This is a genomic window from Ruegeria sp. AE3 (genome assembly GCF_056542225.1).
Window position 1 is genome coordinate 57,015 of the sequence record NZ_JBQFZL010000003.1, and the last position, 54,106, is coordinate 111,120.

At 57.8% G+C, this 54,106-nt stretch carries 60 protein-coding genes and 1 pseudogene (1 of these 61 running past the window's edge); 33 read left to right on the forward strand and 28 right to left on the reverse strand.

Annotated elements, in window-relative coordinates; translation table 11 throughout:
• Nucleotides 1-127 precede the first annotated feature (127 nt).
• Nucleotides 128-916 carry a mechanosensitive ion channel family protein gene (locus ACR0NZ_RS08915; protein WP_480476890.1) on the forward strand — a complete coding sequence of 263 codons (789 nt, stop codon included), beginning with the start codon at nt 128-130 and terminating at the stop codon, nt 914-916.
• Between the two features lie 161 nt (nt 917-1,077).
• On the opposite strand, the pseudogene ald reads toward ACR0NZ_RS08915, so the two are convergent.
• Nucleotides 1,078-2,120, reverse strand: a pseudogene (gene ald / locus ACR0NZ_RS08920) (alanine dehydrogenase).
• A gap of 135 nt (nt 2,121-2,255) precedes the next feature.
• On the opposite strand from ald, the gene ACR0NZ_RS08925 reads away from it, so the two are divergent.
• Nucleotides 2,256-2,714, forward strand: coding sequence for an Lrp/AsnC family transcriptional regulator (locus ACR0NZ_RS08925; RefSeq protein WP_209506641.1), 459 nt, complete (start codon nt 2,256-2,258; stop codon nt 2,712-2,714).
• A 3-nt stretch (nt 2,715-2,717) separates the two neighbouring features.
• On the opposite strand, the gene ACR0NZ_RS08930 is transcribed toward ACR0NZ_RS08925, so the two are convergent.
• Entirely contained in the window at nt 2,718-3,557 is an 840-nt protein-coding gene (locus ACR0NZ_RS08930) for a CPBP family intramembrane glutamic endopeptidase (protein ID WP_480518344.1), read from the reverse strand.
• Between the two features lie 252 nt (nt 3,558-3,809).
• On the opposite strand from ACR0NZ_RS08930, the gene ppk2 reads away from it, so the two are divergent.
• Nucleotides 3,810-4,748: a polyphosphate kinase 2 gene (ppk2, locus tag ACR0NZ_RS08935; RefSeq protein WP_267365547.1), complete on the forward strand. Its 939-nt coding sequence runs from the start codon at nt 3,810-3,812 to the stop codon at nt 4,746-4,748.
• A gap of 48 nt (nt 4,749-4,796) precedes the next feature.
• Here the strand turns inward: ppk2 and ACR0NZ_RS08940 are convergent, their stop codons facing one another.
• Both ACR0NZ_RS08940 and rpsU read right to left on the reverse strand, forming a co-directional pair.
• Nucleotides 4,797-5,924 (reverse strand): CAP domain-containing protein, encoded by a 1,128-nt coding sequence (locus ACR0NZ_RS08940; protein ID WP_480518346.1) that lies wholly within the window; start codon nt 5,922-5,924, stop codon nt 4,797-4,799.
• A 297-nt stretch (nt 5,925-6,221) separates the two neighbouring features.
• The gene (gene rpsU / locus ACR0NZ_RS08945) at nt 6,222-6,428 is read right to left on the reverse strand and encodes a 30S ribosomal protein S21 (protein ID WP_005614280.1); all 207 of its coding nucleotides are present in this window, start codon (nt 6,426-6,428) and stop codon (nt 6,222-6,224) included.
• A 111-nt stretch (nt 6,429-6,539) separates the two neighbouring features.
• Between rpsU and ACR0NZ_RS08950 the strand changes: the two genes are divergently transcribed.
• Nucleotides 6,540-7,232 carry a COQ9 family protein gene (locus ACR0NZ_RS08950; protein WP_480518348.1) on the forward strand — a complete coding sequence of 231 codons (693 nt, stop codon included), beginning with the start codon at nt 6,540-6,542 and terminating at the stop codon, nt 7,230-7,232.
• Nucleotides 7,233-7,293: 61 nt separating this feature from the next.
• On the forward strand, nt 7,294-8,280 hold the full coding sequence (locus ACR0NZ_RS08955) for an NAD(P)H-quinone oxidoreductase (protein ID WP_480518350.1): 987 nt from the start codon (nt 7,294-7,296) through the stop codon (nt 8,278-8,280).
• Nucleotides 8,281-8,310: 30 nt separating this feature from the next.
• Here the strand turns inward: ACR0NZ_RS08955 and ACR0NZ_RS08960 are convergent, their stop codons facing one another.
• Nucleotides 8,311-9,168 carry a DUF2189 domain-containing protein gene (locus tag ACR0NZ_RS08960; protein WP_480518352.1) on the reverse strand — a complete coding sequence of 286 codons (858 nt, stop codon included), beginning with the start codon at nt 9,166-9,168 and terminating at the stop codon, nt 8,311-8,313.
• Nucleotides 9,169-9,361: 193 nt separating this feature from the next.
• Between ACR0NZ_RS08960 and ACR0NZ_RS08965 the strand changes: the two genes are divergently transcribed.
• A complete protein-coding gene (locus tag ACR0NZ_RS08965; RefSeq protein WP_480518354.1) occupies nt 9,362-10,345 on the forward strand; it encodes a quinone oxidoreductase family protein in 984 nt (327 codons plus the stop codon).
• 141 nt (nt 10,346-10,486) lie between these two features.
• On the opposite strand, the gene ACR0NZ_RS08970 is transcribed toward ACR0NZ_RS08965, so the two are convergent.
• The 7 genes from ACR0NZ_RS08970 to ACR0NZ_RS09000 form a co-directional block, all read right to left on the reverse strand.
• On the reverse strand, nt 10,487-10,963 hold the full coding sequence (locus tag ACR0NZ_RS08970) for a YHS domain-containing (seleno)protein (protein WP_480486578.1): 477 nt from the start codon (nt 10,961-10,963) through the stop codon (nt 10,487-10,489).
• A 192-nt stretch (nt 10,964-11,155) separates the two neighbouring features.
• On the reverse strand, nt 11,156-11,425 hold the full coding sequence (locus ACR0NZ_RS08975; RefSeq protein WP_480518356.1) for a hypothetical protein: 270 nt from the start codon (nt 11,423-11,425) through the stop codon (nt 11,156-11,158).
• On the reverse strand, nt 11,422-12,027 hold the full coding sequence (plsY, locus tag ACR0NZ_RS08980; protein ID WP_480518358.1) for a glycerol-3-phosphate 1-O-acyltransferase PlsY: 606 nt from the start codon (nt 12,025-12,027) through the stop codon (nt 11,422-11,424). The genes ACR0NZ_RS08975 and plsY overlap by 4 nt, the downstream gene beginning before the upstream one ends.
• On the reverse strand, nt 12,027-13,307 hold the full coding sequence (pyrC, locus tag ACR0NZ_RS08985) for a dihydroorotase (RefSeq protein WP_480518360.1): 1,281 nt from the start codon (nt 13,305-13,307) through the stop codon (nt 12,027-12,029). Before pyrC ends, plsY begins: the two co-directional genes overlap by 1 nt.
• Entirely contained in the window at nt 13,304-13,690 is a 387-nt protein-coding gene (locus ACR0NZ_RS08990) for a hypothetical protein (protein ID WP_480518362.1), read from the reverse strand. Before ACR0NZ_RS08990 ends, pyrC begins: the two co-directional genes overlap by 4 nt.
• Nucleotides 13,675-14,193 carry a hypothetical protein gene (locus ACR0NZ_RS08995; RefSeq protein ID WP_480518364.1) on the reverse strand — a complete coding sequence of 173 codons (519 nt, stop codon included), beginning with the start codon at nt 14,191-14,193 and terminating at the stop codon, nt 13,675-13,677. The genes ACR0NZ_RS08990 and ACR0NZ_RS08995 overlap by 16 nt, the downstream gene beginning before the upstream one ends.
• Nucleotides 14,190-15,125 (reverse strand): aspartate carbamoyltransferase catalytic subunit, encoded by a 936-nt coding sequence (locus tag ACR0NZ_RS09000; RefSeq protein WP_267366053.1) that lies wholly within the window; start codon nt 15,123-15,125, stop codon nt 14,190-14,192. The genes ACR0NZ_RS08995 and ACR0NZ_RS09000 overlap by 4 nt, the downstream gene beginning before the upstream one ends.
• A 509-nt stretch (nt 15,126-15,634) precedes the next feature.
• Here ACR0NZ_RS09000 and ACR0NZ_RS09005 point away from each other — a divergent pair.
• The 7 genes from ACR0NZ_RS09005 to ACR0NZ_RS09035 all read left to right on the forward strand — a co-directional run bounded on the left by ACR0NZ_RS09005 (nt 15,635) and on the right by ACR0NZ_RS09035 (nt 23,374).
• The gene (locus ACR0NZ_RS09005) at nt 15,635-15,949 is read left to right on the forward strand and encodes a hypothetical protein (RefSeq protein ID WP_480518638.1); all 315 of its coding nucleotides are present in this window, start codon (nt 15,635-15,637) and stop codon (nt 15,947-15,949) included.
• Nucleotides 15,883-16,650 (forward strand): uracil-DNA glycosylase, encoded by a 768-nt coding sequence (locus ACR0NZ_RS09010; RefSeq protein ID WP_480518366.1) that lies wholly within the window; start codon nt 15,883-15,885, stop codon nt 16,648-16,650. Before ACR0NZ_RS09005 ends, ACR0NZ_RS09010 begins: the two co-directional genes overlap by 67 nt.
• Complete coding sequence (locus ACR0NZ_RS09015) at nt 16,647-17,246, forward strand: metallophosphoesterase family protein (protein WP_480518368.1); 600 nt, start codon at nt 16,647-16,649, stop codon at nt 17,244-17,246. The genes ACR0NZ_RS09010 and ACR0NZ_RS09015 overlap by 4 nt, the downstream gene beginning before the upstream one ends.
• Nucleotides 17,243-17,863 (forward strand): LysE family translocator, encoded by a 621-nt coding sequence (locus ACR0NZ_RS09020; protein WP_480518370.1) that lies wholly within the window; start codon nt 17,243-17,245, stop codon nt 17,861-17,863. The genes ACR0NZ_RS09015 and ACR0NZ_RS09020 overlap by 4 nt, the downstream gene beginning before the upstream one ends.
• Nucleotides 17,864-17,869: 6 nt before the next feature.
• Complete coding sequence (gene moaB / locus ACR0NZ_RS09025; protein ID WP_480518371.1) at nt 17,870-18,412, forward strand: molybdenum cofactor biosynthesis protein B; 543 nt, start codon at nt 17,870-17,872, stop codon at nt 18,410-18,412.
• Nucleotides 18,413-18,518: 106 nt separating this feature from the next.
• Nucleotides 18,519-19,967, forward strand: a complete 1,449-nt coding sequence (locus tag ACR0NZ_RS09030; protein ID WP_480518373.1) for an efflux RND transporter periplasmic adaptor subunit — start codon at nt 18,519-18,521, stop codon at nt 19,965-19,967.
• Between the two features lie 5 nt (nt 19,968-19,972).
• Nucleotides 19,973-23,374, forward strand: a complete 3,402-nt coding sequence (locus ACR0NZ_RS09035; RefSeq protein ID WP_480518375.1) for an efflux RND transporter permease subunit — start codon at nt 19,973-19,975, stop codon at nt 23,372-23,374.
• On the opposite strand, the gene ACR0NZ_RS09040 is transcribed toward ACR0NZ_RS09035, so the two are convergent.
• Both ACR0NZ_RS09040 and ACR0NZ_RS09045 read right to left on the reverse strand, forming a co-directional pair.
• Nucleotides 23,371-23,790, reverse strand: coding sequence for an NUDIX hydrolase (locus tag ACR0NZ_RS09040; protein ID WP_480518377.1), 420 nt, complete (start codon nt 23,788-23,790; stop codon nt 23,371-23,373). The two genes, ACR0NZ_RS09035 and ACR0NZ_RS09040, sit on opposite strands and share 4 nt — an antisense overlap.
• Before the next feature lie 4 nt (nt 23,791-23,794).
• Nucleotides 23,795-24,595, reverse strand: coding sequence for a protein-disulfide reductase DsbD domain-containing protein (locus tag ACR0NZ_RS09045; protein WP_480518379.1), 801 nt, complete (start codon nt 24,593-24,595; stop codon nt 23,795-23,797).
• Nucleotides 24,596-24,752: 157 nt separating this feature from the next.
• On the opposite strand from ACR0NZ_RS09045, the gene ACR0NZ_RS09050 reads away from it, so the two are divergent.
• Entirely contained in the window at nt 24,753-25,307 is a 555-nt protein-coding gene (locus tag ACR0NZ_RS09050; protein WP_480474992.1) for a YqgE/AlgH family protein, read from the forward strand.
• Here ACR0NZ_RS09050 and ACR0NZ_RS09055 read toward each other — a convergent pair whose 3' ends face one another.
• Entirely contained in the window at nt 25,308-26,258 is a 951-nt protein-coding gene (locus ACR0NZ_RS09055) for an L-threonylcarbamoyladenylate synthase (protein ID WP_480474994.1), read from the reverse strand.
• A 138-nt stretch (nt 26,259-26,396) separates the two neighbouring features.
• On the opposite strand from ACR0NZ_RS09055, the gene ACR0NZ_RS09060 reads away from it, so the two are divergent.
• The 7 genes from ACR0NZ_RS09060 (at nt 26,397) to ACR0NZ_RS09090 (ending at nt 32,901) form a co-directional block, all read left to right on the forward strand.
• The gene (locus ACR0NZ_RS09060; RefSeq protein WP_480474997.1) at nt 26,397-28,100 is read left to right on the forward strand and encodes an acyl-CoA dehydrogenase; all 1,704 of its coding nucleotides are present in this window, start codon (nt 26,397-26,399) and stop codon (nt 28,098-28,100) included.
• On the forward strand, nt 28,100-29,146 hold the full coding sequence (locus ACR0NZ_RS09065) for an MBL fold metallo-hydrolase (RefSeq protein WP_480518381.1): 1,047 nt from the start codon (nt 28,100-28,102) through the stop codon (nt 29,144-29,146). Before ACR0NZ_RS09060 ends, ACR0NZ_RS09065 begins: the two co-directional genes overlap by 1 nt.
• Before the next feature lie 4 nt (nt 29,147-29,150).
• Nucleotides 29,151-29,603 carry a DUF6173 family protein gene (locus tag ACR0NZ_RS09070; RefSeq protein ID WP_480475001.1) on the forward strand — a complete coding sequence of 151 codons (453 nt, stop codon included), beginning with the start codon at nt 29,151-29,153 and terminating at the stop codon, nt 29,601-29,603.
• A 56-nt stretch (nt 29,604-29,659) separates the two neighbouring features.
• Nucleotides 29,660-31,501 carry a glycerophosphodiester phosphodiesterase gene (locus ACR0NZ_RS09075; protein WP_480494341.1) on the forward strand — a complete coding sequence of 614 codons (1,842 nt, stop codon included), beginning with the start codon at nt 29,660-29,662 and terminating at the stop codon, nt 31,499-31,501.
• Nucleotides 31,488-32,027, forward strand: a complete 540-nt coding sequence (locus tag ACR0NZ_RS09080) for a hypothetical protein (RefSeq protein ID WP_480518383.1) — start codon at nt 31,488-31,490, stop codon at nt 32,025-32,027. Before ACR0NZ_RS09075 ends, ACR0NZ_RS09080 begins: the two co-directional genes overlap by 14 nt.
• A gap of 89 nt (nt 32,028-32,116) precedes the next feature.
• Nucleotides 32,117-32,251: an aa3-type cytochrome c oxidase subunit IV gene (locus tag ACR0NZ_RS09085; RefSeq protein WP_267364539.1), complete on the forward strand. Its 135-nt coding sequence runs from the start codon at nt 32,117-32,119 to the stop codon at nt 32,249-32,251.
• A 17-nt stretch (nt 32,252-32,268) separates the two neighbouring features.
• A complete protein-coding gene (locus tag ACR0NZ_RS09090; RefSeq protein ID WP_480494339.1) occupies nt 32,269-32,901 on the forward strand; it encodes a hypothetical protein in 633 nt (210 codons plus the stop codon).
• On the opposite strand, the gene ACR0NZ_RS09095 is transcribed toward ACR0NZ_RS09090, so the two are convergent.
• Nucleotides 32,890-33,222: an AzlD domain-containing protein gene (locus ACR0NZ_RS09095; RefSeq protein WP_209506607.1), complete on the reverse strand. Its 333-nt coding sequence runs from the start codon at nt 33,220-33,222 to the stop codon at nt 32,890-32,892. The genes ACR0NZ_RS09090 and ACR0NZ_RS09095 overlap by 12 nt on opposite strands.
• Nucleotides 33,219-33,929: an AzlC family ABC transporter permease gene (locus ACR0NZ_RS09100; RefSeq protein ID WP_480518385.1), complete on the reverse strand. Its 711-nt coding sequence runs from the start codon at nt 33,927-33,929 to the stop codon at nt 33,219-33,221. Before ACR0NZ_RS09100 ends, ACR0NZ_RS09095 begins: the two co-directional genes overlap by 4 nt.
• Here ACR0NZ_RS09100 and ACR0NZ_RS09105 point away from each other — a divergent pair.
• Genes ACR0NZ_RS09105 through ACR0NZ_RS09125 form a run of 5 tightly spaced genes read left to right on the forward strand, consistent with a single transcriptional unit; the run spans nt 33,928 to nt 38,663 of the window.
• A complete protein-coding gene (locus ACR0NZ_RS09105) occupies nt 33,928-34,866 on the forward strand; it encodes a formate dehydrogenase accessory sulfurtransferase FdhD (RefSeq protein WP_480518387.1) in 939 nt (312 codons plus the stop codon). The two genes, ACR0NZ_RS09100 and ACR0NZ_RS09105, sit on opposite strands and share 2 nt — an antisense overlap.
• Nucleotides 34,863-35,519: a molybdenum cofactor guanylyltransferase MobA gene (mobA, locus tag ACR0NZ_RS09110; protein WP_480518389.1), complete on the forward strand. Its 657-nt coding sequence runs from the start codon at nt 34,863-34,865 to the stop codon at nt 35,517-35,519. Before ACR0NZ_RS09105 ends, mobA begins: the two co-directional genes overlap by 4 nt.
• Nucleotides 35,516-36,007 carry a molybdopterin-guanine dinucleotide biosynthesis protein B gene (gene mobB / locus ACR0NZ_RS09115; protein ID WP_480518391.1) on the forward strand — a complete coding sequence of 164 codons (492 nt, stop codon included), beginning with the start codon at nt 35,516-35,518 and terminating at the stop codon, nt 36,005-36,007. The genes mobA and mobB overlap by 4 nt, the downstream gene beginning before the upstream one ends.
• Nucleotides 36,004-38,073, forward strand: a complete 2,070-nt coding sequence (locus tag ACR0NZ_RS09120; protein WP_480518393.1) for a molybdenum cofactor synthesis domain-containing protein — start codon at nt 36,004-36,006, stop codon at nt 38,071-38,073. The genes mobB and ACR0NZ_RS09120 overlap by 4 nt, the downstream gene beginning before the upstream one ends.
• Nucleotides 38,070-38,663 (forward strand): GNAT family N-acetyltransferase, encoded by a 594-nt coding sequence (locus ACR0NZ_RS09125; RefSeq protein WP_480518395.1) that lies wholly within the window; start codon nt 38,070-38,072, stop codon nt 38,661-38,663. Before ACR0NZ_RS09120 ends, ACR0NZ_RS09125 begins: the two co-directional genes overlap by 4 nt.
• On the opposite strand, the gene ACR0NZ_RS09130 is transcribed toward ACR0NZ_RS09125, so the two are convergent.
• The 3 genes from ACR0NZ_RS09130 to ACR0NZ_RS09140 form a co-directional block, all read right to left on the reverse strand.
• Nucleotides 38,660-39,655 (reverse strand): hypothetical protein, encoded by a 996-nt coding sequence (locus ACR0NZ_RS09130; RefSeq protein ID WP_480518397.1) that lies wholly within the window; start codon nt 39,653-39,655, stop codon nt 38,660-38,662. The two genes, ACR0NZ_RS09125 and ACR0NZ_RS09130, sit on opposite strands and share 4 nt — an antisense overlap.
• A gap of 14 nt (nt 39,656-39,669) precedes the next feature.
• Entirely contained in the window at nt 39,670-40,140 is a 471-nt protein-coding gene (gene greA, locus ACR0NZ_RS09135) for a transcription elongation factor GreA (RefSeq protein ID WP_480518399.1), read from the reverse strand.
• Nucleotides 40,141-40,374: 234 nt separating this feature from the next.
• Nucleotides 40,375-40,755: a VOC family protein gene (locus ACR0NZ_RS09140; RefSeq protein ID WP_480518401.1), complete on the reverse strand. Its 381-nt coding sequence runs from the start codon at nt 40,753-40,755 to the stop codon at nt 40,375-40,377.
• A gap of 80 nt (nt 40,756-40,835) precedes the next feature.
• Here ACR0NZ_RS09140 and soxR point away from each other — a divergent pair, with 80 nt between their 5' ends.
• From soxR to ACR0NZ_RS09160, 4 genes are all read left to right on the forward strand, one after another.
• Complete coding sequence (gene soxR, locus ACR0NZ_RS09145) at nt 40,836-41,291, forward strand: redox-sensitive transcriptional activator SoxR (RefSeq protein ID WP_480518403.1); 456 nt, start codon at nt 40,836-40,838, stop codon at nt 41,289-41,291.
• A gap of 136 nt (nt 41,292-41,427) precedes the next feature.
• Nucleotides 41,428-43,074 (forward strand): electron transfer flavoprotein-ubiquinone oxidoreductase, encoded by a 1,647-nt coding sequence (locus ACR0NZ_RS09150; RefSeq protein ID WP_480518405.1) that lies wholly within the window; start codon nt 41,428-41,430, stop codon nt 43,072-43,074.
• Between the two features lie 103 nt (nt 43,075-43,177).
• On the forward strand, nt 43,178-44,890 hold the full coding sequence (locus ACR0NZ_RS09155; protein WP_480518407.1) for a tetratricopeptide repeat protein: 1,713 nt from the start codon (nt 43,178-43,180) through the stop codon (nt 44,888-44,890).
• A complete protein-coding gene (locus tag ACR0NZ_RS09160) occupies nt 44,880-45,701 on the forward strand; it encodes a 4-(cytidine 5'-diphospho)-2-C-methyl-D-erythritol kinase (protein ID WP_480475031.1) in 822 nt (273 codons plus the stop codon). The genes ACR0NZ_RS09155 and ACR0NZ_RS09160 overlap by 11 nt, the downstream gene beginning before the upstream one ends.
• Here the strand turns inward: ACR0NZ_RS09160 and ACR0NZ_RS09165 are convergent.
• Entirely contained in the window at nt 45,694-46,692 is a 999-nt protein-coding gene (locus tag ACR0NZ_RS09165; RefSeq protein ID WP_480518409.1) for a polyprenyl synthetase family protein, read from the reverse strand. The two genes, ACR0NZ_RS09160 and ACR0NZ_RS09165, sit on opposite strands and share 8 nt — an antisense overlap.
• 56 nt (nt 46,693-46,748) lie before the next feature.
• Here ACR0NZ_RS09165 and ACR0NZ_RS09170 point away from each other — a divergent pair, with 56 nt between their 5' ends.
• The 3 genes from ACR0NZ_RS09170 (at nt 46,749) to ACR0NZ_RS09180 (ending at nt 48,021) form a co-directional block, all read left to right on the forward strand.
• The gene (locus tag ACR0NZ_RS09170; protein ID WP_050604033.1) at nt 46,749-46,964 is read left to right on the forward strand and encodes a putative signal transducing protein; all 216 of its coding nucleotides are present in this window, start codon (nt 46,749-46,751) and stop codon (nt 46,962-46,964) included.
• Nucleotides 46,961-47,725, forward strand: coding sequence for a tRNA1(Val) (adenine(37)-N6)-methyltransferase (locus ACR0NZ_RS09175; protein ID WP_480475035.1), 765 nt, complete (start codon nt 46,961-46,963; stop codon nt 47,723-47,725). The genes ACR0NZ_RS09170 and ACR0NZ_RS09175 overlap by 4 nt, the downstream gene beginning before the upstream one ends.
• Before the next feature lie 131 nt (nt 47,726-47,856).
• On the forward strand, nt 47,857-48,021 hold the full coding sequence (locus tag ACR0NZ_RS09180; RefSeq protein ID WP_083445267.1) for a YdcH family protein: 165 nt from the start codon (nt 47,857-47,859) through the stop codon (nt 48,019-48,021).
• Here ACR0NZ_RS09180 and yddG read toward each other — a convergent pair.
• The 7 genes from yddG to ACR0NZ_RS09215 form a co-directional block, all read right to left on the reverse strand.
• Nucleotides 48,018-48,884, reverse strand: a complete 867-nt coding sequence (gene yddG, locus ACR0NZ_RS09185; protein WP_480518411.1) for an aromatic amino acid exporter YddG — start codon at nt 48,882-48,884, stop codon at nt 48,018-48,020. The genes ACR0NZ_RS09180 and yddG overlap by 4 nt on opposite strands.
• On the reverse strand, nt 48,881-49,828 hold the full coding sequence (locus ACR0NZ_RS09190; protein WP_480518413.1) for a transcriptional regulator GcvA: 948 nt from the start codon (nt 49,826-49,828) through the stop codon (nt 48,881-48,883). The genes yddG and ACR0NZ_RS09190 overlap by 4 nt, the downstream gene beginning before the upstream one ends.
• Before the next feature lie 298 nt (nt 49,829-50,126).
• Nucleotides 50,127-50,849, reverse strand: a complete 723-nt coding sequence (phbB, locus tag ACR0NZ_RS09195; RefSeq protein ID WP_209506587.1) for an acetoacetyl-CoA reductase — start codon at nt 50,847-50,849, stop codon at nt 50,127-50,129.
• Between the two features lie 187 nt (nt 50,850-51,036).
• Complete coding sequence (locus ACR0NZ_RS09200; RefSeq protein ID WP_209506585.1) at nt 51,037-52,212, reverse strand: acetyl-CoA C-acetyltransferase; 1,176 nt, start codon at nt 52,210-52,212, stop codon at nt 51,037-51,039.
• Between the two features lie 190 nt (nt 52,213-52,402).
• Nucleotides 52,403-53,236, reverse strand: coding sequence for an EAL domain-containing protein (locus ACR0NZ_RS09205; RefSeq protein WP_480518415.1), 834 nt, complete (start codon nt 53,234-53,236; stop codon nt 52,403-52,405).
• A 103-nt stretch (nt 53,237-53,339) separates the two neighbouring features.
• Nucleotides 53,340-53,528, reverse strand: coding sequence for a hypothetical protein (locus ACR0NZ_RS09210; RefSeq protein WP_480518417.1), 189 nt, complete (start codon nt 53,526-53,528; stop codon nt 53,340-53,342).
• Nucleotides 53,529-53,619: 91 nt separating this feature from the next.
• Nucleotides 53,620-54,106, reverse strand: partial view of a sterol desaturase family protein gene (locus ACR0NZ_RS09215; RefSeq protein WP_209506579.1) — the 3' portion only. The gene runs 485 nt beyond the window's last position; only the last 487 of its 972 coding nucleotides appear in the window; the start codon falls outside the window, past its right edge; the stop codon is at nt 53,620-53,622.

Genomic DNA, 54,106 nt, shown 5'->3' on the forward strand with positions numbered 1-54,106 from the left:
TGTCGTTTCGTCGCGACATCGGGCTCCGCACCAATCGCGGAGCCTGTTTTATGAGAATTGACGAACAGAAAACACGAGGAAATTCGAGATGGAACAAACCGCCGACTTGGCCGAGCAGGCGATTGGTATGGCCAATCTATACTTGCCCATTGCCTTGAATGCAGCGAAAGCTCTGATCGTTCTTGTTTTGGGTTGGATCGCCGCCCGAACGATCGCGAGTGTTGTACGCCGCCGGATCAACAAAACACCACAGATCGACCCGACACTTGGGAATTTTGCCGCCAGTGTGATCAAGTGGGCAATTCTGGCCATAGTTCTGGTCGCCGTTCTGGGGATCTTCGGGATAGAAGCCACCAGTATCGTCGCTATTCTGGGTGCTGCCTCGCTGGCTGTCGGGTTGGCACTTCAGGGTACGTTGAGTGATCTTGCGGCCGGTGTGATGTTGGTGGTTTTCCGGCCCTACAAGCTTGGACAGTATGTGGATATCGGTGGCACGGCAGGAACCGTTATGGACCTGAGCCTGTTCACGACCGAGCTTGTGACCCCCGACAACGTTCAGATCATTGTTCCAAACGGTCAGGCATGGGGGTCGATCATAACCAATTATTCAGCCCATGACACACGGCGTGTCGATCTGGTGTTTGGAATTGATTACGGGGACAGTGCAGATACCGCCATGCAGATCATTCTGGATGTGGCCAAGGCCGACCAGCGAATTCACAGCGACCCTGAACCCTGGGTGCGGGTCACGAATCTCGGTGACAGCTCGGTCGATCTGACTGCGCGGCTATGGTGTGCGGCAGCCGATTACTGGGACGTCAAGTTCGAGCTTACGAAAGTGGTGAAAGAGGCGTTTGACGCCAAAGGTGTTTCGATTCCGTATCCACATTCGGTCGAAATTCAAAAACAGGGGTGACGGCTGGCGCTCAATGATCTGGCAGTCATTCATACCTTCCGCGTATCGAAAAGGGCACCGCATAGAAACGCGGTGCCCTTTTTTGTGAAAGCCGTCGGTTCGGTACCGACCGCACCACCCTGAGAATTGCCGTCAACAGGCAACTTCGGGAGTGGAGTTACTTACGATTTGACCACCACATTTGGCGAAACGACGTCGATGCCAAGGGCCTTGCCAACGGCATAGTAGGTCAGTTTGCCAGCATGAACGGCATCGTGGCATTGCCCAGTGCGATGGTCGAGGTGCGCGCAACAGCGCCCGGCATGTTGGCCACACAGTAGTGCATGATACCATCGACATTGTAGATCGGGTCGGCATGGGTAGTGGCTTTTGACGTTTCAAAGCACCCGCCTTGGTCGATGGCGACATCCACCAGTACTGCGCCGGGTTTCATCGTCGACAGTTGAGCACGCGACACCAGTTTCGGTGCGGCAGCGCCGGGGATCAGAACAGCACCGATGACCATATCAGCGTCCTGGATCAGTTCAGCGGTGGCGCCCGCTGTCGAATACTGGTTCTTGAAAGTTCCGCCAAAGACATCGTCCAGATAGCGAAGACGCGGCAGTGACCGATCCAGAACGGTGACATCAGCCCCCATTCCGGCGGCAATCTTGGCCGCATGTGTCCCGACGACGCCGCCGCCAATCACAACTACTTTGGCCGGGCCAACGCCGGGAACGCCGCCCATCAGAACCCCACGGCCACCATTTGCCTTCTGCAAGGTCCAGGATCCAACCTGAGGTGCCAGCCGACCGGCGACCTCGGACATGGGTGCCAGCAGCGGCAGACCGCCGTTAGCATCCGTTACGGTCTCATAGGCGATTGCGGTACAGCCCGACTCCAGCAGGTCGTGCGTCTGATCCGGGTCCGGAGCCAGGTGCAGATAGGTGAACAGCAACTGCCCTTCACGCAGCATCTTGCGTTCAACCGCCTGAGGTTCCTTGACCTTGACGATCATGTCAGCGGTGGCAAACACCTCTTCTGCGGTGTCAACGATTTGCGCGCCTGCTGCAACATAGGCGTCATTGTCGAAACCTGCGCCGATGCCTGCACCGGATTCGATCAGGACTCGGTGTCCGCGTGCAACCGCTTCCTGAGCGGCATTGGGCGTCATCCCGACGCGGAATTCCTGAGGTTTGATTTCCTTGGGGCAACCGATTTTCATTGGGCTCTCCGTTCATAAGCTGCTTAAATTATGTGCATTTCGTGGCGCAATTTCTGTGAAAGAAAACGTGCTAATGGACTTTTCTTTGGAAGAATTTCCCGTACTATTCGAAAAACTCGCAAAGGAATTGCAGGAATGAGCCTGGACACGACCGATCGAAAGATTCTGGCCGCACTTCAGAAGAATGGCCGGATGTCGAATTCCGAGTTGTCTGAACAGGTCAACCTGTCTCCGTCTGCGTGCCACCGCCGCGTTCAACGGTTGGAGGTTGACGGCTATATCCGCAACTACGTGGCTCTGCTGGATGCGCGGAAGATGAACGTGCCAACCACCGTTTTTGTCGAAATCACGTTACAAGGTCAGGCCGAAGAGGTTCTGGATGTGTTCGAAAAGGCGGTGGCCCGAATACCGGATGTGCTGGAGTGTCACCTGATGGCAGGTACCGCAGATTACATTCTGAAAGTTGTGGCGGAAAATACAGAAGATTTCGCGCGTATCCACCGGCAATACCTGTCGCGCTTGCCGGGGGTGGCGCAGATGCAAAGCTCATTTGCGTTGCGTACTGTGTTCAAGACCACGGCCTTGCCGGTCTGACCGTCATAATGGGCCGGGATAGGTGAACAGCAGCAGGTGGGTCAGATTGAACCCGAAATGCATCGCAACAGGCACCCAGAGCCGACCGGTAGCATAATATCCCAACCCGCACCCCAGCCCGAGAAGGGTTGCGAATACTACAAGCGCGGGTCCTCCGCCGATATGCGCCAATCCAAACAGCAGGCTGGCAGCGACCAGACCGCCTGTTACCCCAAGGCGCGAGGTAATGGCAGATTGCAAGTAGCCGCGAAAGAACGCCTCTTCCGTAAGACAAGTCAGAAACAGGTTGGACAGGCAAAATACCAGCCACCAATAAGGGGTTGAGAGGTCCAAGCGCACCGTGCCCAGCGATAGACCCAGCAGAAACAGGCCGGGTAAAATCAGCAAACCCGCTAGCAAAGGTCTTATTCTGGTCTGGATTGCGCTGTTCAGCATTCCGGGCCAGGCCAGAAGAACAGCAAAGAAAACCATGGGTTTGTCCAGATTCAGGTGCAGTGTGAAACTTGTGCTGGAAACACTTGCCTGCACCTGATCCAACAGTTTCAAATTGTTGAACCCTGGGAACAGATGTGCCCCCAATGCCAGGCACCACAGGATCAACAGCGTATGCCCCGCGATAGCGAGCAGACCTGTCTGGCGTGGGAGGAAGAAGGCCACGATCAGACCAAGCGCCACCGCCACGATTGCTGTCGGTGACATCAGCCCGGTAACCCAAGCAACACTGACGAACAGAACCAGCAGGGCAAACGCAAGGCCAGTTCGACGCACCATCGCCGCGACTTGCGCCGTGATCAGGATCAGCCAGGGCCAGATGACAGGCAATGTCGAAAAGAAAAACGTCACGGCGTTCTCGTCTGAATTGTGGACTCAGTCATGCTGCACAAAAACAAGGCAATGCAAGCAACTAGAAAGCGCGCGACTGATGCCTTGTGTCAATTCTTGTGCTTGTATCCTTTGGGCCAGACGTACACATTCGGGTAAAAGACCATATACCCGTCCAGACCCTGATTTCCGATTGAGACTGCTGCAACGGATCGGCTTCAATTTATCTGATGACATCAGGCGGTTACACAGGCCCGATATGGTTCGAACCCGATGACTGAGAAGGAGCTGATCTTGGCTTACGAAAACGATGGGGGCACCAAGAACTGGCTTGAGGCCGAGTTGGAAGACACGCTGGACGAAGATTTCGAGATCGAGTTCAGCGAGCCTATGCTGTCGATGGAAGTCCGCAAAATCTATCGGGACCAGCACCCCGAAATGCTGGATCGCAAGGTCTATTTCCGAAACCTGCTGCGATTGCAGGCCGAGTTGATCAAGGTGCAGGATTGGGTGCAGCACACTGGTGCCAAGGTTTGTATCCTGTTTGAAGGCCGTGACAGTGCGGGCAAGGGGGGCGTGATCAAACGGATCACGCAGCGTCTGAACCCCCGTGTCGCCCGTGTGGTTGCTCTGCCAGCGCCCAGTCGCCGCGAGCAAAGCCAATGGTACTTTCAACGCTACGTGCCGCATCTGCCTGCCGCGGGTGAAATCGTCTTGTTCGACCGCTCGTGGTACAACCGGGCGGGGGTTGAACGGGTGATGGGCTTTGCGTCCGAGGACCAGGTTGAACAGTTCTTTCAGGACGTTCCCGAATTTGAACGGATGCTGGTCCGGTCAGGGATCATTCTGCTGAAATACTGGTTTTCGATCACGGATGAAGAGCAGCAACTGCGGTTCCTCATGCGTATTCACGACCCGATGAAACAGTGGAAACTGTCACCGATGGATCTTGAATCCCGCATTCGCTGGGAGGCGTATACGAAGGCCAAGGAAGACATGTTGTTCCGAACCAACATACCCGAAGCGCCGTGGTATATCGTTGAGGGCAATGACAAGAAACGCGAACGTCTGAATTGTATTGAGCATCTGTTGACCAGAATCCCCTACGAAGACGTGCCACAGGAAAAGGTCAATTTGCCGGACCGTCGGTACAATCCTGAATACGAGCGGCGGGTTTTGCCAGACGAGCTTTACGTTCCAAAGATTTACTGAGCAACGCATGCGAGGTCGGCAGGGCCGACCTCGCACAATTTCAAGTGATCAGGCTGCATCCATCATGCAGTCATGGGTGAAGATATTGATCATGAAGACATCGCAGCTATCGTCTTCGGATGTTTCGGTGTCGACAGGCTCAATCTCGGTCTCCGGGGTGGTATCTAGGGTCGGCATGATATCGACGTCGTCGACATCTGCCACATCAGTGCCGCCATTCATGTCGTCGGCCCAATCAAACTCGTCAAACTGCGCTTGCAGGTTTTCAAGGAAGCTGGCGATTTCATCCAGGAAGGCCTGAATGTCAAAGCAGAAGGCTTCCGGCTCACCGCCATCGACGACTTCGGTATCGGGCGTTTCAGGTTGCGGTTCCCCGGTTTCGGTTACGTCAGTATCGGGCGCTTCAGGTTCCGGTTCTTCAGTTTCGGTTACGTCAGTGTCCGGTGTCTCGGGTGTCGGCTCCTCGGTATCGGGGGTTTCAGGTTCCGGTTCTTCGTTCTCAGTGACGTCGGTATCAGGCGATTCGGGGTCCGGTTCTTCCGTCTCTGTGACGTCGGTGTCCGGTGTCTCGGGTGTCGGCTCCTCGGTTTCGGGGGTCTCAGTCCCAGGCTCTTCGGTCACGGTGACGTCAGTATCTGGGGTTTCGGTTTCCGGTTCCTCTGGCTCTGCAACTTCATCCGGTGTTGTCGGGGGAACGGGCGGTGTGTTTGTATTGCCGTTGTCCAGCATGACAGCCGCGTCAGTCGCAGCAAAGTTTTGCGTGACCATCACCGCATCGAAGCCCTGCATGTCACCGGTTTCGATCCCGATCCCGACATACTTGAAATCCGGGTTCAGGATATTGGCGCGGTGACCCGGACTGTTCATCAGGTTTTGATGCAACTGGGCGACATCGTCGCTGATACCCGGCGCGCCGCGTTCGGACTGCCATGCGATGTTTTCCCCGGTGCGCCAGCTTCCCTCAAGATCGAACCCCGCGTTTTGCATCCGCTGGGTTGCGTTGGAACCGCCTGAACCAGTGTGGCTGAAGGTGTCAGTATTCAGCATCCAGGTGCTGTGATCTTCGGACGAGTCGTTCAGCTGCGTTTCAAGTTGCAGCGGGTTGAGACCGCGGGACGTGCGCTCCTGGTTTATCAGCGCCAGCATCTCGCGTTCGTATGTACTTGCAGTCGACATATTTGCCTCCGTTTGTGTTTGTGTCCTTGCGGACGGGCTCACTTAGAGGCGGGGACGTCGCGGGTGATAGAGGGCGGCGCAATTCAGGCGAGTTTTGGCGGCCCGATGCTACCGAGACGAGATTCGCTGCGCTGCAAAGCGCCGGGCAAAACACTGCCTGTACGGAAATGGCAGCTTGCCGCACAACCTGAACCACGAGTCGGCGGATTGTATCCGAGCCCTGAAACGACAAACCCCCGGGCCATGCCTCGGGGGTCGTCAAATAGTGTCATCCAAAGCTGGACGAAATCAAAGATCTCAGAGCAGACCTTCGCGCTGGGCTTTCTTGCGCGCCAGTTTACGGGCACGGCGAATCGCTTCAGCTTTCTCGCGCGCTTTCTTCTCGGACGGTTTCTCGAAATGTTGCTTGAGCTTCATTTCACGGAACACGCCTTCGCGCTGCAGCTTTTTCTTCAGGGCACGAAGCGCCTGATCGACGTTATTGTCGCGAACACTAACCTGCATGTGGTTGTCACCACCTTTCTAGATAGAGTTGCAAGGAAATTGCAGGAGTTGGCCGTATAGCAAAGCCGCCCTAACTTGTCTAGTACTGGACCTGACAACCGGAGAACCGTCATGACCACAACATATGAAGATGCAAAACGGCAGCTTTTGGACGCGATGCTGAATCATGTTCCTTTCGACGGCTGGTCGGAAACCAGCTTTCGCGCCTCGGTTTCCGATTGTGGTCTGGATGACGGTTTGGCACGTGCAATTTGCCCGCGCGGGGCGGTTGATCTGGCACTGGCCTTTCATGCGCGCGGCGATCAGGTGATGCTGGACCGCCTCAGGTCCGAGGACATGAGCGGTCTAAAATTCCGCGATAAGATTGCCGCTGCGGTCCGGTTCCGGTTGCAGGCTGTTGAAGACAAAGAACTGGTGCGCCGGGGCATGACGCTGTTTTCCCTGCCAGCATATGCGGCCGATGGAGCCAAGGCCTTATGGCAGACCTGCGACCTGATATGGGACGCGCTGGGCGATACGTCGGAAGATGTGAACTGGTATACCAAACGGGCAACCTTGTCGGGGGTCTATTCCTCGACCTTGCTGTTCTGGCTGGGTGATGACAGCCCTGACCATCAGCGCACGTGGGAGTTTCTGGATCGCCGGATCGCAAATGTCATGGAGTTCGAAAAGCTCAAGGCTCAGGTGCGTGACAACCCGGTGTTGAAACCCTTTCTTGCAGTTCCGAACTGGCTGGCGGGTCAGGTGAGGGCACCGGCCAAGATGCGGGGTGATCTGCCTGGCATGTTGAACCCCCGAAAGTAACGCGTCTTGGTGCTGGGCCTTGCCTCTGATGCCTGTTAGGCATTGGGCAAAGGAGGTGCCTATGACCCAGATGATGCGTGCTGTTGAGATCACTCAACCGGGTGGTCCCGATGTATTGCAGCTGACCGAACGTCCTATCCCTAAGCCGGGGGCCGGACAGGTTGTATTGAATGTGGCCTATGCCGGGGTGAACCGCCCCGACGCTTTGCAACGCGCGGGCGCTTACGATCCGCCGCCGGGCGCCAGTGACCTGCCGGGGCTTGAAGCTTCGGGCGAAGTGGTCTCGGTCGGTGTGGGGGTCGAAGGACTGTCTGTCGGTGATCAGGTCTGCGCACTGCTGCCCGGCGGTGGCTATGCGGAATACGTTTCGACCCCAGCGGCTCATTGTTTGCCTGTGCCCGCGGGTATGGGAATGAAAGAGGCAGCGTGTCTTCCCGAGACCTTCTTCACAGTCTGGTCCAACGTGTTCATGCGTGGCGGGTTGAGGGCAGGTGAACGTTTTCTGGTTCACGGTGGGTCCAGCGGTATTGGTACGACGGCAATCCAACTGGCCAATGCCTTTGGCGCGCGCGTTTTCGCCACGGCTGGCTCGGATGAGAAATGTGAGGCTTGCATCAAGCTGGGCGCCGAAAAAGCGATCAATTATCGCGATGAGGATTTCGTAGCAGCCATGCGCGCCGAAGGTGGGGCAAACCTGATCCTCGATATGGTCGGCGGTGATTACATCCCCCGCAACGTCAAGGCCCTGGCCGAAGATGGGCGGCTGGTGCAAATCGCGTTTCTGCAAGGGCCTGTGGTCGAACTGAACTTTGCCCTGATGATGGTCAAGCGCCTGACCCTGACCGGCAGCACCTTGCGCCCACAAAGTGATCTGGCCAAGGCGCTAATCGCGCAGGACCTGCGCGAAGCTGTCTGGCCTCTGTTGGATGCCGGAAAAGTTGCGCCCGTGATGGACAGCGAGTTTGATCTGACCGAAGCCGCCGCCGCCCATGCGCGCATGGAAAGCTCGGGTCATATTGGCAAGATTGTTCTGAAGATCGCGGGTTGAGTTTAGAATGCGCGGGCGTGTCCCGCGCGTTCACGCAACGGCGCGGCGATACAGATGCCACGTGGCATGACCCAGAACGGGCATCACCACGATAAGCCCCAACAGCAGTGGCAAAGCCCCCAGGAACAAAAGCACCGCTACGATGAATCCCCAGGTCAGAATGACGCCGGGGTTGTGACGCAGCACCCTGAATGATGTCACAACAGCAACCGGCAGGCCTACTTTACGGTCCAGCAGCAAGGGAAAACTGACGACGCTGATCGCCAGTGCGCAAAGCGCAAAAACGAATCCAACCGCTGTTCCAACAATGACCATCGTCCAGCCCGCGGAGGTCGTGAACACCTGCGTGGCAAATGTGCTGAGCGACGCTGGAACCTCGGGGCCCATCGTATAGGTGTGAATGCTTTGTGCCACCATCAGCCAAAGCAGCAGCAGCATCACAAGGTAAAAACCCAAAACCAGAATTGCTCCGAATGACGGCGAGCGGAGCACACCAAATGCGTCCAGCCAGTGAACCTCGCTGCCCTGTTCACGCTTGCGGCTGATCTCATAGAGGCCCACGGCCGCAACTGGCCCGATCAGCGCGAAGCCAGCGACCAGAGGGGCCAGAAGCGGAACCAGGTTGGCATTCAGGGCAAAGCCGAACATCAAAAGCCCGGCAACCGGGTAAACCAGGACAATGAATACCACATCCGCTCGGGTTTCGAGAAAATCCTGATACCCCGCCCTCAGGCAGGCGCGTAGGTCTTGCAGGGTCAAGGTCTGCACCATTGGCACTTGCGTTGGATCTGCACTGCCAAGTTGCGAGACGCTTTCTGTAACGTGGTCACCTGTGGCACCCAGAGCCTGGGCCGCCCAGCTGATCGGGTTTCCGATTGTCTTAGCCATTTCTTCACCCTTCCCTGGCGAGACTTGCGCCGCGGAACGGATCCGGCATTCAGTTGCCCGTGGCCGGCCCAACCGGCAACGCCATGCCTCAGTATAACATAAATTTTCGAAATCTGGATCAATACTCCGGCATCGGACGGATTGCCCTGTGTCACAGTCATGTTAGCTTGATGGCAGGCAAGAGGAGGTCAGGATGCAGAAAGCAGCGAAAACGGTTGTGATTCACGAATTTGGTGGGCCTGAGGTTTTGCGGATCGAAGACAGGCCTGTAGGTGACCCTGGTCCGGGTGAGATACGTATTCGGCATCAGGCCTGCGGGTTGAACTTCATCGACGTATATCAACGCACCGGCCTGTATCCCCTTGATCTTCCCCATGCTTTAGGCATGGAAGCGGCGGGAACCGTTGAGGCGGTTGGGGATGGGGTGACCCACCTTCAGCCGGGGCAGCGGGCCGCTTACGCCGCAGCCCCGCCCGGTGCTTATTGTGAGGCGCGCGTGATGCCCGCTGCGCAGGTTTGCCCGCTACCGGATGGCATCACATTCGAAGCCGGTGCAGCGATGATGCTGAAAGGTCTGACGGTTGAATACCTATTTCACCGGACCACACCATTGAAACGGGGTGATACGGTCCTGTTCCATGCGGCAGCTGGCGGGGTCGGGCTGATCGCATGCCAATGGGCTAAATCCGAAGGCATCACCTTGATCGGAACGGCGGGGAGTGACGAGAAATGCAGCCTTGCGCGGTTTAACGGGGCCGCGCATTGCATCAATTACAGGTCCGAGAATTTCGCAGAACGCGTGGCTGAGATTACAAAGGGTCAGGGCGTAGACGTGGTGATGGACTCGGTCGGAGCGGACACGTTCGAAGGATCACTGGATTGCCTGAAACCGCTGGGCATGATGATTTCCTTCGGCAACGCCTCGGGCCCGGTTCCACCGTTCAACCTTGGGGTTCTGGGCCAGAAAGGCTCGCTCAAGATCACCCGGCCCACGTTGTTTACTCATATCGCGGATCATGCGGTGTGTCAGGCAATGGCACGTCGCCTGTTTGGCAAAGTCGAGGGGGGTGAGGTCAAAGTCCATGTCGATCAGCGTTTTGCCTTGGATCAGGTTGCTGATGCGCATCGTGCGCTTGAGGCGCGGCAAACGACTGGCAGCACAATTCTGGACCTGTAACTCTGGACCTGTAACGCAGTATCCAAACGATATTGCCCATTGAATTGGGACACTTGATGCGCTGAATGGGAAGGGCAAGAGGTCTTCAGTAACATACGGCGGCGGAAAACCCGCCGCCGCGGTGCCTGAAATAATCAGGTTTTACTGCGATTGCAGCTCTGCCGGGGATTTTTCAGCAATCGTTTCCCAGTTTGCGCTCGCGCTTTCGATGAAACCCGGGATGTCGCCTTCCCAGCGCTCCTGAATGTCTTTGGACAGGTTCAGATACAGCTTGTTGTCAACGATCTTCCAGTGGTTCGGGTCGCCGTCGAATTTAAAGCCCATGGCCGCGCCGAAGGCACAATAGCCGCCATATGCGGGCAGATATGCATCAGGATTGGCTTCAAAGGCTACTTTGTTTTCTTCCGACGAAAACCGGTACAGTGCATCATCGTGCAATGCAGTAATGCGGTAATCGCCCTTGGTCGCTTCGCCAGCGGTGAAGTACGCCACCGGATCATAGCCCTGCATGGCCAGACCAGTCGAGCTTGCGTTGATTTCGACGCCAGCCGCCAGTGCGGAGGTTGCCAACGTGACAGACAGTGCCACGCCACTGATCAGAGATTTAAACTTGTTCATTGCTTCACCTTTCGTGAAATGAGCCCGTTCAGCACCGCAATAATTGCCGCCGTAAGGCCCAGATTGTTGTCCTGTGTGGCCCGTAATTGACCGTCACGATAGCGATTTGGGAAGCGGGCTGATCACGTTCAAAACAATGAATTGTGATTGTGCGCAGGTGATAGAGCCACTGTTCTTTTTTGCCGAGCCGCCTCAGGTATCCGGCGTTAGGTTCAGGACAAATGCGATGACTTTGTTTGCGGGCATTTCACAGGGTCGAAGCAACGCGCCGCTGCCCTGGGTCTGATACAGGTTCAGGCTGATATAGTCGGTTCCGCCTAGCTCGTGCGCAACCAGCTTGTGGGATTTACCACGCGCCATTTGTTGACGCACAACAACATAGCGTCGACCGCCGGAGGTTCCGGTGAAACTGCCCAACGGCAGTGCAAAAAGGGCAGACAGAAACGCGTCTGACGCAGTCACGGTTTTCCGATTCTGGGTTCCGTTCCGGCCTTGATCCGGGCAACGTTCGAGCTGTGCCGCCAGTAGACAAGAATTGTCAGAATTATCCCAAGGATAAATGTAGTCCCGTTTGTCAGCAACAACACCCAGGTTGTGGAAAGCGCAGCAGCTGCCAGTGCACCAACTGAAGATATTCGCCAGATTGCCGCCGCGACCAGCCAAGTGAGGCAGCAGGCAACACCGACGCGCCAGTCCAGTGCCAGCCAAAGCCCCAGAAAGGTCGCCACGCCCTTGCCGCCCTTGAAGCTCAGCCAAACCGGAAAGCAATGGCCCAAAAACGCCAATAGTGCAGCCACTTGGGCCGCATCTTCACCCGCATAGGCACGTGCAATCAGAACGGCCGCCGCGCCTTTACCTGCGTCAAACAGCAAGGTCAGCGCCGCAGCGGCCTTGTTGCCGGTGCGCAGGACATTTGTCGCCCCGATATTGCCGGACCCGATCTCGCGCAGATTTCCCAGCCCCATGATCTTGGCAAGCAACAAGCCGAAGGGAATGGAGCCCATCAGGTATCCAACCACCGCCCATTGGAGCAGTTCGCTAGTCGAGTTGTCGATTGGGGGCATCAGGGTCTCCGGAACACTTCATTACCTGCTACATAGGTCGAAATGACCTTACCTTGCATCCGCTGGCCGTCAAATGGAGTGTTCTGAGATTTTGATTTTAGTGCAAACCGATCAAGCACAAAAGGCACATCCGGGTCGAACAGAACCAGATCGGCTGGCGCGCCTTTCGACAGGCGACCGCTGTCCAGTCCAAGCCGCTTGGCCGGGTTAAGGGCCATGGCCCGAAACAGCGTCGGCAGATCCAGCTGGCCCGCGTGATACAGGCGCAAGGCCGCAGGCAGAAGCGTTTCCAGTGCGACCGCACCAGAGGCCGCTTCTTCAAACGGCAGGCGCTTGCTTTCTTCGTCCTGAGGGGTGTGCATCGAGCTGATGATATCGATCAGCCCGGTGCGAACGGCTTCGATAACCGCTTGCCTGTCGTCTTCTGATCGCAGCGGCGGCTTGACCTTGAAGAAGGTGCGATAGTCGGCCACGTCAAGCTCGTTCAACGTCAAGTGGTGGATCGACGTCCCTGCGGTTATGTCCAGCCCATTGCGCTTGGCGCGCTCCAGTGCAGGCAGCGCCCGGGCCGTGGTGATCTGGTCGGCGTGATAGGCGGCGCCGGTCATCTCCAACAGGGCAATGTCGCGGTCCAGCCCCATCCGCTCTGCCATCGGTGACACTGCGGGTAGGCCGCGCAATGCGGCGAACTTGCCGCTGGTCGCCGCGGCCCCGGCGCTCAGCCCCGGCTCTTGCGGATGGGCTATCACAAGCGCGCCACAGGACTTCGCATAGGTCAGGGCGCGGTAAAACACCTTTGTATTGGTGATGACGTGATCGCAATCGGTGAAGGCGATCGCGCCCGCGTCCAACAAAAACCCGATTTCGGTCATCTCGCGCCCTTCGCGCCCTTTGGTCAGGGCAGCCATCGGCAGAACATTGACCGGCGCATCGGCCTGCGCCCGGCGTGTCGCGAATTCCAGCGTTTCCGGTGTGTCGACTGCTGGCAGAGTATCCGGTCGGGTGACAATCGTCGTGACACCGCCAGCCGCGGCAGCAAGTCCTGCTGACCGATAGCTTTCCTTATGACGTTCACCGGGTTCACAGACCTTGACGCCAATATCGATGATGCCAGGGGCGAGGCACTTGCCGTTGCAATCTACGATATGCCCCTCCGTACTCGGAGCAATTCCTTCGCCTCGGGCGGTAATCCGGCCATCGTTCACCTGCAACCAGCCAGTTGACTCTGCTCCCGCTTCGGGGTCGATCAGGCGTGCGTTGGTGAAAAGAACGGTATTCATGGAACAGCCCTTTCGATGGCGGCCTTCGTGGCGGCGGGATCGGCCTGATACTTGATCAGGTGTTTGTCTCCGCCCTTGGTAACGACTTGCACGAAACTGCCCATGGTTTTGACCGCCTCGATCTGATTCAGCGCAACTTTTCGCTCGCCGGGACCGGTCAACAAAGTGCCGGTCATCTTCCAGTTTGCGGCCAGTTCTTCCGATGCCAGATACCACGCGCGGATGCCGATAGCGGCGAGGCCAGCAGGTGCTCCGGTCCAGACATAAGGGTTGCCGGTCAACCACAACACAGCCATTGCACCGGCCATGGCAGCGGCCGCAAGCCACGCATTGGTGCGGATATACGCGCCCTTGTCCGGGGCAAAGACTACAGGATCAGCCATAGAATCCCTCCGGTGATCAAAAGTACTACCAATGCCATAACAGCCGAGCCTATGCGGAGCGGTTTGTTGTCAACCGGCGCGGTTTGCGGGGCCGAGAAAGGTCTGGCGCTTTCGGTTTCGATCGTTCCGCCGGCCCAATTGGTCGCCTCTTCCGTGAAAAGGCCCGTCAGGTGCAGCCGGGGATCGGGTTCAAGTGTCATGGTCTGGTCTTTGAACGCTGCGCTGCGCAGGACCATGACCCATCCGCCGATCTGCGCCAGCGCGGCACGGTCCAACTGATCTTCGGACACGCCACACCCTTCGTACAGATAGCCGTAAAGCTCAAGTTCCTCGAGGTCGGACACCGGAAAGACGTCGATCTGCTCGGGGTCCAGCCCGTCGACGCCAAGCACCTGATCGGCGGCACCCGGTTCGCGCAGGAACTTTGCCTCTTCCGGGCGCATGTCCAGCGTGAACAGGCGCAGGACGCCGCGTTCATGGGGGGCGACCCTCAGATTGTTCATGCAACCTCGCGCAAGTTGCGGGCCAGAAGGTCCATGGCGGCCATGCGGACAGCGACCCCCATCTCCACCTGCTCCTGTATAACGGATCGATTGATGTCATCAGCCAGCGTTCCGTCGATTTCAACCCCGCGATTCATCGGGCCGGGGTGCATGACGATGGCATCGGGTTTGGCCAGCGCCAGTTTTTCCGCATTCAGGCCGTAACGGTGGTAGTACTCGCGTTCTGACGGGATGAAGCCCCCATCCATTCGTTCTTTCTGAAGGCGCAGCATCATGACCACATCGACGTCTTTGAGGCCTTCGTTCATGTCGTCATATACCTCGGCCCCGAACTCGGCGAATTGCGACGGCACGAGTGTGGGCGGGCCGATCAGACGAATGCGGTTTTCCATCTTGCCCAGCAGGATCAGGTTCGAGCGTGCAACACGGGAGTGCGCGACATCGCCGCAAATGGCGATGTTCAGACGGTGCAGGCGACCTTTTGCGCGGCGGATCGTCAGCGCGTCCAGTAGCGCTTGTGTCGGATGTTCATGCCGCCCGTCGCCTGCGTTCAGAACAGCACAGTTGACCTTTTGCGCCAGCAGATCGACCGCGCCTGAATGCGGGTGACGCACCACCAAAAGGTCGGGATGCATCGCGTTCAGGGTCAGCGCAGTGTCGATCAACGTCTCGCCCTTTTTGATCGAACTGGCCTGCATCGCCATGTTCATCACGTCCGCGCCCAGACGCTTGCCAGCCAGTTCGAAGCTTGCCTGCGTTCGGGTTGAGTTTTCAAAGAACATGTTGATCTGGGTCAGCCCCGACAGCACGTCCGAATGTTTGGTCGACTGGCGGTTCATGTCGACATAGGTTTCGGCCAGATCGAGAATTTCGGTGATATCGGATTGCGACAGATGCTCGATGCCAAGAAGGTGACGATGGGCGAAACGCATGGGCGGGCTCCTGTCTGACAATCGGGCCGCTTATAGAAAGCCACGCGGTGCAAAGCAACCTAAGGATCAGAACCCTCTGGCAGTTTTTCGCAGCCGCCTTTGGGCAGACATTGTTCACCCGGTTTGCACCATTTGCCGTATCCACAGTCGATGGCTTTGATCGGCACGCAACCCTGATGGGTCGAGCATTTGAATCCCGGACGGCACTGCGAGCCTGTTTCTTCGCACAGGAACCATCCCGGGCGGGAACAACCCCCACCCGGCAAGCAGGACGCGCCGCGCGCGCAAGTGCGGCCATCCTCGCATATTGTGGGGGGGGCTGTACCCGGATCTGGTGTGATCCGTTCACATTCGCCGCGCCCATTGCAAAAACTGTCACCGGGGCAATCCAGACGCGATGTGCATTTGTTCGCGCCTGTGGGTGCACAGCTCGCTCCTCCGGCAACGCAGCGTTCAAACGGACCGCAACTGCGCCCGCCACCGCAATAGGTGCCGCCCTGCGGTATGCAGTGCCCATCAAAGCTGCATCTTTGACCGCCGGAACAGCAGGTGGTGCCGCATTTGAACTGGCCCGCACGGCACTGGCCTTGTTCGTTGTGAAACGTCGCCAAAGCCGGATTGCCGGTAAGCACCAGTCCAAGCCCGATCAGGAGGATTCGCAAGGTTCTGAGCATCGTGCCCTGATGGTCGACGCGACAGAGCGACCGATCAAGCCCAATTCGCTTTCCATCAGCCCTCAGGCAGGTAAATTACCCATATGGAATCGGGCTTGGACTTTTACTCTGCACGGGCCCTGCTGGAATGGCAGGTCGAACTGGGCGTGACCGAGGCAATCGGGGACGCTCCGGTTGATCGATATTCGGTGCCGGATACGTCACCAAAGCCCAAGAAGGCCGAGGTTGCGGCAACCACCCCGTCAAAGCCCGGACAGATCGACCCGGTAACGGTTGCGCAAGCAGCGGCCAAGGGGGCGGGGTCACTGGATCAGCTGCGCGATGCGATGGAAGCTTTTGATCACTGCGAGCTGAAGCGCGGGGCGCGGCAGATGGTTTTTGCTGATGGAACGCCCGGTGCGCGGGTGATGATCATCGGTGAGGCTCCGGGCCGCGACGAAGACCGCGAGGGCAAACCCTTTGTCGGGCGCGCGGGCCAGTTGCTGGATCGCATGTTGGCCGCGATTGATCTGGATCGCAGTCAGAACGTCTATATCACAAACGTGCTGCCATGGCGGCCCCCACAGAACCGTGACCCAAAGCCCGAAGAAATCGGGATGATGAAGCCGTTCCTGGAACGTCACGTGGCGCTGGCCCGGCCCGAGGTTCTGGTGGTTATGGGCAATATCAGCTGTCAGGCCGTTCTGGGCAAGCGCGGGATTACCCGATTGCGCGGCCAGTGGGATCAGGCGCTGGACCTGCCTGTGATCCCGATGTTTCATCCAGCTTATTTGCTGCGCCAGCCGCAAATGAAGCGTCAGGCCTGGGCTGATCTGCTGGAGTTGAAAGCCCGGCTGCGAGGTGAGTCATGAAGGTCTTGGCGTTTTCCGATCTTCACATGGCGCGCAATCGCGCCGCTGATCTGGTGGCGGCCAGCGCTGATGCCGACCTGGTTATTGGCGCCGGGGATTATTGTAACATGCGTCTGGGTCTGGACGAAGCGATGCAGATGCTTTCGGGCGTTTCAGCGCCCCTGGTCCTGATACCCGGGAATGCCGAAAGCGCAGAGGATCTGGGCAAAGCTGTGCCCGAGGGTGTGCATGTTCTGCATGGAACGGGAATGACAGTGGATGGATTGCGCCTGTTCGGACTCGGCTACGGTGTTCCACCCACACCGTTTGGTAATTGGTCCTGTGATCTGACCGAGGGTGAGGCCGCCGAACTGCTGGCGCGCTGCGGCGGAGCAGATATCCTGATTTCGCACTCGCCGCCCAAGGGTCATGGGGATGTGACCTCGCAAGGCATGGCTGTTGGTTCGGTCGCTGTCCGGAACGCGATCGAGCGGATACAGCCCCGTTTCACGTTTTGCGGCCATATTCACGACAGCTGGGGATATCGCGGCTCGATCGGCCGCACCCGGATCGCCAACCTTGGTCCCAAGGTAAACTGGTTCGAGGTCGCCTTATGATTGAGTTGGTAACGCTGCTTGCCTTCATTCCCGCCGCGCTGGCGCTGAACCTGACACCGGGCGCGGATATGATGTTCTGTTTCGGTCAGGGCCTGCGATCAGGTCCGCGCGCCGCAATTGCCGCAAGTGCCGGGATATCCGCGGGTGGAATGATACAGGTCCTTCTGGCTGGGCTGGGCCTTGGCGCGGCGGTTGCGACCTTGCCATGGCTGTTTGATGTCATTCGCTGGGTTGGTGTTGCATACCTGCTGTACTTGGCCTGGGGTGCCGTTCGAAATGGCGCAGTGTCAGCCGAGGCACCCGTCAAACCGACCCGGTTGTCTTTTCGGGACGGGATGCTTGTCAATCTGACGAACCCCAAGGTTATTCTGTTCGTTCTTGCCTTTATCCCGCAGTTTGTAGACCCGTCGCGGGGATCGGTCCTGGTGCAGTTTTTGATCTTTGGCACAATCATCGGCATCGGTGGGTTCGTCGTGAACGGGCTGGTTGGTGTTTTCGCCGGAAGCGCGGGGCGCCATCTGGTCTCGAATCCGCGCGCTTCACGTATTCTGGGCTGGATTGCAGGGGGCATTTTTTCGGCCCTTGCGGTCCGGCTTGCCATCCTGGAAAGGGCCTGACACCACATGTCGCGCATTGACGAAACCATGGAGTTCATCCCGGTTAAGATCGCCGTACTGACTGTCTCGGATACCAGATCGCTGGAAGAGGACCGCTCGGGTCAGATATTGGCGGACCGGATCGAAAAGGCGGGCCATGTTGTCGCGGATCGGAGAATAATTCGGGACGAGCGCAAACAGATCGCAGATCAGTTGCGCGCGTGGGTGGCGGATGAACAGATCGACGTCGTGATTTCGACCGGCGGTACGGGTCTGACCGGGCGCGATGTCACCGTCGAGGCGCATCGCGATGTCTATGAAAAAGAGATCGAAGCCTTTGGCACCGTCTTCACGATCATCTCGATGGAGAAGATCGGAACTTCCGCGGTGCAATCGCGGGCGACAGGGGGTGTTGCCGGGGGAACATATCTGTTCGCCTTGCCCGGCAGCCCGGGGGCCTGCAAGGATGCGTGGGACGGTATTTTGGAAAAACAGTTCGATTATCGCCATCGCCCGTGCAATTTTGTGGAAATAATGCCCAGATTGGACGAACATCTGCGACGGAAGTAGACTGGTCATACGTTCCATTCCGTATAACCGCCTTGTGGCTTGGCATATTTCCTGATCCAGCTACATGTTGTGGACGGCAGCGTGGTGCAACCGGGGTAACTGATCGATGCGATTTCTACGACATAGTCTTGTCGGTATTTTTCTGGCGTTTCTGGCGCTGGCTTTGTTGTTTGTTGCCGTGCAGATGATCGTTGGGGCCGTTCAGGAGGCTTTGACGCACGATAACGCGACACCTCCCGCTCGAGAAAGGATCTTTGCTGTTTCGGTTCGGCCTGCCGAGGCGGAAACCGTCACCCCATATCTTGAAGCTTTCGGAGAGGTTCAAAGCCGCCGCAGGCTGGAGTTGCGCGCGGCGCTTGGCGGTCGCGTTGTCGCGCTGGCGGAAGACTTTGAAGATGGTGGAATTGTCGAGGCTGGCGAAGTGCTGGTTGAACTGGATCCGGCAGATGCGCAATCCGCACTGGATCGGGCCAAGTCCGACCTCTTGGACGCTCAGTTTGAAGAGCGCGATGCAGAACGCTCGTTGCTGCTGGCGCAGGACGAGCTGAAATCGGCTGAGGCTCAGGCGGAACTGCGGGAAAGGGCGTTGCAACGTCAACGCGATCTGGAATCTCGGGGCGTGGGGGCCGCCGCTAGCGTGGAAGAGGCCGAACTGGCTGCCGCAGCGGCGCAACAGGCCGTACTGGCGCGGCGTATTGCGCTGGCACAGGCTGAATCCCGTGTGGATCAGGCATCAACCCTGTTGGCCCGCGCCATGATAGCACTGGAAGCTGCGGAACGTGATCTGGGCGACATGACAATCCGGGCAGGCTTTGGCGGTACTTTAACGGATGTGACACTTGTGGAAGGGCGGCTGGTATCGGCAAATGAAAAGCTGGCTGAACTGGTTGATCCCAACGACCTTGAGGTGGCATTTCGGGTGTCAACCGCGCAATATGTGCGGCTTCTGGATGGCGGTGATCGTCTGATCAACGCGCCGGTCACCATATCTCTTGAAGTCACAGGGACCGATCTGACTGCGATTGGCCAGATTAGCCGCGACAGCGGGTCTGCCGGTGAAGGCCAGACCGGGCGGTTGATCTATGCCCGCTTGCAAGAGGCATCTGGGTTCAAACCCGGGGATTTCGTTACGGTCTCTGTTCAGGAGCAACCTCTTGCCGGAGTTTACCGGTTGCCGTCCTCGGTCCTTGATGCATCTGGAACAGTTCTTGTGCTTGGACCTGACGATCGATTGGAAAGCTTGCCGGTTCAGCTGATCCGCCGCCAGGGGGACGAAGTTCTTTTGCGGGGCGACGGATTGGAAGGGCGAGAGGTTGTCATCGGTCGGACCCCCCTGCTTGGGTCAGGCGTGCGGGTGCGGCCCCTGCGGTTTGAGGCGGGTGCAGACCCCGGAATGGTCGAGCTGACGGACGAGAAACGAGCCGAACTTGTAGCTCAGGTCGAAGCGAACAGTGCGATGCCTCCGAAGGAAAAGACGCAGGTTCTAACCCGGCTGCGCGAAGCTCGTGTTCCGACGTCTTTAGTGCGCAGTATTGAAACCAGGGCTGGGGGATAAACGCCATGATGCGCGAGATACCTGGCGCGGCGGGCGGCATTCTCAGTTATTTCACGCGGCATCGGACAGTTGCCAACCTGCTGTTGCTTGTCATGCTGGTTCTTGGCGCGGCGGCAATCCCGAACATGCGGGCACAGTTCTTTCCGGACGTTATTCTGGAACGCGTCGATGTATCCGTAACCTGGGATGGTGCCGGGCCCGAGGACATGGACGCCGGGATCGTGCAGTTGCTGGAACCGGCGCTGCTGGCCGTCGAAGGGGTGATCAGCACCGAGGCTTCTTCGCATCATGAATGGACCCGGATCAGGCTGGAATTCGAACCCAACTGGGATGTGTCCCGCGCTGTCGAGGATGTTAGGACCGCCGTAGACGCTGTCACAGATCTGCCGGAAGACGCTGAGGAGCCCAAGATTCAACGCGGTGCGTGGCGTGATCGGGTGACGGATGTGGTGATTACCGGTCCGACCGATACTGCTCAGCTGGCTAAGCTGACGGATGAGCTTATCAATCGTTTATTCGCATCAGGTGTGACCCGCACGACAATCCGGGGTATTGCCGCACCGCGCATCGTTGTCGAGGTCACCACCGCTCAGTTAATCGCAAACGATATAACGATGGCCGAAATCGCGGCAGCGATAGGTGCCGAAGTCAATACGGACCCCGCTGGCAATGTCGAAGGCGCGGGTGCTCGTGTCCGGGCGGGAACTGAGAAACGCACGCCGGAACAGATCGAAGGCATCGCGCTGCGGACGAACGAAGACGGGTCGAAGCTGAAGGTTGGCGACATAGCCACAATTCGGATTGAAGGCGTCACTCGCGACCGCAGCTATTATGTGGGCGATAATCCCGCCATGTCGATCAGAGTGGATCGGTCGAACCTGGGCGATGCGATAGGTATTCAGCACACGGTCGAGGACGTTGCCCGCCAGATGCAGGCCAGCCTGCCTGAAGGTGTGAGAATTGATCTGATCCGCACCCGGGCGCAAGCGATTACCGATCGGTTGAACATCCTGGTGGATAATGGGCTGATGGGGTTGGGGCTGGTTGTCATCCTGTTGTTCCTGTTTCTGAATGCGCGCATCGCATTTTGGGTCGCGGCGGGTATCCCGGTGGCGATGTCGGCGGCGATTGCGCTGATGTATCTGGGCGGTCTGTCGCTGAACATGGTTTCACTGTTTGGTCTGATCATTACGCTGGGGATAGTTGTAGATGACGCCATTGTCGTGGGGGAGCACGCTGATTTTCGCTCCCGCCGATTGGGCGAGACACCAGTGGAAGCCGCAGAGCGCGCCGCGCGTCGAATGGCAATGCCGGTTCTGGCCGCCACGGTAACGACGGTGATTGCGTTTTTCGGCCTGACGTTGGTTGGAGGACGTTTCGGAGAGCTGATCCGCGATATCCCCTTCACGGTGATCGCAGTTCTGGTTGCATCGCTGGTCGAATGCTTCCTGATCCTGCCCAATCACATGGCGCATGCAATTGCGCATTCGGCCAAAGAACACTGGTACGATCTGCCGAACCGTGTCGTCAATCGTGGCTTTCGTTGGGTTCGGGATCACTTGTTCCGTCCGCTGATCGCCTGGGTGATCTGGGCGCGTTATGTGGTGGCCGCGCTGATGATCGCCATCCTGGCCAGTCAGGTCGCATTGTTCATTCGTGGCGACGTGAACTGGCGGTTCTTCAACGCACCTGAACGCAGTTCGGTCAGCGGCGGGTTTATTATGCGCGAAGGGTCGACCCGGTCAGATACACTTGAGATGATGCGCATTCTACAGGATGCAACCAACGAACTGGGCCGGATCTACGAAGAGCGTCATGGCCGAAATCCAATTGACTATGTCCTGGCTGAAGTTGGTGGCAATGCCGGGCGTGCGCTTGCTGCGGCTGACGGCAAGGACGGCAGTGTGCTGGGAGGTATTTCGATTGAATTGATCGACGCCGATCTGCGCCCATATTCGAGTTTTGAGTTTGTGGGCGAGCTACAGGATTTCGTACCGCGTCACCCCAAGGTCGAAGTGATCAGCTTCCGCGGTTGGCGGTCCGGCCCCGGCGGCGATGCAATCGATGTGCAATTTTATGGCTCAGACGTAAATGTCCTGAAAGCCGCATCTGAAGATCTGCAAACTGCGCTGTCGAAGTTTCCTGAAGTTTCGGCGCTTGAGGACACTTTGGCATATGACAAGGAAGAGTTTCTTCTTGACCTGACGGCACAGGGTCAGGCGCTGGGCTTTCGGATCGAAACGCTGGGGCGGGCTTTGCGCAACCGATTGAACGGGATTGAGGCCGCAACATTCCCCGACGGGCCGCGCAGTGCCGAGATCCGTGTCGAACTGCCCGAAGGTGAACTGACAGCAGATTTTCTGGAACGAACTCTGATGCGTTCTCCTGATGGGGTCTATGTACCGCTGGCTGATATCGTTTCGGTCGAGCGCAAGTCCGGGTTTTCGACGGTTCGGCGTGAAAACGGCCTGAGGGTGGTTTCGGTAACAGGCGATATTTCGGAAGACGATCCGGCACGGGCCGTCGAAATTGAACGCGTGATGCAGGACGAGATCCTTCCCAATATCGCGGCCGAAAAGCAGGTTGAGTGGCGCATGTCGGGTCTGAGCGAACAGGAAAACGAATTCCTGTCCGAGGCCCGCAACGGTCTGATCCTTTGCCTGACCGGTATTTATCTTGTACTGGCCTGGGTTTTTGCCAGCTGGACACGACCCCTTGTGGTTATGGCGATTATTCCCTTTGGCCTGGTTGGGGCGATTTGGGGCCACTACATCTGGGAGGTGCCGCTGAGCATGTTCACGGTTGTCGGGCTGCTGGGCATGACAGGGATCATCATCAACGATTCGATCGTTTTGGTGACTACGATCGACGCATACCAGCAGGATCGCGGGTTGATTCCGTCTATTCTGGATGGCACGGCAGACAGGTTGCGCCCCGTGATGCTGACCACGCTGACGACGGTTCTTGGCCTTGCGCCCTTACTATATGAAGGCTCTCAACAGGCGCAATTCTTGAAACCGACTGTAATCACACTGGTCTACGGGCTTGGTTTCGGAATGTTGCTGGTGTTGGTTCTTGTACCTGCCTTGCTGGGAATTCTTAATGACGTGGCACGTCCGATGACAGCCATGCGCCGTGCTGCACGGGCCCCTGACAAGGTTGTTCGTGGCGCGTTGGCCGGAACCGGCGTGATACTTGGGATCTGGTTTGCCTTGACGATGATCTGGCCCGCTGTCAACGGTGCACCGCTTGCCATGCTACAAAGCCTTTATCCCGGTGATGATGGCATTGCCGCATTGAAAATGGGGCTGGGCGCGTTTGTTGCCGGCGCTTTACCGATTGTGATTCTAAGCATTGCTGCCTCAGGTATACTCTATGGTCGCCTCACGAATTCGGCAGGTACTTAAACCGCACGCAAGGCATATTCCAAAAGCTCAATGACCCGCGCGCTCATGGGCAGGTTACCCTGGCGTATCTGATCGATGGGAAACCACCGGGCATCAAGTGCGTCGTCACCGGCCCTCGGCGTGCCCGAGCGATACTGACATGCGACCCCGACCAGCAGGTAATGGGACACGACCAGCCCATCTGGGGTTCGGCGCAGAAGGTCCAGATTGTTCAGATAATGTGACGGTTGCGCGATCACCGAGGTTTCTTCCAGCAATTCGCGTTGCGCCGCTTCCAATACGGTTTCACCCCATTCGACATGGCCACCGGGAAACCCCCACAGCCCGGCGTCGGGCTGCTTGCTGCGCTGAACCAGAAGAACCTGATCCTGATGCAGAACAACGGCCAGGGCACCGATTTTTGGCGATTGGGTCATGAATTCAGCCTGCGCTGCAACCCTGAATATCAACTGCGTGATTGGCGCCCAGAACTGTAATCCGGATATCAGACCGATCCAGCGCAAAGGGTGTACCCGATGCATTGATAATCTCGGCCTCGGCCACCAACGTATCGCCCTGCCGTTGCGCAACCGGCTGCGAAGCCCAGAGGGTGGGATTGCCGGGTTCGATCACAGCAACTTCATGACCACCTGCCGATGGCATGGTCACTCGTGCTTCGATACGCATACCATCTTTCGTTGGCGTCAGACGACACGTGGCACTGGACACGCGAGCTTCCTGCGCGGAATAGGGACGTTGCGCCAGTGCCGCGGCAATCGCGGGATGGCGCCCGGCATTGGCGTCGAGCGTGTGGTCAAAGCCCAGACGTTCCGGAATACAAACGTCTTTGCAGACGCCCAGATCCATTTCGCCCTGCAATCGGACCGGCTTGGCAGGGTTGCGCGGCGTAATCTCAATAGGAAGGACCAGTTGGTTCTTGTAACCGATCGACTGCAACCCGTTCTGATCAAAGACATCGGGGGCAGGCCATGTGATCTCAACCCGCCCGACATTGCTTGACCGTTTCCAGTTGATTTCCGGCGGGATGCCAGCGTCTCCGGGCGCGCGCCAGTAGGTTTTCCAACCATCCTCGAGCGTCAGCTTTAAGGCGGTAAGATAAGTGCCGTTTGCAGTCCGGCCACCATCCAGAACATCCAGCTGAACGACACCATCCAGACCCTGTGCGGCAACCGGGGCGGACAGATGCAGGCAAGCAAGTGCGGCGACAGCAGTGTGTTTCATCGACATCTTCATCCCTCTTAAATGCGCGGCGTTGGCCCGGATTCCAAGTCACGTTCTGTTCACTGGGATGAAATCCGCCAAAATACCCGTTGTTCTCTTGCCAATAGACATGCTGCGGGGCCATTGTTGAGGTGTTCTGAGAAAGAGATGGCGGCCCATGGACCTGACCGGAAAACTGTTGATTGCGATGCCCGGTATGGGGGATCCGCGATTCGACCATTCGGTGGTGTATGTGTGCAGCCACGGCGACGATGGAGCCATGGGTTTGATTGTGAACAAGCCCTCGGACCTGCGGATAAAGACCTTGCTGGGTCAACTGAACATCGCCTGCCGTATTCCGATTGTCGGAGAGCGCCTTGTGCATTTCGGTGGGCCGGTCGAGATGTCGCGCGGCTTTGTCCTTCACAGCGCCGATTACGAGGCCAACCTGCATTCAATGCAGATTTCTGAGGACTTCAGCATGACGGCGACACTTGATGTGCTCGAGGATTTGGCGTCAGGCAGCGGGCCGCTGAACTCGATGCTGGCGCTGGGTTATTCCGGCTGGGGGCCCGGTCAGCTTGAGGATGAAATTGCCATGAACGGTTGGCTGACCACCGACGCGACACCCAAGCTTGTTTTCGATGTGCCCGATGATGCGAAATGGGAGGCAGCGTTGGCTACTTTGGGCGTGGACCCGCTGACCCTTTCTGCCAGCGCAGGGCGGGCCTGATCAGCTGTCGCGAGGTGCTGCAGCGCGCCGCAGCCGGTCATTGATTGCCGCCCCCAATGCCGTGCCTGGGATCGGAGAAACGGCAATCGGTCGCCCGGTTTCGTTCAGTTGATGCAGAAACGCAAACAGATTTGCCGCCGCTTCGGTCAGGTCGCCAATGGCGGACAAGTTCAGGTCGCACTCAACCTGTCCAAATCCCAGCAACACCTCATCACCCTGACGGGTTTCGGCATTCAAACGGACCGGAGCATCCGGCGCATAATGCGATTGCAACTGGCCGGGGGCGGTCAGAAGGTCACCGGATTGATGCAGATGTAGGTGTGTTTTTAGCGTCTCTTCGATTTGCTCCAGCGCGATGCCACCTGGACGCAAAAGCGCGGGTTCCCCAGCCAGACCGATGATGGTGGATTCAAGCCCGACACCGCACGGCCCGTCATCCAGAACAGCCGCGATCTTGCCGCCAAGACCTGACCAGACATGACTTGCCTTGGTCGGACTGATCTGACCCGACGGGTTTGCAGATGGCGCAGCAACCGGGCCATCAAATTCGGCCAGCAGCGCGTGCGCTGTCGGATGTGCCGGAACGCGCACGGCCAACGTATCCAAACCTGCCGTCACCAGCGATGAAATCCCGTGCCCTTCGCGCAAGGGCAAAACCAAGGTAAGCGGACCGGGCCAAAAGGCCTGCGCCAGATGCTCGGCCTGATCTGACCATTGCACATACCGTTGCGCCGCGGCGACCGAAGCGACATGTGCGATCAGCGGATTGAAACTGGGCCGCCCCTTGGCCTCGTAGATCGACGCCACCGCCTGCCCGTTGCGTGCATCGCCGCCCAGGCCATAGACGGTCTCGGTCGGGAAGGCGACCAGAAGGCCCTGTCGCAACATATCTGCAGCCCGCGCGATACCGCCGGGATCCGCCGTCAATTCCTGAGTGCCGGTTGAGATCATAACTGGTGACGCCGCGTTTTGGTTGCTTGAAACATAGGGGACAGTAGGTAATTGATCCAAGCTCATACGCTTACCGGCGCTTGCCCACAATTCCAAGCCTGCCGATATGTTCTGAATTGTTAGCCTTCGAGAGTGATCATGCCCTATCGCACCCCAATTTCAGATTACCAGTTCCTGCTGGACCATGTGGTCGGGTTCGACCAGGTCGCTGCGACGGATAAATTTGCTGATGCCAGCGGGGATGTGGTCAGTGCGATCCTGACCGAAGCTGGAAAAATGTGCGAAGAGGTGATGGCCCCTCTACAGCGCCCCGGTGATCTGGAACCTGCACGACTTGAAAATGGCGTGCTGCGAACTTCTCCGGGATATGCAGACGGTTGGAAGGCAATTGCCGAAGGTGGCTGGATCGGGATCAGTGGCAATCCTGAATACGGGGGGATGGGGCTACCTATGACGATCACCACGGCGGTCAACGAGATGATGAGTGCCGCTTGCCTGTCGCTTCAACTTGCGCCGCTTATGTCTCAGGGCCAGATTGAGGCGTTGGAGCATCACGCCAGCGACGAATTGAAAGCGCTGTATCTGCCTAAGATGATGACGGGGGAATGGTCGGGCACCATGAACCTGACCGAAGCTCAGGCCGGATCGGATGTTGGCGCGCTGTCTGCGAAGGCTGAGCCGAACGGTGACGGGACATATTCGATCACCGGTCAAAAGATATTCATCTCGTGGGGCGATACCGATTTTACCGAGAATGTCTGCCATCTGGTACTGGCTCGCCTTCCCGATGGAGTGCCCGGCACCAAAGGGATTTCATTGTTCCTTGTCCCTAAATTCCTGCCTGACGCAAATGGTGACCCGGGCGCGGCCAATGATCTAAAAGTGGTTTCGCTGGAACACAAGATGGGTTTGCACGGATCGCCCACCTGCGTGATGCAATATGACAGAGCCAAAGGCTGGCTGGTGGGTGCCGAACATGGCGGTATGGCTGCCATGTTTACCATGATGAACAATGCGCGTCTTGGTGTTGGCGGACAGGGCGTGGGCGTGGCCGAAGGTGCATACCAGCACGCGTTGGCCTATGCCCTGGAACGGAAACAAGGCAAAACGCCGTCTGGGACGATCATCGATCATGCGGATGTGCGCCGCATGCTTTTGGATATGCGTGCTGATGTTTATGCCGCGCGCGCGATCCTGTTGGCTAATGCGGTCGCGATCGATATGGCAGAGGCCACTGGTGACGCCGATTGGGCTGCGCGGGCCGCGCTGTTGACGCCGATCAGCAAGGCGTTTGGTACTCAGACCGGGATGCGTGTGGCTGAAACCGGGGTCCAGGTGCATGGTGGCATGGGATATATTGAGGAAACCGGCGCGGCACAGTTCTATCGCGATGCGCGTGTCACCGCGATCTACGAGGGCACCAACGGTATTCAGGCGATGGACCTTGTTGCGCGGAAGATGATGGACGGGGGCGAGGCTGCTTCGAACTTGCTGGATGAGATCGAAGACCAGGCCGAACGCGCCCGTGCAATGCTGCCTGATCTGGCGGGTCCGGTCTGGGAAGCCACCGAAACACTGCGCGAGGCGACAGAGTGGCTGGTCGCACAGGACGATTTGAATAACCGCTTTGCAGGCGCAGTTGCTTATTTGCAGGCTTTTGCTCGGGTGCTGGGCGGGCATTATCACCTGACCGCAGCCCTTGCCGACCCAGAGGGACCGCGGGCGAAACTGGCGCGATATTATATCAACGCCCTGTTGCCCGAACATTCGGGCCTTTTGGCGCGGGCGCAGAACGGGGCGGATGACCTTTTCGCGCTGAGCACGGACGAGTTTGCAGCCTGATGGATGGGGATCACGTCTTGGGGATCAGATATCCGTGGGCTGAACCGCCCGCGCAGGGCGCGGCCACCGAGATTGCCCAAGGTGTTCTCTGGATGCGCCTGCCCCTGCCGATGACGCTGGACCATGTAAACATCTACGCTCTGGACGATGGCGACAGCTGGACCGTGATCGATACGGGGCTGTCCTCGAACAAGACGCGGCGCATCTTGGAAGCGTTGATGGCCGGGCCACTTGCAGGCAAGCCGATCAGGAGGGTGGTGGTGACTCACCATCATCCCGACCATGTTGGCAATGCCGGATGGTTTCAGACGGAACACGGCGCCGAGCTGGTGACAAGCCGCACCTCGTGGCTGTTTGCGCGGATGCTGACGCTGGATGTGCAGGAAACCTGGCCGCAAGAAACGCTGGAATTCTATCGCAGTGCGGGGATGGCATCCGATGTTCTGAACAAACGGATGGCGGACCGGCCCTTTAATTTTGCCGACACGGTCTATCCCATGCCGCTGGGTTTTACCGGGATCAAGCAGGGTGACGTGATCCGTATTGGTGGACGTGACTGGGACGTTCATATGGGCAATGGCCATGCGCCGGAACACGCCACCTTCTGGAGCCGCGATGACAATCTGGTACTCAGCGGTGATCAGATCCTCAGTTCAATCAGTCCCAATCTGGGTGTCTATGCGACCGAACCCATGGCAGATCCGGTGTCAGGATGGATGGAGGCCTGTGAGAGGCTTCAGGTACTCGCCCGTCCCGATCATCTGGTTTTAGGCGGGCACAAATTGCCCTTCACCGGTCTGCCGTTGCGCATGAAGCAGTTGATTGACAACCACCATGGCGCGCTGGAACGGTTGCTGGATCATCTGGATCAGCCCAAATCTGCCGCTGACTGCTTTATGCCGCTGTTCAAACGTACAATCCAAGAGGGTGAGTATGGCCTTGCGCTGGTTGAGGCGGTTGCACATGTAAATCACCTCTACCACATTGGTGCAGTAACCCGGACGCAACGCGCGGATGGGGCATGGCTGTATCAGCGCAAAGGGTAGACGAATGCAGGACCAGATCGAAACCTCGGCCGAGGCCGCAGAAGCCGCAGCGTTGCCAAGATGTTACGAGGTGCACGCCGATCCGAAAGCCGAATCCGGAACCAAAAAACTGCCAGAGACGCTGAAAAAACCGGTGGCCAGCAAAAGCCCCGCACAATGGGCCTACGAGCGGCTAATCCTGTATATCCAGAATTTCGAACAGACATTGGACGGCGATCATGAGGTCGCCATGGGTTTCACTGGCGGCGATGCAGGCGTGATGCGGATCGAGGGGATGGGTTATTTCGACCCCGACATGATAACCTTTTACGGGTCCGACGGGACCGGAGCCCGCACGCAACTGGTGCAACATGTCAGCCAGTTGAACGTGATGTTGCGTGCGCTTCCCAAATCGGTTGAAGACAAGCCAGCCAACCGCATCGGGTTCCGCCTGGCTGCGGACCTGAAAGACAGCTGACTTGCAATTCACGTTTGCGCGCCTTTGAATGAATGAATCAGTTCGGAGGCGACCGCGTGAACAGATATTTCCATGCCGTAACACATGCCTACGCGGGGGCTTGGGCCCGGCGTCGGGTTTTTGTGCCAATTTATATCGCTGTGCGATTACTGCTTGTTGCGCTGATTGCGCCAGGGGTGGCACTGACGGTCAATCTGGCAGTCTCTCTGTCTGACCAGACGGCCTTGACGGATCAGGACATTGCCATGTTCCTGCTGTCTCCGGTCGGGTTTATCTCGTCTGTTGTAGTTCTGAGCCTGTTTCTGCTGGCCGAGGTCTTTGTGTTCTCGGTCATGGCCGGGTCGCTGCGTATGGGCGAACAAGATCCCTGGCGCGCTGGCAGTGCGGCGCTCGCGTTGATCCTGTCCCGTTTCCCGGCGTTGTTCGGATTTGCCGTGCGTTTCATCCTGCGTGTCCTGTTGCTTGCCCTGCCATTCGTGGCTGTCGCTGGCCTGATCGCGTGGTGGACGCTGACTGAATATGACATCAACTATTACCTGACCTTCCGCCCCCCCGCCTTCAAGGTGGCGGTTCTTTTGATCGGAGTGGTTGTTCTTGTACTGGCGTGGCTTTTGATCCGTCGCCTGTCCGCCTGGGCGCTGGCCCTGCATTTGGTCCTTTTCGAACGAACTGCGCCCCGAACGGCGTTTGCCCAAAGTGCGCAGAAGATGGAAGGCAGGCGCGGGCGGTTGAAGATCGAACTTGCCCTTTGGCTGGGGATGCGCCTTGTCATTGCCGCTTTGATTGCCGCAGTGGCCAGCCTTTTGTTTACTTTCGTACCCGTGCAGGACGGCAGCAACCTCAAGCTGGCCCTGACCTTCAGTTTTGTCGTCGCAGGGCTGTGGTCATTGGCGGGGCTGGTTCTGGCGGCAACGGCGCTGGGCGCGTTGGCCGTCTTGTTGGACGGGTTTTTCGATATTGACGCAAAAAAGATCGCCCACCCAGAACCCCGGAAAATTCGGGCGCCTGTATTTGTGACAGTGGGCGCATCCCTTGCCGCGTTGGTTATTGGCCTTTGGTCAGGTCAAAGTCTGCTGGAACGTGTGCAGGCCCCGGATCATGCCGAGGTCATTGGCCACCGGGGTGCAGCGGCCTTGCGGCCGGAAAACACGATGGCCTCGGTTCTGAAAGCCATCGAGGACGGCGCGGATTGGGTTGAAATCGACGTTCAGGAATCTGCGGATGATGTGATCATCGTGGCCCATGACAGCGATTTCATGAAGCTGGCGGGTGTTAACCTGAAGGTCTGGGATGCAACGATGGCGGATGTGGCAGATATCGACATCGGCAGCTGGTTTGATCCGGAATACGCCTCGGAACGAACGCCAACTCTGCGTGATGTGCTGGAGGCGGCCAAAGGCAAGTCCAGGGTTCTTATCGAACTGAAATACTATGGCCATGATATTGATCTGGAAAACCGGGTGATCAATCTGGTGGAAGAGTTGGAGATGCAGGACGAGGTCGCCACCATGTCGTTGAAATATCCGGCCGTCCAAAAGATGAAGAAACTGCGCCCGGACTGGCGTTCGGGTGTATTGGCGGCCACAGCCATTGGTGATCTGTCGGGGTTGGAGGGCGAGTTTGTCGCAATCAATGCAGGGATGGCAACTCCGGGCCTGATCCGAAAGGTTCACGATGCCGGTAAGGATATCTATGTCTGGACAGTGAACGATCCGCTGCAAATGTCCAAAATGGCGTCTATGGGCGTTGATGGTCTGATCACCGACCGCCCGGCCATGGCCAATGAGGTTCTGCGCGTGCGTGCCGAAATGGGACCAGCAGAGCGGCTGATGTTGTGGTTGGCCACGACTTTCGGATTGCAGGTCGACACCAAGGCGATGCGCGATGAAAGCCCTTAATCTTTCGCTGCTGTTGCTCGTTATTCCGCACGCCGCCTTGGCACAGGACTTGATGCGCCGGTTCGAAATGCCTGCCCATCGCGCCTTGATGGACCAGAGCGAAAGCGCCGAGCTGCAACCATTCGAAACAGACGGGTGTTCGGGTGGGTTGTCCGCAAGCTGGCGCTGGGTGGCAAAGCAGTTCCCGCAGGTTGGCGAGCTTTTTGAAGAACATCCGCCTTGGGAAAACTGTTGTGTGATCCACGACCGGGCATATCACAATGCCGGCGGCGCGGATTCGGCCGAGGAAAGCTATGACGCGCGTTTGGCGGCGGATGATGCCCTGCATGCCTGTGTTAAGACGCATGGAGATCTGTATGCCGACGAATACGCGGATCGCTATGATATGGAACCTGACCAGATCCGCACCATTCACGCGATCACCGCGGATGCCATGTATGGGGCGGTTCGTTTCGGTGGCGGGCCGTGCAGCGGCCTGCCCTGGCGATGGGGGTTCGGTTATCCCGGATGCTCGGTCCTCAAGTAAGCGCGCCCTGCGCGCGAATGACGTGGTGACAGGCGTTTTGTTTTCCATTATCCAACAAATCAAACACGCGAATTGGGATTCTGAGACTCATGGCTGAATACAAGCACGGCGAAATGAACATCGACGTTCAAACCAAAACTTTCAACGGTTTCATCAAAGCCACCACCTGGTGTGTGGTCGCGATCGCCTTGTTGTGCCTGTTCCTGGCAGTTTTCGCCTCGTAAGCAATTCGGGGGCGGCTTTGCTCAGGATATTGACTGCGTGCCTTGTGGCCGCAACGCTGGCTGGTTGCGCTGCATCACAGCGCCCGCAAGCGGATCAGACTGAAATAACGTCCCGTTCCTATCGCGATCCGGGGCCATCGACCCTGACCTTGTACACGATGATCAGCACCCGGACCGGTTCGGGCGCGCATACGTCGTTGATGATCAGCGGCAGTGAGCGGGTTATTTTCGACCCGGCAGGATCGTTCCGGGCGGATGTTGTACCGATCAGGAACGACGTGCTGTACGGAATCACTCCGAATGTCGAACGTGCGTATCGCAGCAGCCACGCCCGCGAAACACATTATGCGCGCATCCAGACGATCGAGGTCACTCCGCAACAGGCCGAAATTGCATTGCAACTGGCCAAGCAGATGGGCCCGGTGGCTGGTGCTTTCTGTGCGAACTCTACTTCGCAACTGTTGCAGCAGGTTCCGGGGTTCGAACAGATCACGACTACATTCTATCCGGTCAAACTGTCGGATCAGTTTGGAGCGTTGCAAGGTGTTCAATCGGCGGAATACCGTGAAAACGACGACGCGGACCTGCAAAAGGGACTGGCGTTCAACAATGCGCGCCTGAACCAGCTGGACGCGGCTTCATCCAACTAGATACAGCAATGTGTAAAGTGTTGCCGCCCCGGTAAAAATGGCCGCCAGCACGTTCTTGGTTAGAATGCCCACAGACAATGCAACCGCTGCGGCCGACATACGGGGTATATCCGGTTGTCCTTCGGTGGCCGCAGGCCAAACCACCAGCGGCGCGATCAGTGCGGGCAGGATGGCCACGGCTGTATATCGAAGGTGACGTAACAACCAGGGCGGCATTGGGCGATCACCGACGAGACCGATAAAGGTAAAGCGCAAAGCATAGCTGCCCACCGCAAGACCCACGATGATGATCCATATTGTTGTCTGATCGATCTGGTTCATGGCGTGTTCCGCTTTAGCATCAATTCCGCCTGCGCGCCGGCCATCATCCCTGCAGCGCCTGCGATCAGCAGGCCCAGATTGAACGGCACACTCACGGTCAGCAGGGCAACGACAATGGCGACCAGGGCGGCGATGACATGGGCCAGCGTACGCATCATTGGTCCGATCATCGCCAGAAAGGTGATCGGCAGGGCAAAGTCCAGCGCCCAACTCTCTGGGATCTGAGCGCCCAGCACGGCACCCAGACAGGTTCCCAGAACCCACAGCGGTGTGATCGGAGTGACCGAACCCAGGAAATAGGCCATTCGCTGGGGGATCGTTAGATCAGGCTCTTTTTCGAACTGCGCGATTGAACAGGCGTAAGACTGATCCACGATCAGGTAAGCCGCACATGCTCTTTGCCACAAGGGGGCGGCACCCAAGAACGGCGTCAGCGATGCGGAATACATCGCAACCCGCAGGTTCACTGCCAGCGCCGAAATCAAAACGATGATTGTAGGCGTTTCACACTGCAGAAGTTGCAGAGCTGTGAACTGCGCCGCGCCTGCAAAAACGGTGACGGAGAAGGCAATGGTCTGCACGATATTCAGCCCGGCTTCTGTCGCGAAGACACCAAACAACAGGCCAAAAGGCACAGCCACGAAGACAAACGGCGTGCCGTCGCGAAAACCTTTCCAGAAGTATGACTTGGATGTGGCAGAGGCCATGGCTAAATCCTATGGTGACGCCAGCAGCAGTATCGGTCTTGTGGAGGGGTTGCAATTGGTCACCGAAACCGACGTGTCAGACTATGTAATCGCTCCTGATCCGAGCGCGGCCCGCTTGACCCGTGCGGTCGAGGGGGTGGACCAGAATGGCGAGGTCAGTCAGATTTCAGTGGTTGAAGAGCGCCCACTGACGATCTTCCTCAACGCGCAGGAAATTGTGACGGCGATGACGATTGGCGACTATCCCGAATATCTGGCGCTGGGTTTCCTGCGAAATCAGGGCATGTTGCTGGCCGATGATGAGATTACCCGTGTCGATTACGATGATGATCTTGAAACCGTTGTTGTCCGCACCGCACGCGCGACTTCGTACGAGGACAAGCTGAAGAAAAAAACGCGCACCAGTGGCTGCGCTGTGGGAACGGTGTTCGGGGACATGATGGAGGGTCTTGAGGGCGTTCAGCTGCCGCAAGTGCAGGTGCGTACCTCGTGGCTTTACGAACTGGCGGCCAAGATCAATCGCACCCCGTCGCTTTATCTTGAGGCCGGGGCAATTCATGGGACTGTATTGTGCCGCGAAAACCGTCCGCTGGTTTATATGGAAGACGTGGGTCGCCATAATGCCGTCGACAAGATCGCAGGTTGGATGCTTTCCGAGGGGGCGACGGCGGAGGACAAGATCCTCTATACCACCGGTCGCCTGACATCCGAGATGGTGATCAAAACGGCGATGATGGGTATTCCTGTGTTGGCGTCCCGTTCCGGCTTTACCGCCTGGGGTGTCGAGATCGCGCGTGAGCTCGGCCTTACGCTGATCGGCCGGATGCGCGGACAGCGCTTTGTTTGTCTTTCCGGTGAGGAACGGTTGGTTCGCGATGTGGACCCGTCGACGGTTGTGGCCGAAGACAGGAAACACCGGCGGAAGAGTAGCCAATGAGTGATGAAAACAGAAAACCTCTCGGCGTCATCCTCGCAGGCGGGCAGGCCACCCGGATGGGTGGTGGTGACAAAGGTTTATTGCAGATTGGCGGGCGGAGCCTGCTGTCCCATGTCGTTGATCGGCTGTCTCCTCAAGTCGATGGTTTGGCCCTGAACGCAAATGGTGACCCCGAGCGTTTCAGCGATTTGACGCTACCCGTTCTGCCTGACACGATTGAAGGCTTCGCTGGCCCTTTGGCCGGTGTTCTGGCGGGGCTCGACTGGGCCGCAGATCAGGGGGCCGACAGTATCGTAACGGCTGCCGCAGATACACCGTTCTTCCCGCGTGATTTGGTGGCGCGCCTGCAAGAGGCGGCAGAGGGGCAGGTGCATCCTCTGGTCTTGGCCACTACTCCGCGAACGGGCGACGACGCGCTGAAATCCGGAGGGGGCAGGCGGGTCAACCGGCACCCGACCTTTGGGCTCTGGCCTGTGGCTCTGCGCGATGATCTGCGGGCGGCTCTGACGGACGGGTTGCGCAAGGTCGTGCTGTGGACTGATAAACATGACGGACGCGAGGCTATGTTCCAGGCTGACCCGTTTGATCCGTTCTTCAACGTCAATACACCTGACGATTTGGACCGCGCCCGGACACTGTTGGAGCAGGTATGAGAGTCTACGGTGTCACTGGCTGGAAAAACGCAGGCAAAACCGGGCTGATGGAACGGCTGGTGACCGAGATCACGGGGCGGGGTTTTACCGTCTCAACTGTCAAACATGCGCATCACGGCGTCGATGTGGACCAGCCGGGCACGGACAGTCATCGTCACCGCGTTGCTGGTGCCAGCGAGGTGTTGCTTGCGTCGGGGCAGCGCGTCGCCTTGATGCAAGAGCTGCGCGGTGCGCCCGAGCCAACTTTTGCCGAATTGCTGGCGCGGCTTTCTCCGGTTGATCTGGTGCTGGTCGAAGGCTTCAAGCGGGAAGGCCACCCAAAGATCGAGGCGTTTCGCGCCGAGGCGGGAAACCCTTTGATCGCGATTGAAAACGATACCGTTCGAGCCGTTGCCAGCGACACGGCGCTGGAACTGGATTGCCCGGTTTTCGATCTGAATGATACAGTCAGGATCGCGGACTTCATATTGGATGAGGTCGGTTTGTGACCCTGTTCCAGACCTTTGCCATGGTGGACTGGTCTGGTGGAAATGACACCGGACCAACGCCGCGCAAAGACGCGATCTGGGTCTGTATTGCGCGTGAAGGGCGGGCACAGGGACCTGAATACCTACGCAACCGGGCGCTTGCCGAGGCGTTGCTGGGTGCCCTGATCCACACCGAACTGAAAGCAGGCCGGCGCCTATTTCTGGGGTTTGACTTCCCTTTTGGATACCCGAAGGGTTTTGCCCGCGCGATGACCGGAACGGATGACCCCTTGGTCTTGTGGGATTGGTTCGAACAGCATGTCGAGGACGGTCCGAAAACGAACAATCGTTTCGACTTGGCAGGCCGGATCAATCGACAATTCGGAGGAAGAGGCCCATTTTGGATGAATGGCCTTGGGCGCGAAATTGATGGTTTGCTGCGAACCAAGACGGGCTATTCCAATCCGTTTTCCGACCGTCGTGCGGTTGAAGCCTTGGCAAAAGGCAGTTTCACCTGCTGGCAGATGGCGGGTGCAGGCGCGGTCGGTGGGCAGGTGATGATGGGGCTTCCAGTCCTAAGCAGGCTCCGCCATCGCTTTGCCGGACAAGTCGCGGTCTGGCCGTTCGAGCCGTTGGATAAACCCGTCGCCTTTGTGGAGATCTGGCCGTCGCTCACCTTGGGAGCGCAACCAGATGGGCGGATCAAGGATGCTTGGCAAGTCGAACAGGTCGCCTTGACTCTGTCGCGTTTGACAGAGCAGGAGTTGAATGCGCAATTAGATGTTTCAGCGGCAGAGGAAGGCTGGATATTGGGTGTTACACAGAACAAGCCGAGCATAGCCCCGCCACCGTTGCGCAACGATTGTTTTGCGCTGCCAGCGGGTGTGGAGTGGACGCCGGTTGATGACGCTTTGGCCTATTTGCGCGACAGGTTGCATCCGATTACCTCGGTTGACACGGTCGCGCTGAATAAGGCGAGTGGGCGCATTCTGGCAGAAGATGTTACAGCCCAACGTTCCAACCCGCCGCAACCGAATACAGCCGTGGATGGGTTCGGGTTCGCTGGTCCGGTTTCAGATGGGCCACAGATCCTGCCGCTGGTCGATGGGCGTGCAGCAGCTGGTATCCCGTTTGAAGGTGACGTTCCCGTGGGCCAGGCATTGCGCGTTCTGACGGGTGCGGCGCTGCCTGACGGGGTGGATACGGTTATTCTGGAAGAAGATGTCACAGTAAAAGACGGGCATATCGCGTTCCATGGTCCGCTGAAGAAGGGGGCAAATACCAGGCAAGCGGGCGAGGATGTGGCCGCAGGCGATCTGGCCCTGCCTACAGGACGCCGATTGACACCGGCTGACCTTGCGTTACTCACCGCTTTGGGCATTGCAAAGGTGAATGTGCGCAAGCCGCTGCGTGTCGCCGTGGTATCGACCGGTGATGAACTGGTCGACGCCGGAGCGCGCGCCGGACCGGGTAAGATATTCGACGCCAACCGCCCGATGCTTTTGTCTCTGGTCGAAAGGCTGGGGTTTGTGCCTGTGGATATGGGGCGTGTTTCAGATGATCGGGACGCCCTGCGGGAACTGCTGGATCAGGCTGCGGAACAGGCAGATGTGATACTGACGAGTGGTGGCGCATCTGCTGGTGACGAAGACCACGTATCTGCCTTGCTGCGCCAGGCGGGGGCGATGCAACACTGGCGGATAGCCTTGAAACCCGGTCGCCCTCTGGCTTTGGGGTTGTGGTCCGGAACCCCTGTCTTTGGACTGCCCGGCAATCCCGTTGCCGCCTTGGTCTGCACCTTGATCTTTGCGCGACCGGCGCTGGGCCTGATGTCTGGCGAAGGCTGGATCGAACCGCAAGGATTCGAAGTTCCCGCGGCCTTTGAAAAGCGCAAGAAACCGGGCCGCCGCGAATACCTGCGCGCGCGCATGCGGGAAGGCCGGGTTGAAGTCTTCAAGTCAGAAGGATCGGGCCGGATCAGCGGGCTCAGCTGGGCCGAAGGGCTGGTCGAAATTGAAGATGGCGCTCGGCATATCCAACCCGGGGATATGGTTCGCTTTATACCGTATGGAAGTTTTGGGTTGTGAAAATTACAGTCTCACGCGGTTTTTCTGATGCGGAACGCCCACTGGTGGCGACCCTGTTCTGGCAGGCATTTTCGGCGAAACTGAATAAAGTCATGGGTCCGGATGAAAAGGGGCTGGCTTTCTTCGAAACTTCGTTGAACCCGGATTATGTGCTGGTTGCACGGGACAAGGAAGACCGGGTTTTGGGGCTTGCAGGTTTCAAGACACGCGATGGTGCATTGGCCGGAGGCAGAATGTCAGACCTAGCAAAGGTCTATGGCTGGTTTGGGGCCATTTGGCGCGCCCTCATCCTCAGCATTTTGGAGCGCGAACTGAAACCCGGCGTGTTTCAGATGGATGGCATATTTGTGGCCGCGGGCTCGCGTGGCAAAGGCGTTGGTACGGCCTTGCTGGATGCCGTTAAGCGTGAGGCGCGGAAACAAAACATGTCAGTCGTTCAGCTTGACGTTATCGACACAAACCCCCGCGCCCGCGCTTTATATGAGCGCGAAGGATTTCGGCCTGTGGGTGAAGAAAAAACCGGACCTTTAAGTTACGTGTTTGGTTTCAGCAGCGCGACCAAGATGTCTTGGGTCGTCAAATCGGACTAATCAAACGTCCCGGCCACGCGCCCCAGCAACATGAACGCCCGCGCCGTGCGGGTCTCACCCAAAGCGCTCAGTTCTGCATCGCTTGCGTTGGGCTCGAATTCGGCCATCATCTTGTCGAAGCGGCGGAGAAAATGGTGGGCGGCGTCGCGGAAAATCGGATCCTGTTTCATCCGCGCAGCTGTCAGTGCCAGCGAGGACCTGTCTCGTACACCCCCCAGCGCGGCAACGGCGCGACCCCGCGCGCCCTGCGCGAACTGGCGCCAGATTTCGGGCCGGGCCATGTCAGGGCGTAAGTCGTCCATATAGATGCCTTCCTGACTGAGCAGTGTAAGAACATCCTGCGAGGCCTGCACGATCTGTGCCGTCTTGCGGTCTTTCAGCGCCACGCGCAGGGCGTTGAACCCTTCGGTGTCATTCTGAGTTTCCGGAAAATTCAAGGCGCGGATAAAGATATCGGTGCTCAGCGGTGGCGCAATTTCTTCCGCAGATGTGCCCAGTTCAAGCGAGGTCTGAGCACCCGCAACGAGTGGTTTTGCCGGGGCATAAGGGGGCGTTGTGCGCTTGGTCGAAAATGTTGCCAGCGTGCTTTCGGTTTTCCGCGTCGCGGCTGCGATCTCATCCAGTTTCTTGGCCACTGCCGGTTCGTAGGTGCTGGATGCGCGCTGCTGCTGCGCCACATAAGCCTGACGGATCGCGTCAATCGCAGTTTGCAGCCGCGCGCTTTCTTCGCGCATCACGCGGCTGGCACGCATGGCAGTGGCCGCGACCCAGATCATCGCCACAGGCATGAAAACGGCCAGAAAGGTGACAACAAAACCACCGCTTTGCGCCTTATCTGGCAACACCAGAAAAACAACCGACACCACCAGCCAAATCAGGCTGAGCACCAGTGCGGCAATCTCAATCTCGGTGACAGACGGTGCCTTTGGGCGGTCATAGATGCCCAGCGAAGTCGGTCTTTCAGTTTCCGGGTCAGGTTTGGGCCCCGACATTACATGCGCTCCGGTCAGGCGTACTTGATACTCAGAATTTCATAAGAACGCACGCCGCCAGGGGTGCGCACCTCGACGCTGTCACCTTCGTCCTTGCCGATCAGGGCGCGGGCGATGGGGGATTTGATATTCAAAAGGCCGGCTTCGATATTGGCTTCATATTCACCGACGATTTGCCACGTCTTTTCTTCGTCGGTATCTTCGTCAACCAAAGTAACCTTTGCGCCAAATTTGACTGCGCCGGACAGTTTTGTTGGATCAATTACATCCGCCAGCGACAGGATACCTTCCAGTTCTTTAATGCGGCCTTCGATAAACCCCTGCTTTTCGCGGGCTGAATGGTATTCGGCATTTTCTTTCAGGTCGCCAAGTTCACGCGCCGATGCGATGGCTTCGATGATCGCAGGGCGTTCAACGGATTTGAGGTTCTTCAGCTCAGCTGCGAGTGCGGCATTGCCCGCAGGCGTCATAGGGATCTTTTCCATACTCTCTACGTCCACGCATAAACTGACTCGCCCCGCCGCACAGAAGCGTCGGGGCGAGTCCTAGGTTGACGATTACCTGACCCAAATACCACGTGAATTGCAAGAGGTGTCAGCAGGTGCAGCGATCAATTCGCAACATCGTGCCGTCTGGATTGTTTCGGGTGTGGCCTGTGGCGATGGTCCGGTTGCCCGCCCTTGCACCATCGCCTCGAAGGCGTGCAGAGCCAAAGCATCTCAATCATATTGAACCACTTCAAACTCGATGCCGTTGTCATCCCTGAAATAGAACCGACGCCCCGGTTCGTAATCGGCATGATTATGGGGTTCGAACCCGGCCTTGCGCACCTTGACCTCGGTTGCGTCGATATCTTCGACCAGAACACCAACATGGTTCAGCCCGCCGACGACATCGTAGCTGCTTTCGACCAATGGTTTCGGCGCATCGGGTTTGTAAAGCGCAAGATAGGTGTGGGCCGATCCGACATGTACAGTATATCCGCCTGATATTGCGGGTCCTTCCCACCGTGTTTTCCAGCCAAAGACCTGCTGCATCCAGGCGGCCGAGGCCTGTGGGTCGCTGACAGTGAAATTGGTGTGCTCAAGCGTTGCCATCATGGGATCTCCTTTTTGGCTTGTTTCGACTCACCGTAATTTCTAAACCCAACTTTAGGTCAAGGTATTTCTTCGAGGGTGACATGGCTGTTTCAGAAGGGTTGGCAATCGGGGCATTGGCCCGACGTACGGGGTTGGCCGTTTCAGCGATACGGTATTACGAAGCACAGGGTTTGATTGCGCCCTGGCGCAATGCCGGTGGGCAGCGACGTTACCAGCGGGCAGATATCCGGCGGCTGAGCTTTGTCATGATCGCGCAGCAGTTCGGCCTGACCTTACCTGAAATCCGCGAGGTTTTGTCGGGCTTGCCGGGAAAGCGAACACCGACACCACAGGATTGGAGAGCCATAAGCGTACGGTTGCGCACTCATCTGGACCAGCGAATCGATACCCTGATGCGATTGCGCGACAATCTGGACGGCTGTATAGGATGCGGGTGCCTCAGCTTGCCGAAATGCAAGCTTTATAACCCCGATGACAGGGCAAAATCCCATGGTAGCGGTCCCAGATACCTGATGGGTGATGCACCAGAGGACTGATGTGTCGAATAGCGCCCTTGTTACGCCGTGTTTCGATTGACCAAAGTCTTTCTGACCATGTAATCAGCCGTGAAACAAAATTGCGCAGATCCTGCAGTGACAGCGCCAATTCGGAAAGTAAGCTAGGGAGCCCGCGATGGCCGAGATTGAACGCGAAGCAATGGAATATGACGTGGTGATCGTAGGCGCAGGTCCTGCGGGCCTGTCGGCGGCCATTCGACTGAAACAGTTGGACGCGGATCTGAATGTTGTCGTGTTGGAAAAAGGCTCAGAAGTGGGCGCTCATATCCTGTCTGGCGCAGTTCTCGATCCCTGCGGGCTGGACGCTTTGATCCCGGATTGGAAGGCAAAAGGTGCTCCGCTGAACGTGCCGGTGCATGAAGACAATTTCTACATGCTGGGTGAGGCAGGCAAAATCCGAATCCCCAACTTCCCGATGCCGCCGCTGATGAACAACCATGGCAACTATATCGTGTCGATGGGCAATGTCTGCCGCTGGATGGCCGAGCAGGCCGAAGAGCTGGGCGTGGAAATCTTCCCCGGCATGGCCTGTTCCGAGCTGGTTTACGGCGACAATGGCGAAGTCAAAGGCGTCGTGGCCGGCGTCTTTGGTCTGGAAGCGGATGGCTCTTATGGCCCCAATACTGAGCCGGGCATGGAACTGCACGGCAAATACGTCTTCCTGTCGGAAGGTGTGCGCGGATCACTGTCCAAGGAAGTCATCGCCAAATATGACCTGTCTGTCGGCAAAGAGCCGCAGAAATACGGCGTCGGCATGAAAGAGATCTGGGAGATTGACCCGGCCAAGCACAAGGAAGGTACGGTCACGCACACAATGGGCTGGCCTCTGGGCGGCAACGCAGGCGGCGGATCGTTCATCTACCATCTTGAAAACAATCAGGTCTATGTCGGCTTTGTGGTTCACCTGAACTACAAGAACCCGCACCTGTACCCCTATATGGAATTCCAGCGCTTCAAGCATCACCCGATGGTGGCCGAGCTGCTGAAAGGCGGCAAGCGCGTGGCATACGGTGCCCGTGCGATCACCGAGGGTGGTCTTCAGTCGATGCCCAAGCTGGTGGCGCCGGGCGTAGCGCTGCTGGGCTGTTCAGCGGGCATGGTCAACGTGCCGCGCATCAAGGGCAACCACAATGCGATGCTATCGGGCAAGGCTGCCGCCGAGGCCGCCTATGACGCGATCAAGGCTGACCGTTCGGGCGATGAGCTGACCGCTTACGAGGCCGACGTTCGCAATGGCGCGATTGGCAAGGACCTGAAGAAGGTGCGCAACGTCAAGCCGATGTGGTCCAAGTGGGGCATGATCCCCTCGCTGGTGCTGGGTGGCCTGGACATGTGGACCAACACATTGGGCTTTTCGTTCTTTGGTACGCTGGGACACGGCAAGAACGATGCCCAGTCGACTGAGGAAGCCAGCAAGCACAAGCCGATCGATTATCCCAAGCCCGATGGGACGCTGTCCTTTGACCGTCTGACCAACGTGTCCTTTGCGGCAACCAATCACGAGGAAAGCCAGCCCTGCCACCTGCGCCTGACGGACCCGGATATCCCGGTCAAGGTCAACCTGCCCAAGTTCGACGAACCGGCGCAGCGCTATTGCCCGGCAGGCGTGTACGAAATGGTCGAGGATGACAACGGTCCGCGATTCGTCATCAACTTCCAGAACTGCGTTCACTGCAAAACCTGCGACATCAAGGATCCAAGCCAGAATATCACCTGGACCACGCCGCAGGGTGGCGACGGACCAAACTATCCGAACATGTAAGCAAAAAACCGGTAATGGCAGGGTCGTGAAGGCTCTGCCATTGCCTCTTGCCGACCGAAGCCCTAGCTTAACCGTTAGTCAACGATAGCAAGGCAGGATTTCGGTGGTTTCCCTGGTTCGTCGCGCGGCATTGTCCGTGCTGCTCATGTCGTCGGTCGCAGTTCCGGCCTTTTCAGAATCGGGTGCCGGTTCTTATCTGGCCGGGCGTCAGGCGATTTACGAAAGCGACTATTCTGCGGCGGAAAGATACTACGCCCAGGCTCTCAGGTTTGATCCGGAAAACGCGCTGCTCTTGGAAAGCGTTGTTGTCGCCCGCCTTGCGCTGGGGGAAATTGCCCGTGCTTTGCCTGTTGCAAAGCAGATCGAGGAAGCCAACATTCCAAGCCAGGCCGCGCGCATGGCGATTTCGGCCAATTTGATCGCAGACGGCAAGTTTGACGAACTTCTGGCGCGTGACCCTGAAACGCAGGGGATCGGTCCTTTGGTTGATGGGCTGATGATCGCATGGGCCCATCTGGGGCAAGGTGAAATGACAAAGGCCATGGATCAGTTCGATGCCGTGGCAACGCAGGAAGGCCTCAGGGAATTTGCGCTGTATCACAAAGCCATGGCACTGGCCTCTATCGGCGATTTCGAAGGTGCCGAGGTGATTTTTGCGGATAACAACGGCGCGGTTGCGCGGTTCTCGCGTCGGGCCGCGCTGGCCCGTACAGAGGTGCTGTCGCAGCTGGATCGCAACGAAGACGCCATACAATTTCTGGACGATGTGTTTGTTTCCGGTAGCGATCCGACCATTGAAGCCTATACCGGCCAATTGACCGCGGGCGAGACGCTTCCGTTCACTCACGCGGGCTCTGCGCTGGATGGAATGGCGGAAATATTCTTTACCGTTGGTGCCGCATTGAACAGCGAGGCTTCGGCTGACTACGTCCTGCTTTACGCACGACTGGCGAGTTTTCTGCGCCCTGACCACGTGGACGCCATTCTGCTGAGCGCGGAATTGCTGGACAAGCTGCAACAGTATGATCTGGCTGTTGCCGCCTATCGCATGGTCCCGGCCGGCAGCAATGACCACCATGCCGCAGAACTTGGGCGGGCCGAAATCCTGGACAAGTCCGGAAAAACCGATGCGGCCATTGAAGTTCTGCAAAACCTGGCGCTGCAAAATCCTGATTTGCCCAGCGTCCATGTTTCTCTGGCAGATCTTCAACGTCGTCAGGAAAACTATGCGGCTGCGGTTGCCTCTTATGACACTGCGATTGGTTTGACGGACAGTCAGGCAGGCGGGAATTGGTTCCTGCACTACGCGCGCGGCATAAGCCACGAGAGGCTGAAGCAGTGGGATCAGGCTGAAACCGATTTCCGCCGGGCGCTGGAGTTGAATCCGGATCAGCCGCAGGTGCTGAACTATCTGGGCTATTCTTTGGTAGAACGGAAAGAAAAGCTGGATGAAGCGCTGGACATGATCCAGCGCGCGGTCGAGGCCCGCCCGGATAGTGGCTACATCGTGGATAGTCTGGGTTGGGTTTTGTTCCGTCTGGGTCGTTACGAAGAAGCGGTCGAGCATATGGAGCGCGCGGTCGAGCTGATGCCCGTTGATCCGGTCGTCAATGATCATCTGGGGGACGTCTATTGGGCTGTTGGACGAGCGCGTGAGGCCGAGTTCCAGTGGAAACGGGCTCTGTCCTTCGTTGACCCCGAAGACACGGATGGCGAGGCTGACCCGGATCGCATTCGACGCAAGATCGAAATCGGACTAAGCGCCGTTCTGGCCGAAGAGGGTGCGGAACCTTTGAAAGTCGCAAATGGAAATTAAGGCGTTTGCGCCCGCCAAGATCAACCTGACCCTCCATGTGACCGGACGTCGTAAGGACGGTTATCACCTGTTGGATTCGTTAGTGGTTTTTGCTGATCTGGGAGATCAGTTGACATTCACACCCGGCCCCGAGCTGTCTATGGACGTGATTGGGGAGTTTGCTGAAGGCGTGCCCACGGACAACCGTAATCTGGTCTGGAAAGCGGCCGAAGGCGTCGGCTGGACCGGGCATGTAGACCTGATCAAGTCGTTGCCCCACGGGGCAGGTATAGGGGGTGGGTCATCGGATGCGGCCGCCACGCTTTGGACATTGGCAGGGCAGGGATGTGACGTCCCGCCTGACTTGCCGTTGTCACTGGGGGCAGATGTGCCCGTTTGCCTGGAAAGCCGGGCGATCAGAATGCAAGGCATTGGCGATCGTTTGGCGGCGGTGAACCTTCCGCACTTACCCGCCCTTTTGGTCAACCCGAATGTGCCGGTGCCGACAAATGCCGTTTTCAACGCATTGTCGTCCAGAGACAATCCGCCGATGCCTGAGTTAGTCCCAGATTTTGTAGACGCTGAAGTCTGTGCCCTGTGGTTGCGTGATCAACGCAATGACCTGCAGGTACCTGCCATGGGCGTTGCACGTGAGATCGAGCAGGTTCTGGACGAGTTGAACATGACCAATCGTGCCCTTGTAACGCGTATGTCGGGCTCCGGCTCGACCTGTTATGCGCTGTACCCCACAATGAAAGACGCGCATTTCGCGGCCTATGAGATCGGTGCGGCGCATCCTGAATGGTGGTGCCGCGCGACGCAGCTTAACTAAGGCGCGAGACTACGTAATCGGCCAGTTCGCGCAGCAGGCTGCGAATTTCATGATCAGGTAGAACATCCAAAGATGCCTTTGCCTTGTTCGCCCAGCCCAATGCGTCCTGCCGAGTTTCTTCCAGCGTTGCGTATTTGTCCATCAGGCCCAGCGCATGATCCAGATCGCCATCCTGTTGGCGGCCCTTTTCGATCGTGCGCTCCCAGAAAGCGCGCTCTTCGGGCGTGGCCTGTGCAACAGCCTTGATGACAGGCAGGGTCAGCTTTCGTTCGCGGAAATCATCGCCCACATTTTTGCCGGTTGTCTTGCTGTCACCCTGATAATCCAGCAGGTCGTCCGCAATCTGGAATGCGATCCCCAATGCGTCACCATAATCGAACAGAGCTTTGATCTGTTCTTCCGATGCACCGGCGATCACGCCGCCCACCTCGGTCGCAGCTGAAAACAAAGCTGCTGTCTTGCCGCGCACAACCTGTAGGTAAACGCTTTCATCTGTCCGCAGGTCGGTTGCAGCGGTCATTTGCAGCACTTCGCCTTCGGCGATGGTTGCTGAGGCATTGGCCAAGATATCCAGAACCCGCAGCGAACCCGTTTCGACCATCAATTGGAAGCTGCGGGAAAACAGGTAATCACCGACCAGCACGCTGGATTTATTGTCCCAAAGTAGATTTGCGGTCGGGCGTCCGCGCCGTTGGGCGCTCTCATCCACAACGTCGTCGTGCAGAAGGGTGGCGGTGTGGATGAACTCGACCGTGGCAGCAAGGCGCACGTGGTGCTCACCTGAATAGCGAAACAGCCGCGCCGCTGCCAATGTCAGCATTGGGCGCAGGCGCTTTCCGCCCGCCTCGACCAGATGCTGGGTCACTTCGGGGATACGTGGGGCATGGTCCGACGCCATCCGGGCGCGGATCAACGTGTTCACAGCCTCCATTTCACCCGCCAGAATTTCAGCGAGGCGCTCATGCGGTTTTGAGATCATGCCGACGGTCATCACACTCCTGATACAAGGCTCGACTTTCGCCCAGCCTTGCCCTTACATCCATCCCCATGAAAGAACTATTGCGCAGTACCGATCCGACGATCCTGGCCTTTGCATCGGCTCTCCTTGAAGGCGAGGATATAGACTGCTTTCAGATGGACGTAAATATGAGCATCCTCGAAGGTGGGATCGGGATCTTTCCCCGCCGACTGATGGTTCGCGCCGAAGACTTGACCCGTGCCGAACGTGTGATGCGCGACAATGAAATTCCGCTGGGCCGATGAACCGGTTTTCCGATAGTGAACTCAGCTGCAATGATTTCCTGGGGGGCAGGATCCGGTTGCTGCAACCTCAGTCGGGTTATCGTGCAGGGGTAGACCCGGTATTGCTTGCCGCATCCGTTCCGGCCAGGGCAGGTCAGTCTGTGTTGGAGCTGGGGTGCGGTGCCGGGGCCGCCATTCTTTGCTTGTCCTCACGAGTGCCCGGCTTGCACCTGACAGGTATCGAGCTACAGCCTGCCTATGCGGAATTGGCTCGCAGAAACGCGGAAATCAACGGGATAGAGCTGGAAGTTGTCGAAGCCGACCTGACCGCTTTGCCCGAGGCGCTTCGGCAGCGCCAGTTCGATCACGTCATTGCGAATCCGCCCTATTATCGGGCGGGGGCGCATAGCCCTGCAAAGGATGCTGGAAGAAGTGTGGCCCTGAGCGAAGACACCCAGTTGGCCGACTGGATTGCAGTGGCTGCCAGACGCCTTGCGCAAAAAGGGTACCTGCACATGATCCAGAAAGCCGATCGACTGCCCGACATGCTGGCAGCGTGCCAAGGGAAATTGGGATCGGTAGAGTTGTTGCCGCTAAGCCCACGGACAGGGCGAGAGGCTGAGCTGATCATTCTGCGTGCCCGCAAAGGAGGGCGTGCGGCATTTCGCCTCCACCCACCTTTGATTCTGCACGCGGGTGAACGTCACGAAAAAGACGGCGAAAGCTATACGGATGCGGTATCGGCTGCGCTTCGGAAGGCCGCTGCCCTGCCCGGGTTCTGACGACGACCGGCAATGTCCAGCCGATTTTGTCGGATTTGTTTCAGATTCTGTGCGTCTGCAGCGTGACAGGGTGGAAACGATGTGATCAACTTCTTACGTGACATACAGACACGTATAAAAGGAGGATCGCAATGAGCGTGAGCGCACATCTGACAGAACTGAAGAAAAAGCACGAATCTCTCGGTCTAGAAGTAGAACAAGCCCAACGCTCGCCAGGCATCGATGATCTCCACATAGCCCAGCTGAAGAAACAGAAGCTCAAGCTGAAGGAAGAGATCGAGCGACTGTCTGCTTAAGATTTCAAACTGGAACGGGCCGCGATTAAGGCCCCGCCGGTAATCAGAAAAGCCGCGATCGCCAGCCCCCAGGATGGGGCAGCGATCCCGGCCATCACCAAAGCAAGTGTCGACAATAGCGGGGCCGCGTAAGATGAGGTCCCGAGCATTTGAATGTCACCCTGCTTCACCCCGATATCCCAGACATAAAAGGCCAGCCCAACGGGCCCAAGGCCAAGTGCCAGTACAGAAACCCACCCTAGTGTCGAGTCGGGCAGCACGGTGTCTTCCATGGCCAGATGCAGCAGACCCGAAGCCAACGCAGCCATCAGACAAAAGACCGCAACCGAACTGGTGGGTGTATCACCCAATCTGCGTGACAGAACTGAATAGCCAGACCATGTCATCGCGCAAAGCAGGGCCAATGTGTATCCTGGCAGATGTTGCGCCTGAAAACCTGCGCTCCCGCCTCCGGTGATGATCAAAGCAGCCCCAGCAAAGCCAAGGCACGCCCCAATCAAGTGACCAGCGCGAAGCTGCTCGCCCGGTAGCAGGCCGGAAAACAGAACGATAAGAAGGGGCCAGAGATAGGCAATCAGTCCGGCCTCGGCCGCGGGGGCCATGCGTAGGGCTGAAAAATACAATGCGTGGTACCCGAACAGGCCCAATGAACCGAACAGGTAGGTCGTCCAGGGGATCTGTTTCAACCCGCTGAACCCACCGGTTGCGGCTGTCCAGATCAACCCAAGTGTACCACCAATCGAAAAGCAGATCGTGTTCAGCAGCAAAGGCGGTGTAGGTGCAGAGCCGACGGTCAAAAGCGCCAGCAAAGCCCATAATAGTACTGCCCCAAAACCGATGGCTGTTGCGCGCGTTTTGGTCATGATCCGGGAACCTCTTCGATCGGAATAATGTCGAACTCATCCGAAATATGTGCGGTCTTTTCAATCTCGGTCAGGAACCAATCCCGAAATGCTGCGATCTGAGGACGTTTCTCGGCCCCCGGAAGGCACAGGAATCGGAACCGGCCCTGCGTTTCCAGCGCGACCTTGAAGGGGGCAACCAGCCGACCTTCGCTCAGGTCCTTGAGGATCATGGCACGCCGTCCAAGGGCGACACCAACACCAGCGACAGCGGCGTCAATCGCGTGATCTGCGTTGGAAAAATGCGCCCCATGAGTGGGTGTGAAATCGATACCCACAGCGCGGAACCAGGCAGGCCAGTCGCAGGGTGGGGTCAGAAAGTTGATCGAATCGTCGTGGATCAACGGTGCGTCGCGCAGGCTGTCTGGCGTGGTGAATTGTTCCGCCAGCTCCGGGGTCATGACCGGAGTCAGCCACTCCTTTCTTACAGGTACGGAATACAGCCCCTCATCGGCGGAATTGCCAAACCGGATGGCAACATCCACATCATCCCGCTCCAGATCCATATTGCGCAACGTGGCCGAGAATTTCAGATCGATTTCCGGATGCGCACGGGCAAACTCGTAAAGGCGAGGCGCCAGCCACTTTGCGGTCAGCGCCGGACCTGCGGTGACGGTCAGTCCGGTGTCATCCTCCTGCCTGCGTACGGCACGCCACGCGGCTTGCAAGGTGGCAAAGCCTTCTGCCGCGCCGGGGGCCAGGGCGCGGCCCGCATCGGTCAGTTCCACAGCGCGGTTCAGACGGCGGAACAGAGGGCGGCCCAGATGCTCCTCAAGCGATTTGATCTGAAAGGACAGGGCCGCTGGCGTCACGTGCAGCTCTTCCGCCGCTTTCGCGAAGGACATGTGCCGGGCCGCGGCATCAAAAGCCCGAAGCGCGGTAAGTGGGGGCAGATAATCACTCATAGCCAAGAAATTCTTAACTGAAGGTTCAGGAAACTTCGTTTGTCACGGCTTTAGGTGACCTTCATATTCACATCAGGTCAAGCAAAACTGAATTGAAAGGCGGCTGCCATGATCGAGATGACAACAAATCCCGCCGCCCAAGTGGCGATCCTGCGCGCTCATGAAGAGCGTGGCAAGGTGGTCCGGCAGATGTGGAATTGGGTATTGGGTTCCCGCTGATCGCAGCGCGCGCGTTCTTACGGGATCAGAAAGGGCCGGTCCAAAGGGGCCGGCCCGTTTTTTTGTTCACAAGCCTGGATCAGACGAAGAACTGAGCACCGTTGGCCGAGATGGTCGAGCCGTTGATGAACTGAGATTCGTCCGAGGCCAGGAAGGTCACACAGCGTGCAATCTCTTCAGGCTCGCCCAGACGACCGGCAGGGATCTGGCCAATAATCGATTCGCGTACCTTTTCAGGCACCGCCATCACCATCTCGGTTGCGATATAACCGGGGCAGATTGCGTTGGCCGTGATGCCCGCCCGCGCGCCTTCCTGTGCCAGAGATTTCACGATGCCCAGATCGCCAGCTTTGGTCGCAGCATAGTTCACCTGAGCGAACTGGCCCTTCTGACCGTTGATGGAGCTGATGACGATGACACGGCCAAACTTGCGCTCGCGCATGCCAGGCCAGACAGGGTGCACAGTGTTGAACACGCCGGTCAGGTTGGTGTCGATCACGTCTTTCCACTGATCGGGTGTCATTTTGTGGAAAGGTGCATCACGGGTGATGCCAGCGTTGGCGACAACGATATCGATGGGGCCAACCTCGGCCTCAACCTTTTCGATACCTGCTTTGGATTCGTCATAATCTGCGACGTTCCACTTGTAGGTCTTAATGCCGGTCTCTTCGGTGAATTTCGCGGCGGCTTCGTCATTCCCTGCATAGGTGGCCGCAACGTTATATCCTTCGGCTTTGAGCGCCTTGGAAATTGCTGCGCCAATGCCGCGGGAACCGCCGGTAACGAGTGCTGTACGTGCCATTTAGGACTCCTCCAATTTTAGTCGCCTTGGTAATGCTGTTACTTTGAGAGATGCTTGTGCGCAATATTGTTTCGTCGTTAAGGTGTTTATTTCGGATGGCAATATCGTCGCATCTAAGGGGTACGACCCCAGTTTAACAAAAAAGGGCGTCCCGTGGACGCCCTTTTCTATTTGGTTATTCACGCACTTAGTCGCGCTCCACACACAGGGCGACACCCATGCCGCCGCCGATGCACAGAGTGGCCAGACCTTTCTTTGCGTCGCGGCGCTTCATTTCGAACAGCAGCGTGTTCAGAACGCGGCAACCTGATGCACCGATCGGGTGGCCGATGGCAATTGCGCCGCCGTTCACGTTCACAATCGACGGGTCCCAGCCCATGTCTTTGTTCACTGCGCAGGCTTGCGCGGCAAAGGCTTCGTTGGCTTCAACCAGGTCCAGATCGTCGACGGACCAACCTGCTTTTTCCAATGCCTTGCGCGAAGCGTAGATCGGGCCAACGCCCATGATCGACGGGTCCAGCCCGGCAGTTGCGTAGGACGCGATGCGAGCCAAAGGTTCGATTCCGCGCTTTTCTGCGTTTTGAGCCGACATCAACAGGGTTGCGGCGGCGCCGTCGTTCAGGCCCGAAGCGTTTGCAGCTGTGACCGATCCGTCCTTGGTAAAGGCGGGGCGCAGCTTTGCCATGGCTTCCATTGTAGCGCCGTGGCGGATATATTCGTCCTTGTCCATCACGATGTCACCCTTGCGGGTCTTGATGGTGAAGGGCACGATTTCGTCGACAAACTTGCCGGCTTTTTGCGCCGCCTCGGCCTTGTTCTGCGAAGCAACAGCGAATTCATCCTGCATGTCGCGGCTGATCTGCCATTTCTCGGCAACATTTTCCGCCGTCTGACCCATGTGATAACCGTTGAAGGCATCCCACAGACCATCGCGGATCATGGTGTCGATATACTTCATATCACCCATCTTGTGACCGGCACGCAGGGCAGCTGCGTGGGGCGACAGGGTCATGTTTTCTTGACCGCCAGCGGCGACGATTTCGGCATCGCCGAGTTGGATGTGCTGAGCGCCCAATGCGACGGCTCGCAGGCCCGAGCCGCAAACCTGGTTGATTCCCCAGGCGGCACTTTCCTGCGGCAAACCGGCGTTGATATGCGCCTGCCGAGCCGGGTTCTGCCCCTGAGCCGCAGTCAGCACCTGACCCAAGATGGTTTCGCTGACTTCGCCTTTTTCAATCCCGGCGCGCTCAACAACTGCTTCCAGGACGGCCGCGCCCAGATCATGTGCGGGGGTGTTCGCAAACGAACCACTAAAGCTGCCGACACCTGTTCGTGCGGCGGATGCGATTACTACGTTGGTCATATGATCAGTCCTTTACCGTCATTGTCTGGCGGAATGTCTGACGGCGCAGGCCGAGAGTTTCCCTCTCGAAACAAGAGCGCCCCGTTATCCCCCGCTCAAGTACTTCTGCAATAGCGTAATGCTGCACTTGCAGCAACGGGCAGCTTGTCTCAGCTTGGGAAATGGCGGAAAAATGTCGATCACCCACGGGTCAACTTGCTGTTTTTGAAATTTTTTCCTGTTTCCACGGGGGTGAAACACTGGGCGCGCCAAACAGAAAACCCTGCATGCAATCCACGCCACTTTCAAGCAAAAATGCCGCATCCTTCTGAGTTTCGACCGATTCGGCAGTGACCAGAATTTCAAACTCACGCGCCACGGCAATCAGGGCCCGCACCAAAGCCTGGTTGTCGGGGCTGTTGCTGATGCCCCTGATAAACTGACCATCGATCTTGGCGGCGTCGAACAGAAACTCGCGAAAGTGGCGGAAACTGAAATTGCTGGCACCAAAGTCGTCCAGCGCAAAGGCGATGCCGCGATCCTGAAGGCGGTCCATGAAGTCGACCACCAATTCAGGCACCTGCATGGCAGAACTTTCGGAGATTTCTAGGATCAGCCGTTCGCCCAGCTGCGGGTCCCGTTTCAGAAACCGGTCCAGTATACCGGACCAGTTGGAATAACCGATCGAGCGGGCGGACATGTTGATCGACAGGCGGATCTGGGGGTTCTTCACCAACGTGCGCAGACCAAGTTCCAACGCGACGCAGTCGAGATCACGTCCGATCGGGGTGTTTTCAACCTGCGGCATGAATTCGCGGGCGGGTATAACACGCCCTGTTTCATCCATCACGCGAATGAACCCTTCATAAAACGCGATGCCATGCGGCGGGTGCGCCTGAACAACTGGCTGAAAGGCCAACCGACATTGCTTGTGCTTCACAGCATCGGTTGCCATCTGAACCACCGAACGATCCCGTGTTGACACTGCTGCATTCAAAGGGGTGTCCAACCCTTCGGGAAGATTGGCGAGCTTTTTGTTTCCCATAGGCGCAGATTCTCTTGTGTCCGAAACAGGTGTTTTGACACAGTTTCGGGGCAAACAGATGAATCTGCGGTTAAAGCGTCAGAAGAAGTTGCTTAATGCGGTTTCAGCGCGCGGACTGTCCGGCACGGGCCAGTGATACCGCGGCTCCAAGAAGGGCTCCTGTCGCACCCAGAATCATCAGGACAAATCCCAGTGCGATCAGCGTGCCAACAAAGCTGCCGAGCGCGGCAAGCATGGCCAGCAACAGGCCAAATAACCCGACGAAGGTCGAAATGGTTGCCAAACGTTTCATGCCGCCCCTCGCTCAACTATGCGCCACATTCAATGACCGATATGGCGTGCAAAGGCTGGAGTTCAAGTCGTAGTGGGGCCTGACAGCTGTGTCAGGCCTGTTCCGCCTGTCCTTTCGGCAGGATCTTGTCGACCTGCTCAAATCCGGGCGTTCCCCGGTCCTCGGGGTGGCGAGCCAGGTGCTTAGCTTTTATCTGTTCCGAGTTGTCGCGGCTGCCGTCGTGGCTGTAACCCGGCGGTGCGAAACAATAGGCCAGACGTTGCCGCAGTGTCAGGCCGGGCTGCGTGGCGTCGTGCCAGATGCCGACCCATTCGTGAAACGCAACGCGCAAAGGGTTGAAGGTGCCGATATTGTGAACCAGCCCGTAATCGACCCGGTCGTTTTCCTGTTCAGGCACAAATGTCCCGAACATCTTGTCCCAGATGATGAAAACTCCGGCGTAATTGCAATCCAGATACCGTGCGTTTCGGCCGTGATGCGCGCGATGATGGCTGGGGGTATTCATGACCGCCTCAAACCATCGGGGCATCTTGCCGATGGCCTCGGTGTGAATCCAGAACTGATAGATCAGGTTCAAT

Excerpts from the sequence above, each read along its gene's own strand:
- ACR0NZ_RS08915 (WP_480476890.1), top strand. The coding sequence starts at position 128 with ATGGCCAATCTATACTTGCCCATTGCCTTGAATGCAGCGAAAGCTCTG.
- ACR0NZ_RS08925 (WP_209506641.1), top strand. The coding sequence starts at position 2,256 with ATGAGCCTGGACACGACCGATCGAAAGATTCTGGCCGCACTTCAGAAG.
- ppk2 (WP_267365547.1), top strand. The coding sequence starts at position 3,810 with ATGACTGAGAAGGAGCTGATCTTGGCTTACGAAAACGATGGGGGCACC.
- ACR0NZ_RS08940 (WP_480518346.1), bottom strand. The coding sequence starts at position 5,924 with ATGTCGACTGCAAGTACATACGAACGCGAGATGCTGGCGCTGATAAAC.
- rpsU (WP_005614280.1), bottom strand. The coding sequence starts at position 6,428 with ATGCAGGTTAGTGTTCGCGACAATAACGTCGATCAGGCGCTTCGTGCC.
- ACR0NZ_RS08950 (WP_480518348.1), top strand. The coding sequence starts at position 6,540 with ATGACCACAACATATGAAGATGCAAAACGGCAGCTTTTGGACGCGATG.
- ACR0NZ_RS08955 (WP_480518350.1), top strand. The coding sequence starts at position 7,294 with ATGACCCAGATGATGCGTGCTGTTGAGATCACTCAACCGGGTGGTCCC.
- ACR0NZ_RS08960 (WP_480518352.1), bottom strand. The coding sequence starts at position 9,168 with ATGGCTAAGACAATCGGAAACCCGATCAGCTGGGCGGCCCAGGCTCTG.
- ACR0NZ_RS08965 (WP_480518354.1), top strand. The coding sequence starts at position 9,362 with ATGCAGAAAGCAGCGAAAACGGTTGTGATTCACGAATTTGGTGGGCCT.
- ACR0NZ_RS08970 (WP_480486578.1), bottom strand. The coding sequence starts at position 10,963 with ATGAACAAGTTTAAATCTCTGATCAGTGGCGTGGCACTGTCTGTCACG.
- plsY (WP_480518358.1), bottom strand. The coding sequence starts at position 12,027 with ATGCCCCCAATCGACAACTCGACTAGCGAACTGCTCCAATGGGCGGTG.
- pyrC (WP_480518360.1), bottom strand. The coding sequence starts at position 13,307 with ATGAATACCGTTCTTTTCACCAACGCACGCCTGATCGACCCCGAAGCG.
- ACR0NZ_RS08990 (WP_480518362.1), bottom strand. The coding sequence starts at position 13,690 with ATGGCTGATCCTGTAGTCTTTGCCCCGGACAAGGGCGCGTATATCCGC.
- ACR0NZ_RS08995 (WP_480518364.1), bottom strand. The coding sequence starts at position 14,193 with ATGAACAATCTGAGGGTCGCCCCCCATGAACGCGGCGTCCTGCGCCTG.
- ACR0NZ_RS09000 (WP_267366053.1), bottom strand. The coding sequence starts at position 15,125 with ATGCGTTTCGCCCATCGTCACCTTCTTGGCATCGAGCATCTGTCGCAA.
- ACR0NZ_RS09010 (WP_480518366.1), top strand. The coding sequence starts at position 15,883 with ATGGAATCGGGCTTGGACTTTTACTCTGCACGGGCCCTGCTGGAATGG.
- ACR0NZ_RS09015 (WP_480518368.1), top strand. The coding sequence starts at position 16,647 with ATGAAGGTCTTGGCGTTTTCCGATCTTCACATGGCGCGCAATCGCGCC.
- ACR0NZ_RS09020 (WP_480518370.1), top strand. The coding sequence starts at position 17,243 with ATGATTGAGTTGGTAACGCTGCTTGCCTTCATTCCCGCCGCGCTGGCG.
- moaB (WP_480518371.1), top strand. The coding sequence starts at position 17,870 with ATGTCGCGCATTGACGAAACCATGGAGTTCATCCCGGTTAAGATCGCC.
- ACR0NZ_RS09030 (WP_480518373.1), top strand. The coding sequence starts at position 18,519 with ATGCGATTTCTACGACATAGTCTTGTCGGTATTTTTCTGGCGTTTCTG.
- ACR0NZ_RS09035 (WP_480518375.1), top strand. The coding sequence starts at position 19,973 with ATGATGCGCGAGATACCTGGCGCGGCGGGCGGCATTCTCAGTTATTTC.
- ACR0NZ_RS09040 (WP_480518377.1), bottom strand. The coding sequence starts at position 23,790 with ATGACCCAATCGCCAAAAATCGGTGCCCTGGCCGTTGTTCTGCATCAG.
- ACR0NZ_RS09045 (WP_480518379.1), bottom strand. The coding sequence starts at position 24,595 with ATGAAACACACTGCTGTCGCCGCACTTGCTTGCCTGCATCTGTCCGCC.
- ACR0NZ_RS09050 (WP_480474992.1), top strand. The coding sequence starts at position 24,753 with ATGGACCTGACCGGAAAACTGTTGATTGCGATGCCCGGTATGGGGGAT.
- ACR0NZ_RS09055 (WP_480474994.1), bottom strand. The coding sequence starts at position 26,258 with ATGATCTCAACCGGCACTCAGGAATTGACGGCGGATCCCGGCGGTATC.
- ACR0NZ_RS09060 (WP_480474997.1), top strand. The coding sequence starts at position 26,397 with ATGCCCTATCGCACCCCAATTTCAGATTACCAGTTCCTGCTGGACCAT.
- ACR0NZ_RS09065 (WP_480518381.1), top strand. The coding sequence starts at position 28,100 with ATGGATGGGGATCACGTCTTGGGGATCAGATATCCGTGGGCTGAACCG.
- ACR0NZ_RS09070 (WP_480475001.1), top strand. The coding sequence starts at position 29,151 with ATGCAGGACCAGATCGAAACCTCGGCCGAGGCCGCAGAAGCCGCAGCG.
- ACR0NZ_RS09080 (WP_480518383.1), top strand. The coding sequence starts at position 31,488 with ATGAAAGCCCTTAATCTTTCGCTGCTGTTGCTCGTTATTCCGCACGCC.
- ACR0NZ_RS09085 (WP_267364539.1), top strand. The coding sequence starts at position 32,117 with ATGGCTGAATACAAGCACGGCGAAATGAACATCGACGTTCAAACCAAA.
- ACR0NZ_RS09095 (WP_209506607.1), bottom strand. The coding sequence starts at position 33,222 with ATGAACCAGATCGATCAGACAACAATATGGATCATCATCGTGGGTCTT.
- ACR0NZ_RS09105 (WP_480518387.1), top strand. The coding sequence starts at position 33,928 with ATGGCTAAATCCTATGGTGACGCCAGCAGCAGTATCGGTCTTGTGGAG.
- ACR0NZ_RS09100 (WP_480518385.1), bottom strand. The coding sequence starts at position 33,929 with ATGGCCTCTGCCACATCCAAGTCATACTTCTGGAAAGGTTTTCGCGAC.
- mobA (WP_480518389.1), top strand. The coding sequence starts at position 34,863 with ATGAGTGATGAAAACAGAAAACCTCTCGGCGTCATCCTCGCAGGCGGG.
- mobB (WP_480518391.1), top strand. The coding sequence starts at position 35,516 with ATGAGAGTCTACGGTGTCACTGGCTGGAAAAACGCAGGCAAAACCGGG.
- ACR0NZ_RS09130 (WP_480518397.1), bottom strand. The coding sequence starts at position 39,655 with ATGTCGGGGCCCAAACCTGACCCGGAAACTGAAAGACCGACTTCGCTG.
- greA (WP_480518399.1), bottom strand. The coding sequence starts at position 40,140 with ATGGAAAAGATCCCTATGACGCCTGCGGGCAATGCCGCACTCGCAGCT.
- ACR0NZ_RS09140 (WP_480518401.1), bottom strand. The coding sequence starts at position 40,755 with ATGATGGCAACGCTTGAGCACACCAATTTCACTGTCAGCGACCCACAG.
- soxR (WP_480518403.1), top strand. The coding sequence starts at position 40,836 with ATGGCTGTTTCAGAAGGGTTGGCAATCGGGGCATTGGCCCGACGTACG.
- ACR0NZ_RS09150 (WP_480518405.1), top strand. The coding sequence starts at position 41,428 with ATGGCCGAGATTGAACGCGAAGCAATGGAATATGACGTGGTGATCGTA.
- ACR0NZ_RS09160 (WP_480475031.1), top strand. The coding sequence starts at position 44,880 with ATGGAAATTAAGGCGTTTGCGCCCGCCAAGATCAACCTGACCCTCCAT.
- ACR0NZ_RS09165 (WP_480518409.1), bottom strand. The coding sequence starts at position 46,692 with ATGACCGTCGGCATGATCTCAAAACCGCATGAGCGCCTCGCTGAAATT.
- ACR0NZ_RS09170 (WP_050604033.1), top strand. The coding sequence starts at position 46,749 with ATGAAAGAACTATTGCGCAGTACCGATCCGACGATCCTGGCCTTTGCA.
- ACR0NZ_RS09175 (WP_480475035.1), top strand. The coding sequence starts at position 46,961 with ATGAACCGGTTTTCCGATAGTGAACTCAGCTGCAATGATTTCCTGGGG.
- ACR0NZ_RS09180 (WP_083445267.1), top strand. The coding sequence starts at position 47,857 with ATGAGCGTGAGCGCACATCTGACAGAACTGAAGAAAAAGCACGAATCT.
- yddG (WP_480518411.1), bottom strand. The coding sequence starts at position 48,884 with ATGACCAAAACGCGCGCAACAGCCATCGGTTTTGGGGCAGTACTATTA.
- ACR0NZ_RS09190 (WP_480518413.1), bottom strand. The coding sequence starts at position 49,828 with ATGAGTGATTATCTGCCCCCACTTACCGCGCTTCGGGCTTTTGATGCC.
- phbB (WP_209506587.1), bottom strand. The coding sequence starts at position 50,849 with ATGGCACGTACAGCACTCGTTACCGGCGGTTCCCGCGGCATTGGCGCA.
- ACR0NZ_RS09200 (WP_209506585.1), bottom strand. The coding sequence starts at position 52,212 with ATGACCAACGTAGTAATCGCATCCGCCGCACGAACAGGTGTCGGCAGC.
- ACR0NZ_RS09205 (WP_480518415.1), bottom strand. The coding sequence starts at position 53,236 with ATGGGAAACAAAAAGCTCGCCAATCTTCCCGAAGGGTTGGACACCCCT.
- ACR0NZ_RS09210 (WP_480518417.1), bottom strand. The coding sequence starts at position 53,528 with ATGAAACGTTTGGCAACCATTTCGACCTTCGTCGGGTTATTTGGCCTG.